This is a genomic window from Clostridium guangxiense, assembly GCF_021043395.1.
In the GTDB taxonomy this organism is placed as follows: domain Bacteria; phylum Bacillota; class Clostridia; order Clostridiales; family Clostridiaceae; genus Clostridium_S; species Clostridium_S guangxiense.
In genome coordinates, this window is sequence record NZ_JAJNKE010000025.1 from 16,468 (window position 1) to 59,832 (window position 43,365).

Here is a 43,365-nt window from a genome sequence, read left to right on the forward strand (position 1 = left end):
ATATTAGTTTTCTCTATAATCTGGGGTTTGGGCGGTTAGCCCATGTGATATCTAAACCAAATATTAGTTTTCTCTATAATCTGGGGTTTGGGCGGTTAGCCCATGTGATATCTAAACCAAATATTAGTTTTCTCTATTTTGAATGTATTAGAGAGCTAGTAACCGTATTTCAACTAATAGTACAAAATGGGGCATATACTTCATTTTTTTGGTTTACTAAAGTAACCTCTTCTTTATTAAGATAGTCTCATCACTTGTTCTGGGAAATTCATCAGCGCATCAGGCTTATCTAATTTTTCCACATGTGCCTCAGCGTCAATTCTTAAAATATATTTTTGTTCTTTAGTAGACATGAACCATTTTGGCTTACCATTTATAACAAAATGTACATACATATCATGCAAAATATCTCCTGATTTTTTCACTTCCTCTTGTGATAAGACTTCAAGAAGCATTTCTGGCATGCTATCTTCCCACAGTGCCATGATGTCAAATGCATGAAGCGCAGGTTGTAATTCATAACTGTACTGCCATACTGGAAGTCCTCTTTCTATTAAAATATCAGCTAATTTATAAGTGTGAGTTCTATACATATAATCAGAGATGATATCGCATTTCTTTTGAATTTTATCTTTTTCAGTGATGTCATTAAAAATTTTGCTAAATTCTTTTTCTGCATATACCGAATTATCACCAAAAAGCTGTTTAGCTATTTTGCTGAACTCTTCATTCTTAGTAAAGTAGCTGTACCATCCGCATTCATTTTTATTACAGCCAATAACTACGCTGCCTTTCCATCCATCTTCCTTTTTAATGTCCTGGCTCCAGGTACTTTGAATTACAACATCATCAGCCACAGGCCCAAAATAACAAGTAGATGCACTGCTGCTGCAAAACTCTTCATTTGCTTTCATTAAGCTGTCATTTTCTATAGTAAGTATATCTTCAATATTATTAAGCTTTAAAATCTTAAGAAAGCGTTTTGTTATTTCATGTGCAGTCTTGGTATCTCTTATGCTTTGAATTCCGCCACTTGATAATATAGCACTATGAAACAAAGCTTTGGATTCTTTTGCTACCATAAGTGCACCAATAGATTTAGCACCAGCAGATTCACCAATCACTGTAATTCTATTTGAATCGCCGCCAAAGGCAGCTGCATTATTATAAATCCACTTTAATGCTGCTATTTGGTCTAATGTACCGTTATTACCTGAAGTCTTGTATTTATCCCCAAGCTCTTCTCCTAAGTAAAGATAGCCCCACACTCCTACACGATAATTAAAACCTATATAGACAAAAGGCTCTCCCCTTAATAACCCGACCCCAGTCTTCACCTTTTTATCAGCTCCACCATTTTGAAACGCTCCACCGTATATATCAACAATAATAGGAAGTTTTCCTTTAAGATCTGGCGTAAATATATTCATACTTAAGCAGTCATTTGACATACCAAATTCCTCTTTTGCCTCTTTAGAACTTTGCCAGCATCTTGCACCACATTTAAAAGCCTTAAAAGTTTCCTTCCACTTTACTTCATGAGGTGGACAAAATCTCTTTGCCTTTGCAAATGGGATTCCAAGAAAAATTTGATATCCGTTTGAAACAAAGCCTTGAACTTTACCACTTGTGGTTTTTATAATATCTGTAACTATCATACAGTACTACCACCTTTCAAAAATAATCTTAGGGCTAAAACCTGCTTTCTTGCAAAATTCACTTAAAAACTCTGAAATCATAGTTGATGTAGCAAGAAAACTGAACTTTTCCTATGCAGAATCTCTCAAAGCTTAAGGACAGCACAAATGATAGAAGATAACAAAATAATTATCGGCTCTATCAACACTTATCTTGAACTAAAGATAAACCATAGGTGAGTAAACATGTACGAGGCTTAGGCTTTGCCCATTATCCTTCTATACCTTAAGCAAGTACTCGTTTAAAATTACCATTTAGATTTATAGAATTTTTTTAATGTTGCAAAGCAGTATCACTTTGCATTATTTATATAATGTTAACTAAAATAAAATTATCCTTTAACTGATCCAACCATTCCAGCTACAAACTGCTTTTGCATTAAAAAGAATACTAGAGCTGTAGGAAGTGTGGCTATTACTATTCCTGCCATAATCATTCCATAATCCGGTGTATAGGAGGAACCCATAGTTGAAATAATAAGAGGTACTGTTCTCTTTTCTGGGCTTTGAAGTGCAATAAGAGGCCACATATAATTATTCCAGCTAGACATAAATGTAATAATTGCCCCTGCTGCATAAGTTGATTTCATTACTGGAACATAAATTCTTGTGAATATCTGAAATTCATTTAATCCATCTATACGCCCTGCCTCCAAAATATCTTTAGGAAATGCCTTTGTATTTTGTCTAAAAAAGAATACTAAAAATGCAGTTGATATACTAGGAATTATCACTGAAGACATTGTATTTAAACCTACAATTTTAAAACTGCTGAACATTTTAAACAAAGGTACCATAAGTGCAGCAAATGGAACCATCATAGATAATAGCAATATATTAAATACTTTATCTCTAGCTTTACTTCTATATATTTCAAATCCATAACCTGCCAAAGATGAAACGGTCAACGCTAATATAGTTGTAATAATTGCTATTTTAGCCGAATTCCATATAGATAATGCGAAATTCAAATCAGAGCTAAAAAGATTATGAATGTTTTGGATAAAATAAGTTCCTGGAATTAAAGAACCTTTTGTAACATCTATTGATTTATTAGTCATACTTATAATCATCCATAAAAATGGAAAAATTGATATTATCGATATTAAAATTAAAAATATATATTCAAGCACCCTTTTACCATTTTTCATTTTTCATCACCTGCCACTTTAAATTGTATTATTGACAATATTATAATCATAACCACAATAGTGTAAGAAACTGCAGCTGCATATCCAAAATTAGAACTATATTTAAAGCTCAAATTATATATATACTGAGATATAGTAGTAGTTGCATTTCCCGGTCCACCTTGTGTTATATTCATAACTTCATCAAATAATTGAAGAGTTCCTATAGTTGAAGTAATAGTTGTAAACAAAATTATTGGTTTTAAAAGTGGTACAGTTATATTAAAAAATTGTTTTGCCGCCGATGCTCCATCTATTTTAGCCGCTTCATAAATCGATGCATCAATGTTTTGAAGTCCTGCTAAATAAAAAATCATATTATATCCAGTCCAGCGCCAGGTTATTGCAATAATTATTGTGATTTTAGCCCAAAATGGACTTGTAAGCCATTCTATTGGAGTAGCTATCAAGTGAATTTGCATTAAAAGTTTATTCATTAGTCCATCACTTGCAAATAAACTTTTAAATATTACAGAATATGCTACTAATGAGGTTACGCAAGGTAGAAATATTGCTGTCCTAAAAAACCCCTTTCCTTTAATTTTTTTATCATTTAAAAGAACAGATATAAATAAAGCAAGTAAAATCATTATAGGAACTTGTACTACTAAATAAATTAGAGTATTTGTAACTGCTTTTTTAAAAATTTTATCAGTAAATAATCTTTTATAATTTGAAAGTCCTGAAAATTTCAAATTATTCCCCACGCCTGATTTTAATGAGGTAATAAAAGCCTGGACCATAGGATAAAAAACAAATGTAATTATAAGTACTATGCTTAATATTGTAAAAAGCCAGCCTACAGCATTATATTTTTTCTGTAAGGCATTTTTCTTGTTAATACTCAATTTAAAGCCTCCTTTTTAGCAATATACTAGATAAATCCCTTGAAATGCAGAAAGTGTGTATTTGAAATACATCCCGATAAACTGGAAGTTGATTCAGAGCACAGAGTACAAAGTACAGAGTACAGTGAAGGTGGATTTACCTTTCGTTTCTCTCAAGTAAATCTTAGAACTTAATAGTGTCAGCTACGCTGAGCACTATATTTTAAGCGCTTTGCGTGCATTAAGTTTAAGATTTTTGTAGCGACAGCGGAGAAAAATCATCCTTCACTGTACTCTGTCCTCTGTACTTTGTACTCTGAGTTAAATTCCAGTTTGTCAGAATAACTTTGAATTAGTAATTCTAAAGTTCCAAACTGTCTAGCTATCTTTGCTACTTTGCTACAGCTGCTTCTGCTTGAGTCTGAGCATCCTTAAGAGCGGTATCTATATTGGCACCTTTTTTAACAATAGATTGAACTGTTGATGTCAAAATGTCTTCTATATTATAAGTGTATAATCCATAATTAACTGATGGTACTTGCTCTGTCCAATTAGAAAAATCCTGTAAAGTTTTTTGATTGTTATAAAACTCAACTGTTTTTTGATAATTTGATGTGGTTGAAGCAGATTTCAATGTACTTACAAGCCCAATCTTATCAGCAAGAGTATTAGCAAGCTCTTTGTTGCTTCCAAATGTCTCAGCAAGAAAATCAGCGGCTGCATCAGCATTTCCAACCTTCTTTAGAACATACCAGCCAGCACCTCCAATACTAGATGCATTTACTGAAGCAGATATTGTGCTAAGCTTTGGTATTGGAGCAATTGCCCACTTCTTACTTTGATCTGCTGCTTTAGTTATAGAACTTGAAATCCAACATCCTGTTGGTACAGATGCAACATCACCCTTTTGAAAGGCACTTACAAATTGATCCCAGTTTGAAACTGGCTTTACAATTCCAGCATCTATCATCTCTTTATAAATCTTAATGCCATCCTTTAAAGCCTCATTATTTTGCAGGTTTACAGTTTTTCCATCATCTTTTACATACCATTCTCCTGCTGACTGCATCATTATTCTAAGTATTCCTAAATCACTAGGATCTAGTGTAAGCATCTCCTTCCCTGTTTTTGCTTTTACAGCCTTACCAATTTCTATAAATTTATCCCAAGTAATGTTTTGCATATCTGATGTCTTATAACCCGCTTGCTCTATTAAATCAGTTCTATAGAATAAACCAGCTACACCACTATCAAAAGGAATTCCATACAGCTTGCCCTTATAGCTTTCTGGTTTAATTTTGTAATTCATAAAATTTGACTTACTTACTTTACTTGAAACGCCTTGAAACCAATCTGAATAAGATGTAAGAAAATTTTGTGCTCTATAATCTTCAATCAAAACTATATTGGGCAATCCAGAAGTAGTATTTGAACTTAAATTTGTATTCAATTTCTGAACTATATCATTTTGAGCCATCTCAACTACTTTTACTTTTACTTCTGGATGTTTCTTTTTATATATTGCCGCTGCTTCCTTCGCAGCAGGAACATTAAAAGTTCCATCCCATGCCCATACAACTAGCGATTTACTCCCGCTATTAGAAGCACTTTTATTTGATGTAGATGTACCACTTTGCCCACACGCCCCTAAACCCAGCGTCATAAATGCACTTAAAACAACAGCAATTATCTTTTTCGCTTTCATTAACTATTCCCCCTAAAAACTTAAATTCTATTTTAATCAACTTATAGGATTTACAGTTCAATTATTAAGTTGTGCATTCATCATAATGCCATGAATGCATCCATTTTGGAACATGCATAACTTAAGTTTGACCTTGTGAACCCTTTAGTTGTTAACCTTAAGTTAATTATAATTGAAATCGTTTAAATTTATTAGAAATATATTGATGTAAACTTGCTATATTTTGATGTGCTTAAATTATTGCCAAATTGTAAACTTGTATTTTTTTAAGATTCTATAAATATTTTTGTATACATTTACATAGGCTCTACTTTGCCATTCTATTAATTGAAATAAATCATTTATTATCTTATAATAAAATATAAACAGAGATAAACCATTTGAAACTTCAAATTGATTTTGGTAGTTAGACTGGTTTATATATAGTAACATAATACTGAATAGCTTTTAAAATCTTTAAGGGAGTTGATCTTGTTGGATAATTTATGCAAAATTTTGATAGTCGACGATGAATATCTATTAAGACAAGGCATAAAGCACCTTATAAATTGGGAAAAAGAAGGCTTTGAAATTACAGGAGAAGCTTCAAATGGAAAAGAAGCTATTGAACTTATAGACAAACTTAAACCTCATATAATTATTTCGGATGTTGTTATGCCTGTTATGGATGGTGTTGATCTTTCAAGAATAGTAAAGACAAAATACCCCGAAATACAAATTATAATTTTAAGCAGCTACAGCGATTTTAAATATGTAAAGGATACCTTTAAGCACGGTATAAATGATTATATATTAAAGCCTAAGTTAAAACCAGAAGATCTCATTTGCCTTTTAAAAAACACAGCTGCCAATATTCCAAATTTTGTTCTCTCAACTCCCAAAAACCTTGAAGAATTGAATTTAAAAAACTTTTTAAATAAACTAATATCTGGTTTTGATGCGACTCTAGATCAAAAAAAGATCAAAAAATTTTTCCCTTATAACTCTTTTTTACTACTAGGCACCAATTTAAAAAAGTCAATTATTAATACTTCTTCAAATTCTCTATCACTTAAAGCTATTTTATCTGAAACCTGTAAAGATAATTTAAACAATGTAGTTTATTACGAGATAAATGTAGACAGTAATTTATTTTTACTTCTAATAAATTTTGATTTAACAAATAAAAGTAATATTGCAAAAAAAATAGACAAAATTTATCTAAACACTTCAAATAAATTTTCAAAAATATTTTTTGTAGTCAGCAAAGTTTTTGACTCCATATATAAACTTAAAGATGTTTATATATATGACTTTAAGTCTACACTTGGATACAAATTTTATTTAAAGGGTAAAAACATAATATACTCAAAAGATATTTTAAAAAACGATTCAAAGTATAAATTTGATTTTAAATATTATTCAAATCAAGTTTACATGCTTAACCTTGAAGCTGCATTAAATTATTTAAAAAATTATATTTCCTTTTGTATAAAAAGTTTAACTATAAATGAATTTGATCTTAAGACACTTTTTGAAAATTCACTTTATAGCATCATCAACATATTAGATGAACTCAGTTTTAATATAGAAGAAATAAACGATTCCAAACGAGAATATTTTGAAAAAATAGATAATGCAGAGTCTGCTGATGAATTGATGGACTTTGTTGACGTTTTAGAAAATAAATTCAATGCATTATTAGAGCATCAAAAGAATTCTTTTAATAATCATATAATAAGCGAAATTATAGAATATATATACGAGCATTATGATGAGCAGCTTTCTCTAAAAGAACTGGCAAATAAATTCCATTTTAATTATTATTATCTTTCATCCTATTTTAGCTCTCATAGCAGTGAAGGTTTTAGTGAGTACTTAAACAAAGTTCGTGTAGAAAAAGCATCAAAGCTTTTATTTGATGAAAAAATACCAGTTTCCGAAATCAGCTATATGGTTGGATATTCAGATCACAGTTATTTTTGCAAAGTATTTAAAAAGTTAAAAAAATTAACTCCAAGTAAATATAGAAAACTTATTTTGGATAAAAAAAGAGGTTCTTATGTATAATTTAACAAAAAGACTTAAAAATAAAAGCCTATTTTTTACTTTGGCCACAATAATGCTTATAAGCAGTGTGAGCATTTCAATTATAACTGCAATAAGTATAATGAATATTTCAAAGAAAATATTTATAAATAATTTTAGTATATCAAGTACAAAAATTTTAAAGCAAATCCAAGCTAATTCTTCAGATTTAAATGATAAAATTATAAGTACAATAAATACTGTAAACAATAGTTGGGCCTTTAGACGTTACTTTAGTGAAAACATAACTGATCCATCAGAATTATTTTATGTAACCTATAATCTACAGCAGCATATAAAAATCAATGAACAGCTTTTAAATGATAACTATATAGAAATGCTGCTTGTAGGTAAAAATAATACTATTTATATAAGCAATAGCTCTTTGCTTACCACACCTGTTAGTGTAGTAAAAAATAATGTTATAACAAAAATAGCACTAAAAAATCCATATAGAGTTTTATATCAATATAACAATCATGGATTTACAAGTCTAACTAAAAATGACAGTGCAATAGTCGCTACAAAAGTTTTGTATGATCAATTAACAAAAAGCCCTTTTGGAGTAATATATATGACTATAAACGAAAAAGTTTTTAAAAAGCTTTATTCTAATTTCACTACTACAGGTAATGATGTTGCAGTTATATCTTCTAATGGTACTGTGGTTTCTTCCAGCATTAATAATATGATTGGAAGTAAAAATTATAATCTTTTAAATCTAGGCAAAGAAATCAAAAAAAATCATATTAAGTATTTAAATATAACTTTAAATAAAAAGAAATGCATAATATTATCAGAATATATGCCCATATATGATTTTTATCTTGTAAATATAATAGATACAAATAAAGCTTTAAGTGACATGTATAATACTAAACAAATAATATTGATTTGCTCAATAATAATTTTTATAACCTTTTCAATTTTATTTATGGTAACAAGAAAAACTACAGCACCTCTCAGAATTTTAGTAAAAGAAATGTCTAAAATTACTGAGTGCAACTTTAACAATCACATAAATCTTAAGGGTAGTCCCGAAATAACAAAGCTTAGTAGTTCCTTTAATTACATGCTTGATAGTCTTAACGATTACGTAGAAAAACTAATGCTAGCCCAAAAAAAACAAAGAAAAGCTGAATTGTCAGCCCTTCAAATGCAAATTAACCCTCATTTCATATATAATACTTTAGCCTCCATAAAATGGCTAATGCTAAAAGGTGATAAAGAAAAAACAGGTAGTACTATAGATTCTTTTATCTCTTTACTACAGAATACAATAAGTGATACAAGTGAAACAGTTACTGTAGAAAAAGAAATTCTTAATTTAAAAAATTATGTATTTATAAATGAAATGAGATACGGAGAAAAAATAAAGGTTAACTTTCATGTTTTTCCTCAATGCAATGAATATAAGCTTCCAAAACTCATGCTGCAGCCTTTTATAGAAAATGCTTTTTTTCATGCCTTTACAGGCGACGAAGAAGGACATATTCACGTATTTATATCAGAAAAAAGTAAAAATCTGCTCTGCGAAATAATTGATGATGGAATTGGTATAGATAAAACTGAATTATCAACTTTATTTTTATCAAAAACTTCAAAGCATAAGCACTTTACAGGAATAGGTATAAAAAATGTCGATGATAGAATCAAGCTTTTATATGGTGATAAATATGGTGTATCCATAAAAAGCAAACCTAACGTTGGAACTACAGTGAGCATAGTTTTGCCTATTATTTTATAAATTTATATGGTACAATTTAAATAATTATATGAAAATGTATACATTTATCTCACAAAATATTTAGGAGTGATCATGATGAACTTTTTAGTACTAGATGTTGGCGGTCAAGCCATAAAATATGCCATTATGAATGAAAAAGCAGAATTTATAGAAAAAAATCAAAGCCCTACCCCCGTTGATACATTAGAACATTTTATCGATACCATAGGCTCGATTTTTGACAAGTACAAAAACGTAATTTCTGGAATAGCTATAAGCATGCCTGGAAGAATTAATAGTAATACTGGATACTTATATACTGGAGGTGCTTTGGAATACAATAATGAAACAGAAATAGGAACTATCCTAAGTAAACGCTGCCCTGTTCCAATTTCAATAGAAAATGATGGAAAATGCGCTGCACTTGCAGAAGCTTGGGTTGGAAATCTTAAAGACTATGATGATGGTATTGTAGTAGTTCTTGGTACTGGCATCGGCGGTGGAATAATTAAAGATAAAAAACTTCTCAAAGGAAAGCATTTTATTGCTGGTGAATTTAGCTTTATTTTTACTAATAATCCTCCTTTATACGGAAAATCTACTCAAACTTTTGCAGACGATTGTGGAACATGTGGACTAACTATCCCCCTTGCAAGATCCAAGGATTTACCATTAGACAAAGTAGATGGTCGTAAGTTTTTTGAATACGCTAACAGCGGCGATGAAGACGCATTACGGATATTAGATGAATATTGTCATAAACTAGTTCTACAATTATATAACCTTCAGCATATTTATGACCCTGAAAAGTTTGCTATTGGGGGTGGAATAAGTAGACAAGATATATTATTTCAATACATTGAAAAGAATATTGAAAAATGCTCAACAGAAATAAAATACATGATAAAACCTGAAATAGTACGCTGCAAATTTTTTAATGATTCAAATTTAATTGGAGCACTGCATAATTATCTTATGCGATTCGGAAAATAAAAATATTGCGAAGTAACAGTATCTTGAGATATTAAATGGAAACTATAAATCTAAGGTGATGATTGTCAAAATTCTAAGAAGTTTCAATAACTCGCCTGTGGCTCAAACAGATTGAAACTTCTAAGCCTTTTAACAATCATCACCTAAGATTTATTAGCTTTCATTTAAATCATCTCTTCAATACTGTTACTTCGCTAAACCGGAAATGCAAGGTAAATTTTTCTCCGGTTCCCTACGAAAAATACGCTATAATCACTGTTAATCAATAAATGAGTGGACAAGTTCACACCAAAAATTCCGTAGGTACGGAGGAATTTTTTCCTTGCACTACCGTGGGAGCGAAGTAATACTGCTGAAGGAACGATTTAAAAAAATTCTAATAAATCTTGGTAAAAAAATCATAAAATACTTAGATATTTTAATTTGTTTGACCGATAGGAAGTTATTGAAATATCTTAGGATTTTATGATTTTTTTACCTTAGATTTATAGAATTTTTTTAATGTTGCAAAGCAGTATTACTTCGCAATATTTTTACTTTGTCATTACTTCTACTTATTGCTAATTTTATGATAATATCCATTAACTTTTGAAGCATCCTTGCTGTTGATTATAACAAAGCCATCTTTTAACATTACATATAAATACGGTCCCCTGTTCGTTTCAAGAAAAATATATCCATCGCCATACCCTGATACATTAAATCTACCTCTGTTTATATCCTCCATATTAAGTCCAGATATTTTGCTAAAATTAGGAATTGTATTTTTAATATATACTTTTTTTATGTCATTAAAATTAAAACTTGTTGATTCTAGACCTGATTTTATTTTTACTTCTTTTCCATTTACACTAACTTCTGTCTTTCCATTAAGTTCTATTCCAAAAATAATTCCTATAGGTATAATTGTCACTAGAATAATAACCAATATAACTATTAAGCCCAGCTTATTTTGTTTTTGCCTTGATCGTATTGAATTTTCATTCTCTGATAAAATGTATTTTCCGCTTCCTTTTACAGATACCATAACAAGCACCATTATCAAAATAAAAAAGATAATCAATGATATAATAAAGAACCTGTCATATTTAAAAAATAAATTTAAAAAGCCTAAAACTATTAAAAGTCCACCTATATACATAAGGTTTTTTCCATCAAACTTAGCAAGTCCCTCTCTATCATATTCTTTTGTTATATCATATCCAGAAAGTATTTCTATTTTCTTTGATTTATATAAAAATACTCCTATCCCCAATATTAAAACTCCACATAGAAAAAATGTTAAAAAGAGCATTAAATCCATCTCCTTTATTTTGTTATATTGGTATTATAACATATAGGTTTATAAAAAGCATGAAATTCTTAAACTATATTACAATGAAATGTTATAATTACAACAATATGGATCAATAAAGAAAATCTATACTCAATTTTTAACCTTTTAGCTTATCTATAAGCTCGCTTACAGACATTGAATGTGATGTAAACTTAGTGATATCTACTTTATTTTCAATAACCTTTTTAAGAAGCGGTAATTTTTTGGCATCGCCTATTATTATTGCCCCTACAATATGATTATCCTTTATAAATATTCTTTTGTACGACAAAGACATATCATCTCCATCAGTTAATGTAGTGCTGCACTGCTTCTCATCTACATTTCCTATAGAAAATAAAGAAATGTTAAAAGCATTTAAAGTTGTTACAGGTACTATCCCAGAGTACTTAACCTCTTTACCTGCTATATTGTATCCCGCAATTTTTCCCTGATTGGCTGCTGCGCTCCAGCTTCCCGATATTTTACCCTCAAATTCTGCAACATCACCAGCAGCATATACATCTTTTAATTTAGTTTGCATCATATTATTTACTATTACACCATGATTTAAACTTATTAGTGAATCTTGAAGGAAATCTATATTTGTCCTTATACCCACAGAATAAACTACCATATCACATTTTAAATTATCACCAGAATTTGTTAAAGCTTCTTTAACCTCACTTTCTCCAACGATGGTCTTAACCTGAGTATTCAAATGTACTTCTATATTAAAACTTTCAATAGCTCTTTGAAGAGTCCTTGAAGCTTTATCGTCAAGTTGTGCAGGCATTAATCGGTTTTGAAACTCAACTATAATAATTTTTTTCCCATGTTGATGGAGTACCCATGCAGTTTCTAAGCCTTGTATTCCTCCGCCTATGTTTAAAATCACTTCTTTTTCTCTTAAAGTATCTTGCAACTTTTTAATATCCTCTAACTTCCTTATTGAATATACTCCCGGCTTTTCTATACCTTGTATTGGAGGAATAAAATTATGAGCTCCACTTGCCAAAAGAAGCTTTTTATAGGAAAATTTACTTTCATCATCTAAAATAACCTTGTGGTTATCAGTATCAACTTTAATAACTGATCTACCTAAATACAAACTTACATTATTGGCTGCATACCAATCTTTTTTTTGCAAAAGAATTTTATCTTCCTCAAGATTCTCAAGCATACTTTTAGTTAATTTTATTCTGCTGTAAGGATAAAACTTTTCATCCCCAATAAGGATTATCTCCGATTCTTTATCATACTCTCTTATTGCCTTTATTGCATTTACAGCGGCAACTCCAGCTCCAACAATAATAATCCTGCAAGCCACCTTATTTCCCCACCTCCATTTTTGATAACATAATTTTTGCAAAATTTTTTCCAAACTCCATGCAGCTTTGAAGTTCCTGTTCATCTGGCATGTATTTAGCCTTTAATGGTTCTTCTATAACTTCGATTTTAGCCTTTGTAAGATAATCAGATAACATTTTAGGGGATTCTCCACTCCAACCATAACTTCCAAAAGCTGCGCCAACCTTATCAATAAACTTTAGCCCCATTAAATCTTCCACAACTGGCATTATTGACGTTAGTACACCGTTATTTACCGTCGATGACCCTAAAATTATGCCTTTAGCCTTAAAAACTTCCGCTAAAATATCATTTCTATCAGCTGTTCCTGTATTGAATATCTTATATTGAACGCCTCCTTGTGCCAAACCCTTTGCTATAAATTCCGCCATATTATGTGTTGCTCCCCACATAGAGTTATATATTATTACAGCGCTTTTTTCAGATATACCCTTCGACCACTCATAATACTTCTCAACAATTTTCATAGGATCTTTTCTCCATATTATTCCGTGACTTGGTGCTATCATATCTATAGGCAACTTAAGTTCTTTTATCTGTTCTATCTTTTTAGTAACCATTTTGCTAAAAGGTGTCAATATATTTGCATAGTACTTTAACGCTTCCTGATAAATCTCACATTCATCTGCCAAGTCATTAAAAAGCTTTGAAGATGCATAGTGCTGCCCAAAGGCATCATTGGAAAACAAAATATTTTCTCCTAGTAAATATGTAAACATACTATCCGGCCAGTGCAGCATTGATGCTTCTATAAACATAAGCTCATGCTTTCCTATGTTAATTTTTTCGCCTTGAGTAACCACCTTTAAATTCCAATCTGTATGGTAATATTCCTTTATACTTTCCATTCCCTTTTTGGACACTATTATAGTGGCATTAGGAATGTACTTCATAATAGTAGGCAAAGCTCCAGAATGATCTGGTTCCAAATGATTCATTACAACATAATCTATTTTGCTTATATCTACAACCTCTTTCAAATTTTCAATAAGCCTATCCGTCAGTGGTTCCCATACCGTATCTATAAGTACTGTCTTCTCATCTTTTATAAGATATGCATTGTATGAACTTCCTCTATGCGTTGAAAGCTCATAACCATGAAAATATCTTACTTTCCAATCAATAGCTCCTACCCAGTAAACATCCTTACTCAATTCTTTCATTATTTTCACTCCTTACAAATAATTCCTAAGATTAATATGAGCGTTTACCGTATTAATTATTCAAAAAAAATTTGATTGAAATCACATTAATTAATAACTTTCGGCAGTAAAATAAATCTATAAATTAATGAAATACTTAGGAGGTATTGTATATGAACTCAATAAATGAAGATAGAATTAAAAATCTTACAGCTGTTTTAAGAAAGCTTAACGAAGGTGTAACGGAAGAATCAAGGAGAGAAGCTTTAAATATAGTTGCAAATATAGATCCTATAGAATTATCTATTGCAGAACAGCGCCTTATAGAGCAAGGGGTAAATCCACAAGACTTAAGAAATTTATGTGACATCCATATGGAAGTTCTTAGCGATGAATTGGTAAAACTCAAGAAAAAAATTGAGCCTGGGCATATGTTAGATACTCTTATAATTGAACATGAAAAAATAAAGGAATTCTTAACAGAATTAGAAGCACTTAATTTAACCATTCAAGCCTTAAATAATTACAGTGAAAATCCAAACTTATTTACAAAATTAGAGCATTTAGCAAATAATATTTTGGATGCAGAAAAACATCACAAACGCGAAGAAGATGTATTATTTCCAGAGCTTGAAAAGAGAAATATTACAGGTCCAACTAGAATAATGAGGATGGAACATGATGATCTTAGGAAAAGGAAAAGATTGCTCAGAGACGCAGCACATGAAGCTCAAAATGCTGACTTTGATGAATGTAAAGCAAAAGTAGATGAATTGGCTAAATATATTGTTTTTCATCTAAGAGACCACATTTATAAGGAAAATTACATTTTATACCCTACAGCTATAGATGCATTAAAAGATGAAAATTTATGGGCAGAAATGAAAAACAAAAGTGATGAAATAGGCTACTGCCCTTTTACACCAGGAAAATAGTACAAAGATTGCGAAGTAACAATGCTTCGTCGCATAAACCACTGTGGGTTTAGGCGTTTAGCCCATGTGATTCTTGAACTAGATAAAAATATTTTCTTAAATAGTCCTATAAATCTAAGATTTATTAGGACTTTTTTAAATCGTTCTTTCAGCATTGTTACTTCGCTCCCACAGTAGTGAAACAGAAGAAAATCATCCTTTTTTAGCTTGAAGCTTTATCTCTTCTTCTTCAATAATCTTTTTATCTAATCTTTCAAACAAAATTTCAAACTCCCCAATTTGTTTTCCACACTCCAAAGAAAAATACTCAAACTTATCCACATTAAATTCAAGCCAGTGCTTAATTTTGTGAGATGAAAAAGGTAAAAATGGTTCAAGTATATTGGCTATATTAGCTATTGCATTTAAACAATTATAAATAACATTTCCGCAAATCTTCTTATCACTCTTTATAGTAACCCAAGGAGTATTTTCATCAAAATATTTATTTATGCTTCTTATAAATTCAAAAACCTCATCAACAGCATTTTTTAGTTCTCCATGTTCTATCTTATCTCCTATATTAACATACAGCTCTAAAATAGATTTTTTTAAAGCTTCATCTTCTTCTCCCTCTGGCACAAAGTTATCAAAATACTTATTTACAAAAACCAAAGTTCTATTTACAAGATTGCCATATGCAGAAAGAAGCTCGTTATTATTTTTCTTAATAAATTCTCTAAAAGAGAAATCCGTATCCCTTCTCTCTGGCCCATTTGATATGAGAAAATATCTTATGGCATCTGGATTATATTTTTCAATTATATCTGGAACCCAAACCGCCCAATTGTTACTTGTTGATATTTTTTTCCCTTCCAAAGTCACATATTCACTAGAGACAACCCTGTCAGGAAGTTTTTCGATTCCAATTTCACTTAAAAGGGCTGGAAGTATAACGGTATGAAATGGAATATTGTCTTTGCTATGAATATAGTAGCTTCTAGCATCCTTATCCCAAAACTTTTTCCAATCTTTATGATTTTCCTCTCCCCATTTTTTGCTCACAGTTAAATATCCAAGAACAGCATCTATCCAAACATATATTTTTTTATCCTCATAGCCTTCAATTGGCACATCTATCCCCCAATCAAGGTTTCTTGAAATTGCCCTGTCGCGAAGCCCTTCTTTTAAATATCTTTCCGTATTGTTAACCGCATTTAATCTCCATTCACTTTTAGTTTTATCAAAATACTTTTTAAGGGTTTGCTGAAATTTTGAAAGTGCAAAATACAATTGCTTTCCACTTTTTACAACTGGTTCTTCGCCGCATAGCTTGCACTTTCTATTATTCAATTCTAGTGGTTCTAATATAGTTTGACAGGAATCACACTGATCTCCCCTTGCCTTATTGCCGCATACTGGACAAGTTCCTTCAACATACCTGTCTGGCAAAAATTGATTGCAATGTTCACAATACAGCTGTTTTACTTCCTTTTCATAAATAAATCCATTTTTATATAACTTTTTAACTATCTTTTCAATCTCTTTTTTATGATATTCGTCATCTGTTCTTGAATAGTAATCATAGGAAAATCCAAGTTTATCAAAGCAATATTTGAATTCCTTATGGTACTTATCTGTAATTGCACCTGGTTTTATATTTTCTTTTTTAGCTCTTATGGCAATTGGTGTTCCGTGGCAGTCACTTCCTGAAACATATAATACGTTATCTCCCTTCGCCCTATAATACCTTGCAATAACATCCCCTGGTAATACTGATGAAATACGTCCCACATGCAGTGATCCATTTGCATATGGCCATGCCCCTCCAATTAAAATATTCATTTTTCATTCCTCCAATATGATTTTTTAAATCAAATGGAAAAGGAATTGATTTCCTTGTGCCTCGGATGAACTTTATAGAAAATAAAAAAACTCCCGTTCCTAAGAAATTAATCTTAGGAACGAGAGTTAACCTTCGTGTTACCATCCTATTTTACCTATACCTCGCGATATAAGCCTCTTCAAGTACGTCACAAAAATGGCTATGATTATACTCTATCCCTTTAACGTGAGAAACCCGCCGCAGCCTAACATATGAATTTCGGTACGGAGCTCCAAGGCCATTTTCACTTTAATATTCCTCTCTCCCTCTCACCAAATAGGAGTTCTCTGTAAAAGTAATTTTTAAAGCTACTTTCCTTGTATAATGATGGTGCATTTGTTGTTGAACAACTTTCGACAGTACAATAAATTTATAAACTAATGAAATACTTAAGAAGTATTGTAATGAACTCAATGAGCGAAACCCATGCCCCGTGAATGTTTGCTCGCTGAAAAAATGCTCAGACAATTGAAATATCTAAGCATTTTATAAGTTTTAGATTTATCTGACGAGAGGAAGATAAATCATCCTTCATTGTACTCTGTACCCCTTACTCTTTCTTTGCTTCACTCATAAGTCTTGGGAACATAATATTATTTTCAAGATGAATGTGCCTAAAGGTATCATCCTCCAAAGCTTCAAGCAGTCTATAAGTCCCTATATAACTGTTACAAACATCTTCTGGAATTTCATAATTATTTGTAATTTCCCTTAATTCCTTTAATATAGAGCCTGCTCCCTCGTGTTCTTCTTCTAATTCTGTGATTTTTTGAGTTGCATTTATTAGTATATCTTCATCTCCTGTTTTTTCGTATTCAATTATAAGTGGAAATACAATTTCTTCTTCCTTTATAAGATGCTGCTCAAATTCCATCTTTAAACTGTGAAAAAGCTTGTGTACTTTAATTAGTTCTGAGTGGTTTGCACCGTGTACTCTTAATATTTTTGTTGTAAGCTCGCTAAGACGCGGTAGTGTCTCATTCAAATAAGCATGATGAGTATTTATAACGTGTTCAATTAGCCTTGAATAAGGTTCTCTGTTCCAATCTACATTCTTTGTCTCTTCAATTATATATTTACTATATTCTTCATTTATTTTAGATACTATTTCTTCTCCACTTAGTCTTTGTTCCTTAATAGCTTCTTTAAGCAGTCTATCTCCTCCACAGCAAAAATCTATTTTATACTGTTTAAATATCTCCATAGCCCTTGGAAACTTGGCAACAATCTCTCCAATTTTTTGATCTAAACTAAATATATTATTCATAATTTTTATCCTCCATTTTATTTTATCTTTAGCTATAATTTACCCCAAAAGCAGCCATTAATTCTGTGATTGAAATCAAATTTTAAATTGATTGTGGTCATAGTTTAAATAGTCAATAACTCATATAATCAAAGCATCGGTAATACAAGAGATATACGAAGGAGAGATAATGATGAATAATAAAATACAAATTGCTGAAAAATCATTTTGGGTTGGTAAGGTAGATGATAGACCTGTTCCATTCCACAGATTGATACTAGAAAAAGGAACAACCTATAACTCGTATCTTTTAGAAACTGAAAAGCCTACATTAATAGATACTGTAGATATTTCTTTTGGAGTAGAATTTGTAAAAAAGCTTTCAGAAAACTTTGACTTAAATACTTTAAAATATGTAGTCATAAACCATGTAGAGCCAGATCATGCAGGTGCACTTCCTGCTTTAATGAGCAAGGCAAAAAATGCCGTAATTGTTACAACTGAAAAAGCTAAAGAATTTTTGAATGGCATGTTTAAACTGCATAACAGAGAATATCTTATAATAAAAGATGGCGATACCCTAGACATAGGCGGAAAGACATTAAAATTTTTTCAGGTTCCATATCTTCATACAGAAGAAACCATGATAACTTATTCAATTGAAGATAAGGTGCTTTATCCTTGTGATATATTTAGCACTCACATAGCAACTTACAAATTATTTAATGACCTTGCATCAGAAGATATAACTGAAGACTTTAAAGTTTACTACTCGCTTATTATGGCCTCTCACAGACCTTATGTAAGAGAAATGCTTCATAAGCTAAAGGATATAGAAATAAATATTATAGCCCCAGCTCACGGCTTTATATTAAGAAATAATGCTAAAAAGTTTATTGATTTATACGATAAAATGAGTCTTAAAAATGCATCCAATAAAAAAGCGCTTATTTTATATACTTCTATGACAGGCAATACTGGAAAAATAGCAAATGATATTTATGAAGGTCTTACAGACTCAGGAATAGAAGCCAGAATAATAAATGCCAAAACCTCATCAATTGATGTTGTAAAAGAAATGGCAGCGGAAAGTGACATAATTGTCATAGGAAGTTCCACAAGATACGGTGACATGATAGGTAATATTGAAGCTTATATAAAAGAAATAGTTTCTATGGATCTTTCTAGCAAATACGGTTTTGCCTTTGGCTCTTATGGATGGAGTGGTGAAGCTATAGAAATAATAAATGATTATCTAAAGCAGAGCAACATAAATCTCCTTGATTCTACTAAAATTATTAAAGCTACAGGGGAAAATGATCTACACCTTCCTCTTAGAATTAACTTCTATGATAATGCTAAAAAAGTGACCTCCGTAAACACAGGAAAAATGGCCGCAGAATTTATAGTATAACTTTAACTAAGGCCGCCCCAATTTTGACGGGCAGCCTTTAAAATCATTTTAAAGATAAACCACCTTGAAACTTGAAATTTATTTGTACCAAAATGCCGTCTTCTAGACATTTTGGTGCACATGAATTTCAATAGTTGAAGCGGTTTATCTACATCATATTCTGAAAATATGCTTTGTTCTTTATTATAAGCCTCTTATTGCCTATTAATTCAATTACACCATCATCCTGAAGAGAAGTGAGTTTTCTACTTATAGTTTCTCTAGTGACCCCTATGTAGTTTGCCATTTCTTCTCTGTTTAATGGAAGGTCAATAACTATTCCATTATCATCTTCTACACCAAAATCTCCTGCAAAGCTTAAGAGCATAGAAGCAATTCTAGTTTCTATATCTTTTGTGCTTAGATTTTGTATAAGATTCTCAAGGCTCATCAGCCTATCATGAAGAACTTCAAGGATTTTTAAGGTTATTTCTGGGTTTCTAGTAATTATTTCATCAAAATCATCTTTTGCAATAGTGCATATTAAAGTATCTTCAAGGGCCTCTGCATTAAACTGAAAATTCCCCTTTTTTAAAAGGCTCATATCTCCAATAAACTTGCCTTCCGACAATATATATAATATCTGCTCGCGGCCTTCTCTGTTATACTTGTAAATTTTTATTTTACCCTGATTCACTATATAAAGTTTATCTTCAACATCACCTTCAAAGAATATAACCTGCCCTTTTCTATATTTCCTTGTAATAATTATATCTGATATTTTTTTAAAAGCTTCTGGTTGTAATGTTGAAAAAATATATACCTTTGATACACAGTATTTTCCTGTGCACTTAATACAATTCTTGTCACAATGCATATACCTTTCTCATCTCCCATTTCAATCTCTATATATTGTACCCTAAATTAAGGCAATATAGTTCTTATAAAACCCAAGATTTCAAAAACTCTAAAGTCCCACTTTTCCTAATCTACACAGTTTCATAAACCTCTAAAATTGAATACATTTGCAGTGAACCTCCAATAGTGCATGTTAATATTATAACAAAGTCACTTTATGCCTTCAATATGAAGCTCTCAACGCTATTTTTGAAAAAATTAGGTTCACTGCAAAATTTAATACTTACACAGTGGACAAATATAGTATTCAATGCAGCTAGCATTATATTTTGTGCGCTGCAAGAGCATTAAATTTAGATTTTTCAAAGCTCAGCCGAAAAAAATCATACTTCACTGTCAATTGTCCTCTGTCCACAGTTTAAACTGATTAAAGCATCCAAAATACTACTTGTAAAATTATAATGTTAGTCATTTTAATCTTTTAGTCTGTCCATCTATATAATACTGCTTTATCCTTTCAACTTCATCCTTAATCTTTAATTTAAGTTCCTCAGGCTCCAAAACCTTAACATTACTTCCCATACTAAGCACCCAACTTATAATTTCAGTTTTACCTTCCATGGTTGCCTCAAATATTATAGATTTATCCTCATTCCAGGTTATTTTCTGATTGCTAACCCATATTTTTTCGCTTACGATATATGACATAGGATAAAAAACGTGAAGTTTCAATTTATACACTCCATCCCTATATATTCCAAAATTGTTTTTCATATATTCCTTAAGTGAAAAATCCTTTGGAAAAATAAACTTTTCAGAAAGAACCTCATACTCAAGTATCCTTGATATCTTAAAATCTCTAATACTGCTTCTTTTCTCACAATATGCAGCAACATAAATAGCATTTCTATAGTTTATGAGTGCATACGGGTGAATAATCCTGGTACTCTCACCTGAACTTAAAGCAAAATATCTTATTCTTATTTTAGACTTAGTTATAACCGCTTTGTGTATATCTAATAATTTTTTCTTGTCCTGCTCTATTGATACATCTGATTTTATAAAATACTCAACATCATTTATTTGCCTATCTTTCATTTTTCTAGCTGCCGTAATTTTATCTGTAAGTGAATTTATTTCATCTAAATACATAAAATTGCATTGTCTAAGTTCACTATCAGCAATACTTAATGCAGAATACTCATCTTCATTTATATCAAGGTTTAATAAATAATCATATCCTTCTAGTTAATATCCACCATTACTTCCCGTTGTCGATTCAATGTATACATTAGCTAATTCTAAATCTTTTTTGTATTTTCTAACCATTCTCTCATCAACTTGAAGTTCCCTTGAAATATCAGAAATTTTCATTTTGCCATTGCTTCTCAAGAGTATTATCATCCTTAATAAGTTTGAAAATTTACTCATTATCATCCACTCTTTATCATTTATTTTTTTCTACTAACTATGTAAATGTACTTAATAATTTCATGATTACACATTGATGTCTAAAAATCAATTATCACAGCAAACTTTTGTAGTCACAACAAATAAAAAAATTGACTTATCCTAAATAGACAAATCAATTTTATGTGCAATAGTTTTTTACCTAGTTTTTATTTTCAAGTTTCCCATTAATTTCTCTTATTCTTGCTTTCCAATATACCCTAAAAGAAATCCATATGCAAACATAAATAAGTACAAAAATTGCTGCATATCCTATCTTTGGTCCTACCCCTTCTGGCATCCACTTTCCTAAAATAGATGCTATAGAAAACACACCTCCAAGTATTACAAAATGAATTACTAATTTCTTCAATTCGCTCCACCATTCAACTTTAAACACAACTGATGCCGCTGACATAAAAAATCCCAATACACCAGCAATAAATAAACCATCTACAACCATCCGTTCAGGTACATTCCCATCTATTCCATATGCATAGGCTTCAATGCAGAATATTACCTGCCATATAAAAGTTCCTACAGTTATCCCTAAAGCTCCTCTTTTTAATGCTTCCTTAAAATAATTCATATTTATTTACCTCCAATACTCAAATATTCCTTTATCTTTGTTACATATTTTCTAGACACATACTCCTGTTTTCCATTAGTAAAATTGACGCACATGGTTCCATTGAAAAACATTTCTAAATTTTTGATTTTATCTACATTTGCAATAACGGATTTTGATATTCTTATAAAGGATGTATTTTCAAATTGTTCTTCAAGTTCATATAATTTTTCTTTTATCTCATAGCTATTATCTCTAGTTTGAGCTATTATCTTTTTGTTTTCACTATAAAAAAAGAATATATTATCGGGATCAAGAATGTACATTTTTTCATCTCTACTGCCTATAATGTGACGTTTTGAAACATGCTTTAAAAATTTCAAAACTGCTTCTATTTCTTCTGTCATTTCTGGCGATTCTATAATTAACTTGCTCTCGTTAAATTCAGAATCTATTTTTAAATCAACCTTCAACTCTCTTCCCCCCTTCAACAATTTCATTATATAGATTAAATAAATTTAAAACCATGAAAAATGCATAAGTGGTAGTATTTTTTATACAAAATGCTTTAAAAGATGAGTAAAAAATACAGTAAATGATGATTTTTATAGAACTGCTTTTAAACAGATACTATTTAACCTACTACAAAGATGAACTTATATAATATTTTCAAAATATGAAAAAATCGATTACAGAATGAAGGGCTAGACTTTTTCATTATGTGCTATTATCAAACCGTAAGTTATCTTTATATGGAAGTACAAGTTCTAAATGGGCTTTAGGCTACCCTGTACTTCCAACTAAAAAGGGGAAATAACACTTATGAAAAAGTTAAAAATTGTTACAATTGGTGGTGACAGCAGCTACACTCAAGAACTAATGGGGAGTTTTATAAAACATTATAAGGAACTTCCTCTAACAGAAATCTGGCTAGTTGACATTGAGGAAGGAAGAGAGAAGCTAGAAGATGACATGTTAAAAAATGAACTTAAAGAATTTGAGAAAGGTGAGACAAGAGCTGAAAATGTTAAACGCATAGAAGCTGAATCATTTGAGTCATATAAAAATCATAATTTAGATCACAAATCAGAACAATTAACACAACGTGGTGGGGCTTATTATTCCGACGCTGCCTGTGAAATTATAAATTCTATATACAACAACAAGCAAACGCAAATGGTTGTAAGTACTGAAAATAACGGAGCTATTTCAGATTTACTATATGATTCAATTGCTGAAGTATCTGCAGTTATTACTTCAAATGGCCCTGTACCATTAAATTATGGTTACTTTAACATTTACTTTAGCTGTTTTATCACTTTCAGAGATTTTCTTTGCTGTTATGTTTATTTTCTTTACGGCATTAATGTAGACTTTATAAAATTCATCAACTTTTTTATTTTTCCTTTCCCCCTCTGTAATAAAAAAATAGGATGATTAACATCCTACTTCTTTATTGGTTAGAAACCATATTTCCAATTTCTTTTCCGTATTCAAAACTATCTTCTGGAAGCCAATTGTTATCCTTTAAAACAAATTTAAAACTTTTCTCTTTTGTTGCAGTCCCTGGTTTGGCAGCATTTAAATCTTTTTCGAGCTCATTTAAATTAAAATCAAATAAATAAAACCTCAGATGCTTCTATGGCATCTGGTGTTTTATTTATTTTTAGCAAAAACTAAATCTTTTATTTTTTTACTCTATTTAAACCATATCTCATTTTGGAAGTATAAAAAGCTCTAAATAGAAAGTACGACCCTACAGATATCATTATAAATAAAAAGCTCATGAAAAACCCATAAATCATATCACCTGAATTTGGGAATAAATAATTAACCATAAAAATACACCTCCAATAAATAACAAAACTATTATATATAATAATTATAGCCATCATTTATGTACATTTTATGTTTTTTATATTAAATCTTTGTTTTTTTTATAAAAAAAGTATAAAGAAATAGCATTTTGGAACATTAAATTAGCTCAATACTATTTCTTTATCTAAACGGCTTAATAAAAACTTTTCTCCTTTATTCTACGAAAATTTAGAATATTAATGTATTCGCTAAATATTATTAATATCTATCTTATCAAAGGCATTTATAATTTTATCAGCTTTAGATATATCTTGATTTTATGAGAATCTTCTATAACAACACATTCTTCAGGCAAAACTCCTAATTTATTTGCTGCATATAAAAATATATCTGGTTATGGTTTGCTCTTTTTAACATATACTTGTTACATATCAATTGCTATGCAAAACACTATAATTATAAAGCTTTGCATATCTGTTTTTAATATATTCCCGAGTAAAATTAGTTTTATATTATACAAAAAGAATGCAGTGATTTTAATAATCTCTGCACTCCTAATAAACTTATTTTTTTCTCTAACTTTATAAATCTAAATCTAATATATGGCTACGTTTAACTTTAAATTTAATTTTATATGTTTTGGTTGTTTTTCCATCTTCAGCTGTTACCTTTATTGTTGCTGTTCCATTTGGTTTAGTTGCTTGTGTTATTACAACTTTAGCTTTAGAATTTGTTGCTACTGCATAAACTTGTGGTGCCTTTCTTGTCTCTGATGAAAGTTTTACAGTATATGTTGTATGCTTTGGTGTAAACTGAAAATATACTTCTCCAGCATTTACTGCTATGGTTTTTAATGTTGCATCTTTGCTTGTTTTAGCTGGTACTATAACATTTATACTAGCTGTGTCTGCTGTTGTTCCATCAGCTACATTTGTTACAGTAAACACTAATGCTACTGTTGTATCTACTGTTGGTGGTATTATTTTTCCGTCTTCAGTTATTACATTAGGCTTATCTGATGACTTAATTTTTATTTTATAACCATTTGGCACTTTTGGTAATGTTAACTGTGTTGCATCCTTTGCTGGTGCTTCCACACTTGTTATTCTAGAAGCCACTTGAGTAAATGGACTAGCATCACTTTCTGTTTGTTCAAAGTACACGTCATCCAAATAATAAGTACCGGAATTCCATTCTCCAATTCTTATTTCTTTTATTGCTGATAAATCAACACCCTTAACGGAGCTTAATGGCAAGGTTGTCTTAGTCCATCTATCTTTAACAGCATTCTGATCTGTCCATCCACTCCAAGATGATCCACCAGCATCTATTATTGTTATCTTTTCAGTATTGTTCCCTTGTGTATCTTTTACATAAAAGGCTAAATAATTGTATCCTTTTGCATCAACTTTACTTCCACTTTGAGGTAATATATTAACGCATCTATTTGCCTCTCCAGGATCTCCACTTGAATCAACTACAAGTTTTACAGCTTTTGATCCACCTATAGAGCCTGTATCAGCATAACTATTTACAGCAGCATTTTTCACTCCAGCAGAAAAACCAACTCCTGATTCAAAATTTTGATACCATTTACTAGTCAAAAGTACTGGATACTCTGCAGTTACTGTCTCAGAAGCACTCATGTTATTTTCAAATGCATAAGCCTTTACTTTTGTATTTGGATCAATCTGTATAGTTAATGGTGAAGCTGCTGATTTTGCTGTACTACTTGTTTTTGGTTCACTTCCATCTGTAGTATATTTAATCATAGCTCCTTTTGTTGCAGAAGTTATTGTTACATTGGATGAACTAATAATTCCTCCAGCAATAGGACTAAATGTTGGATTACTTACCTTTGGCAATGTATAATCTGCAGTTATTACTTCTGAGGCATCCATACCTTCTTTAACTGCATACGCTTTTATTGTAGTTTCTGGATTTACATGTACTTTTATTGGAGAAACTCCAGACGTAGCTGTTAAACTTGACTTTGGATCACTTCCATCAGTAGTGTACTTAATGGTTGCTCCTTTTGTTGCACAAGAAATAGTTACATCCTCTGGTGATGTAATTATAGCTGCCTTTGGACTAAATGTTGGATTAAAGACACTATTAGGAACTGGCGCAGTAGTATTTAGCGCTATTCTAGCAGCTACAGTTGTAGAATTTGTATAAAATTTACTTGTCTGTATTTGTTGACCCCATTTTCGTTTGATCTCATCAAATGAATCTTTGGTAGTATCAGCTACTTCTTTTTGACCTACATATAAGAACCAATTGTTGCCAGGGTCCTGTTTTGATCCCTTATAAGCCCATGAACTCCAACTTATTCCATACTTATTCATTTGCTCTATTCCATATTCTTCATTTGTATCACCAAAATTAAATTCTCCTGCATAAACAGCTGTTCCATATTGAGTTTGGAAATTAATTAAATCGTTAACTCTAGCATTTATATTATCTTTAGTACTATCATATAAATGCATCTGATAAAGCATATTGGTCCATCCGTAAGTTTTTGGATCTGGTAAGCAATCCCCTGCCCATATAGCTTCCATAGAAATCACATGATTTGGGTCAACTGTTCTTATAGTCTTATACAGCTTATTATAAATATCATATGTGTATTTAAGAGCTTCAGCCGAGCCCGGTGTATATGCATGATCTCCTGTATAACCATTATTGTTTTGAGGTTCATTCATAATATCATAAGCAGCAACATCAGGACTATTTTTATAACGATTTGCTATTTTAGTCCACATGTCTTCAAAAATTTTTTGATCCTTATCGCTAGTATAAATATTATTTTGTCCAAGAGTACCTGTACTGTGATCCATACTTTGTCCACCCGGAACTCCGTGACAGTCTAAAATAACATATATTCCACGTTTACTACATTCTTTAATTACCCAGTCAAGCTTTTGAATACCAGGATTTGAATCTAAATCGCTTCCAGTTATCCAAGTACCATTTTCATCACTCATAAAGTTTCTATACCAGAAAGGTATACGAACAAGATTTACGTGCATATCTTCAAGTTTATCCAAGTCATCTGTTGTAACCCAATTACTCTCATATGTATCATATAAATCTTGAATTTGTTTATCAGTAAACCCACGACTCTTTAACGCATTAATACTATCAAGATTAGCCCATTTTCTATCTTCTCCATTTACTGGGCACATCCATGACTCTTGAACTAACCATCCACCAAGATTTACACCTCTAAGTGCAACCTTCTTATTATTTTGGTTCCATAGAAACCCATCTTGTGATTTTAGGAAGTCACTTTGACCAATTGGAGATGAACTTTGTTTTACATAATTAGGTGCATTATCTGAAGCGTTTACACCAAAGTATAAATCATCAAAGTAATATATGTTATTGTAATTCCAGTACTCTCCAAGTCTAATTTCACTTATTTGAGACCAATTTAATTTCTGGGTTTTGTCAAGAGTAACTACTACTTTTTCCCATTCACCTTTAACTGCATTTTGATCTGTTGCAAAATCCCATGAAGCACCACTCTTATCTTTTATAGTTACATGTACATTATTGTTACCTGCCATATCTTTTACATAAAACATTAAAAAATTATAGTTAGTTGCATCAAATGTAGCTTGTCCACTTGGATATATTATAGCGCTATTTTTATTGTTATCCCAATCACCTTCAGACGTTCCCATCATGGTCATTTTTAATGAATTCCCATCCATTGCATTTGCACCGTCTTTAGATATTTCAGTTTTTACATTGGAACTTGAAGCAAATCCATTTGCACCAGCAAAATTTTGAAACCAAGTTACAGTTGGATTATTAGCTGTTGAAGCTGCAAATACAATTGATGGTGTTCCTCCAAAAATTGCAAAAATCAAAACAACAAATACTTGAATTATCGATAGTATTTTAAATTTCATACGCCGATCATTAAGACCTTTCATATAAAACAATCCCCCTTAAATAATATTATTCATCAGTATATAGTATATAACTAATGAAGCTACAGCAATAAAAAGATCTTTTATCCGTCAACTGCTATAGCTTTATTAATTTTACATTGAGAAGTATATTGTTACAATAACAAAATGCTTTTAACTATCTTGCTAATCTTTCAACAAAGGACTTTGCATCTTTAAATTTTAACACCTCATTTTTAGGTAATGCTCTTCCAACCGTCTGATTTGTCATTTTAACTTTAATATTTAATGGTTGTGGTCCTCCATTTTTTTCTAAATCTTCATAAAATTCAGTATATTTTTCTTGCTCATTACCTTGATAGCTACAAGGATTATATTGAACAAAATTTGTAGAATAATCATATTCAATATTAAAATTATCGAAACTTCCTGTAACTTTTAGCTTAAATGATTTCATTTTCATCTCTCCAAATTATATTTTAATGTAATTTTTATTTTTCTACATTTACACCATTTTCTATGCTTGCACTGCTTAATTCTTCTTTAACATATTGAGCATCCTGTGATTTGAAAAATGGTAAGTACACTACTGCTGCCATAAGAATTAGCAATATCTGTAAAGCTGCGCCTCTCCATCCAGCTACTATAAATCCAGATATTATAGGTGGTGTAGTCCATGGAACTTGTACTGCCGTAAAACATGGAACTAATCCTGAATATATTGCAAAATAAGTAATTATACCTGAAAATAATGGAACTAAAACAAATGGTATTGCCATAAATGGATTTAATACGATTGTAAAACCAAACAATATAGGTTCATTTATATTAAACATACCTGGTACTATTGAAAGTTTTGATAAAGTTTTTAAACGTTGTGATTTAGCAAAGAACAGCATAGCTATAACCAAGCCTAATGTCATGCCAGCACCACCAAAAGTGATATACTGATCCATAAACTGCTGTGTTACTATATGAGCATTTTTTCCTGCACCTGAAGCTATTAACTTAGCTCCTGTTTTTACTACATCTTGATTGGCAAGTCCATTGGCTTGAAGTATTGAGCTCATAACTCCACCAACAAGATTTGAACCGTGTATTCCAAACCACCATAAGAAAGATACTGCAAATGGTATTGCCATAGCTCCACCTAATGAATCTGTTATTCCTTGAAGTGGAATTTGTAGTACTTTATATATCCATTCAACAAATGTTCCACCTGTAGCAACTTTTAATGCTATATAAACAAGCATTGAACCAGTTATAAGAACAGCTCCTGGAATTAATGATGCAAATGCATTAACAACTCCTTCTGGTACTCCTTCTGGTAATTTAATTCTTATGTCTCTCTTAATAAACCAAGAATATACATATCCTGCAATTAATCCAACAAGTATTGCAGTAATCATTCCTTTACCGCCAGTCCATCCTTTAGGTATAATACCTCCAACTTTATCTGCTGTTTTAAGTGCAACTCCTCCAAATTTATCTCCACCTTTAAAAGGTACATATGAAGGTGTTATGATTAAAAACGATACTAATCCTAATATTCCTGCTGAAATAGAGTCACATCCCTCATTCTTTGCATACTGTGAAGCTATTCCAAATACAGCTACTAAAGCCATTATGTCAAATGTGCATCCTGAAACCTGGTTAAGTGGTTCAGCCCAATTTGCACCAAATGCTCCTGTCATAATAGCATTCCATCCAGCTTGGCTTGGAAATGGGAAATTTGCTATTAATAAAAATATTGAACCTATGAGCGTCAAAGGCATTGTGGTTATAATTCCGTCTTTGATTGCTATAATTATTTTTGAATTAGCAAATTTCATTATTTTAGGAAGTACTTTTTCTTGAATACTTTCTACTTTCATTTAATTGTCCCCCTTAATTTAAATTATTTAATTAAAAATATTTAATTTATAATAAAATTAGATATTTTATTATCTTGTTAGTTACTTTTTATCATCAGCATAGATACATATCATTTAATAAATCGATTACAATAAATCATGTATAGTATTATTTAAAGTTATCTTATTCTATTACATTTTCAGTTAATTGCCTTTGTACTTTACAAAGACACCTATAGCTTTTTTGATAGCCATCCACTCTTTCCTTAATAGTCTAAGATAATCTCATGTATAATTATTTTCCTGCCATCTTTAATGCATGTTCAAGTACCTTAGCACCATTAAGCATTCCATAATCTACAGAACTTATTACTTCTACTGGAATTCCTTTTTTACCACACAATGCTGTTGCCTTTGGAAGTACATACTTAATTTGAGGTCCAAGTAGAACAGCATCTGCTCCTTCTAAATGACTTTCCATCTGTGCCTCAGGAAAAGCATTTATTTCAACCTCAATATTCTTTTCCTTAGCTGCCTTTCTCATTTTTGAAACAAGCATACTTGTTGACATACCTGCATTACAAAATAATAAAATTTTAGTCATAATAATTCCTCCTTAATTTTTATTTGATAATTTATTAATAAGTTTTCTCATTTCAATCATTTCCAAAATCATATTTCTTTCAGATATTGTTGTCATAAGATGATCTTGGGAATGTACAAATAATATTGAAACCTTTAAGGGTTGTCCATCAGCTTCTTGTTGTAATAAACTCGTTTGAACATCATGTGCCTTTCCAATGGCAACATTTGCCTTCTCAATTAAAGAATCTATTTCATCATATTTTCCTTCCTTAGCACAATTAAGTGCTTGATATAAATAACTTTTAGCATCACCTGAATATATTATTATACTCATCACTATTTGTTCTATATCCATATTTTAGCCTCCTTTATATTTACAACGTGTCACTATTAATTATAGCAAATACTGTGCCAAACACTAATATAGTGATTATACCAATTATTTTTCTACATTACCTAAAAAAAAGGTTAATGTGTTTAATTTTTTTTCAAGTGTATTGATTAGTTTAAAAAAGTGTTTAAACACATCTGATTTTTATAGTTGAATTATTTAAACTATTAACTTATAATTAAGCTGTTATTATATTAAATTAGGAGTGAAAACATGAATAAAAAGGAATATATCTATAATAAACTGCTGGATTTACCAAACAGCAAGGGCATTGATGCTCAAAGCCTTGCTTCCATATTAAATATGACTAGGGCAAATGTAAGTCATGAGTTAAATGACTTATGCAAAGATGGAAAGGTTTTCAAAATACCCGGACGACCTGTTTTGTTTTATGTTTCAAAGACTAATTCAAATAAATCAAAACTAGATACGCTTGTAACAAACAATATAAGTCTAAAACAAGCTGTTGAACAATTAAAGGCGGCTATTCTTTACCCTCCAAATGGTATGAACTGTTTAATTCTTGGAGCTACAGGCGTAGGCAAATCAATGTTTGCCTCATTAATGCATGAATATGCTATTGAAATGGGTATAAAAGACAAAAAATCTCCATTTATAGAGTTTAACTGTGCAGATTATACAAATAATCCTCAACTTTTAACCTCTCAGCTTTTTGGAGTGAAGAAGGGAGCTTACACTGGTGCAGATTTGGACAAAACAGGTCTTATAGAAAAAGCAAATGGAGGAATCTTGTTTCTTGATGAAGTTCATAGACTTCCACCCGAAGGTCAAGAAGCTCTTTTTACATTTTTAGATAAGGGAATTTTTAGAAGAATGGGGGATGATGAAATAAGAAAGTCCAATGTCCTTATAATATCTGCTACAACTGAAAATCCAAATTCATCTCTTTTAAAGACCTTTACTAGAAGAATTCCTATGCTTATTACGATTCCTTCTCTTAGTGAAAGAACACTTGAAGAGAGACTTTACCTAATAAAAACCTTTTTCAAAAACGAAAGTAAAAAACTAAACAGAGACATCGCTGTATCTCTAAACACTATGAGAGCCCTTTTATCATATGATTGCCCTAATAATGTTGGTCAATTAAAAAGTGATGTTCAACTTCTTTGCGCAAGAGCTTATTCAGAATTTCTTACAAATACAAAATCAGGTGTAAGAATAACTAGTTCAAGCCTTCCCCTATACATAAAAGAAGGTCTTTATAGAGAAAAAGAGCACAGAATTCTATGGAATAAACTTATGGGAGATGAAATTGAATTCTTTAAATTCTCCAGCAAAGGCGAAAATACAGAAGAATCTACCGATAAAACTAGCAACACCATATACGAATTTATCGAACAAAAACTTGAAAAATTAAAGTACAAGGGAATTTCAAACATAGATATCGAAAACATACTAGAAAAAGATATAACCAAATATTTCAGTAAATATATAAGCAGAGTTTCTGAAGAAGTCAATAGAGAAAATCTTCTTAACATAATAGGTGAAGATAGTCTAAATTTTATTGATAAAGTAGTTTATCAAATTGTAACTTCATTAAAGAAAAATATAAGTAACAACATTTATACAGCCTTAGCACTACATATAAATACACTTATAGCAAGAATACACAATGACAAAAATATAATAAACCCTGAACTTAAAAAGATAAAAAATTTATATCCAGAAGAATACAATATAGCCTTAAGTATAAAGAAACAAATTGAAGAATATGTACATCATTTAATTCCAGATGACGAAGCAGGTTATTTAACGCTATTTCTTGTAAACGATGATAAAATATCAAAAGAAATCAAAGATAGAGTAAATATCATAATTATCGCTCATGGAAAGTCTACTGGAACCTCTATAGCTGAAGTAGCAAATGATCTTCTAGAACAAAATTCTGTAATAGGCATAGATTGTCCTTTAGATGTAAAACCTTCTGTGGTGCTTGAAAAATTAAGGGTTACAGTTAGAAATAACTTTACTACCAGTGGATATATTCTTCTAGTTGATATGGGTTCTTTAACTACCTTTGGTGAAATAATAGAAAGCGAATTCAAAATTCCTGTAAAGGTTTATCCACTCGCTTCAACTCTTCATGCAATAGAAGCAGCAAGAAAATCTCTATTAGGGCTTTCTATAGATGAAATTTACAACGATATACTATCCGTTAATTCATATCAGCATATAAAAGCTCAATCCAGCTATGCTGATAGCAAAAATAAAAAAAACGTCATAATAACATCTTGCTTAACCGGTGAAGGAGGCTCTCTTGCAATAAAAAACTTTTTAAACTCTAAACTTACATATGATAAAGATTTGTTTGAAATAATATCTTTAAACTGTTTAGATAAAATCCATTTTAAAAATCAGCTTCTTGAACTTCAAAAGGATAGAGAAATTTTATTTTTAGTATCCACCTTTCCAATAGATTTAGATATAAAACAATATAATATGCATGATGTCCTATGCATGAAGGTAATGGATGAATTGCAGCAATTAGTAGATACAAAGTCTGTAGTTCAAAAAATGTCATCTATTCTTAAGGAAAATATAGACAATATAGATGGAAGTGAACTTTACACAGACATAACTCAATTCATTAACGCCGTAGAAAATAAACTTAAATTCAAGCTGGATGATGATTCACTTATAGGTCTTATACTCCATACAGCTTTCTCGATAAGCAGGCTAAAAAAAGGACAAGAAGCAGTTGAATTCCCTGATAAAAACGAATTTATAGAGAATAACCTTAACTTGTACAATATTATAAAAGAAAACTATCTTTTTTTATATAATAAATATTATATTAAGATATCTAAAAGTGAACTTTGCTATATAGCAGACTTCTTTCTTGAATCCGCAAAGCAAAAGAATTTAACATAAAAAACTTGAGACTAAGAAGAGGCTGTCGCACTAAAAATCAATTCAATAATAATTTATAAATATCGCAAACTAATTTGAGTGAAAGATTTTAACTAGCAGAGCAAGTTAAAATCTTTCACTATAGTTGCTTCGCAATATTTATGAATTACAATTAAAAATAAATTTAATGCGACAGCCCTCTTTTAAATTATTCTGTTTAACTCATCATAAGTATACTCTATTATATCTGCACAGCTTATCTTATTCTTTTTAAGCTCTTTACATATTTGAGTTCCGTATCTTAAATTAACACTATCCATTAATTCCTTTGTATACTTCCTAGCTTCATTTGATTCTGTTTCGCTTTCCCTTCCTTTAAGATATCCTATTATAACGGCCGCTCCTCCAACCGCACCGCATAAGCTTCCAGTTGTAAATCCTGTTCCCATTGAACTTCCAAGCTTAACAGGAATATCTGTATTATGTTCATCATTAAAAGCCTTTATTATAGCTTCTCCACAAGTATAACCTTTTTTATGATATTCAGATGGCTTATTCATTTGCTAAAACCCCCATTTCATACTTTATTTTTGTAAATTACCATTATAAGAACTAGTTCCACCTTTAACATTCACTACATTAAAACCCATGTCTGATAATTTGCCACAAGTTTTTGCACTTCTCATACCAGATTGGCATATTATATAATACTCTTTTGACTTGTTAAGATATTTTTCTGGACTTTGAAGCACAAAATTCATTGGAGCGTTTTTTGCCCCAGGGACATGTCCTTCTCTATATTCCTCTGGATTTCTGACATCTATCAATGTTATTTTTCCTCGTAAATTCTCTAATTCACTTATGTCTATTGATTTAAACTTATTCTTATTTAAAAATGAAAACATGTTTAATCCTCCTTTGTTAATCTTTTAATAGAGTAGAGAGTAAATAGTTTTGATTGAATTGAAGGAAGAGAAATCATCCTTCAATCTACTCTGTGCTCTCTACTCTTAATTTTTATAAATCACTTGTAATTCTCTAATAATCAGCTTTTAAAATTTTCATGAAACCTATATAAACAAGTTTACATTTGAATCTTCTGCCTCTCCAAGGTAATAGCCGACCCCTCCTATTTTAACTCCGTCAATCAATTCTTCCTTTTTTATTCCCATAACATCCATTGACATTTGACAAGCAACTATCTCAATTCCATTTTTAATTCCAGCTTTAATCAAATCCTCAAGAGATGTTATATTTTTATCCTGCATGACTTTCCTAATCATCTTAGGTCCAATGCCCATCATATTCATTTTAGAAAGTTTAAGTTTTCTACTTCCTCTAGGCATCATAATTCCAAACACTTTATCCATGAAACCTTTTTTCACATTAATTTTTTCTGGTCTTCTTAAGATATTAAGACCCCAGAACGTAAAAAACATTGTCACTTTTTTACCCATTGAAGCTGCTCCATTGGCTATTATAAAAGAAGCTATAGCTTTATCAAGATCACCACTAAATACCACCATTGTTTTATTATCTTTAACTACCGCAGCTTGATTTTTAAGTGCAAGAACCTCAGAAGCTTTCTGTATAACAGCAGTAATAATTGCCTTATTTTTGTCAAGTCTCAAAAGCTTATTTCCCGTCCTTTTACACCATGCTTTTATATCTTCATAAAATCCAGGATCTGATGCATTAACCTTTAAAATTTCACCCTCTTGTAACCTATCTATATTTTCTTTTACGCTCATGAGAGGTCCTGGACAACATAACCCACAAGCATCAAGTACTTTATTATACTCTTCTGAATCTAACGCCGCTTCTTTTTCAATACTTCTATCATCATTATTTTTATTTAAAGGTTTAAAATTAAGTGCTGATATGGATTTGTAACCTCCAGTGACATTCTTCACTTTAAATCCATTTTGCATTAAAATTCTCCCGGCAACATACCCTCTAAGTCCAACCTGACAATAAACTATTACTTCTTTACGCTTATCAAGTTCATTTAACCTTTGTCTCAAATCATCTACAGGAATATTTACAGCTCCATCTACATGCCCATTACTAAACTCAAGTTCTGTTCTAACATCTACAATAATAGAGTTTTCTTTGTCATAGCTTAAAAATTCAGCTGCAGTTACAACCTCTGCCTTTCCAGTCAAGATATTTTCTGCTGCAAAACCTACCATATTTACTGGATCCTTTGCAGAAGAATATGGAGGCGCATATGAAAGTTCAAGTTCAACTAAATCATAGATGCTGCCTTTAAACCTTATCGCAGTTGCTATTACATCTATTCTTTTCTCAACACCACCATAACCTACTGCCTGAGCTCCAAGTATTTTTCCCTTTTCATCAAATATTAATTTTAATGAAAGAGGCGAACTTCCAGGATAATACGATGCATGAGATGCTGGATGAACTACAACAGTTTTATACGGTATATTAAGTCTTTTTAAAGCTCTTTCATTGTTTCCAGTGCTTGCAGCTGTAAGTCCAAATATCTTTATAACTGCTGTTCCCTGTGACCCTTTAAAGGATGAATTTAAATTGCAAACATTATCTGCTGCTATTCTTCCCTGTTTATTTGCAGGACCAGCAAGAGGAACTGCTGTTTTCTGACCGTTTACAAAATCCACTACCTCTACAGCATCACCAACTGCAAATACGTTTTCTATATTAGTTTCCATCTTATCATTTACAATTATGTGACCTTTAGGACCAAATTCAATTCCAGAACCTTTAAGGAATGAAGTTTCTGGTGCTACTCCAATTGCTAAAACAACAAGTTCTGTCTTTACACTTTTTCCACTTCCAAGCGTTATCTCAACATAATTTTCACTATCCTTAAAGGACTTTACTCCATCACCTAAAATTAAATTCACTCCATTTTCATTTAATTCTTTTTCTGCCATTACAACCATGTCTGTATCAAAAGGAGCTAAAATATGAGGTGCTGCTTCAACAAGAGTTACATTAATTCCTCTTTCCTTTAAGTTTTCTGCAACTTCAACTCCTACAAAGCCTCCGCCAATAACTACAGCATTTTTTATTTTCTTACTGTCAACTTTATCTTTTATCTTATCCATATCTGGAATATTTCTAAGTGTCATTATTTTATTGCTCTCAATTCCCTCGATATGTGGTCTTAATGCCCTTGCACCTGGTGATAAAATAAGATAATCATAATTTTCCTCATATGTTCCTTTATCTTTACTTTTAACCTTAACTTTTTTATTTTTTGTATCAACTTCAAGTACTTCGCTGTTATTTCTAACATCTATATTAAATCTATTTTTCATGCTCTCTGGCGTTTGAACAATTAATTTTTCTCTTTCCTTTATAGTTTCACCTATATGATAAGGAAGACCACAATTTGCAAAGGATATATATTCGTCTTTTTCAAACATTATAATTTCTGCTGTTTCGTCTAATCTTCTAAGTCTAGCCGCTGCAGACGCTCCTCCTGCAACTCCACCAACTATCAAAACCTTTTTCATAATTTAACTCCTTTCTTTAATTAACATTTTCATAAATATATTTATAGTTCATCAATTCTCTTATAAAAAATCCGCATCTAATATTTAAATATTTATATATTAAGATATACAAATATATATTTTAAGCACATCTTTAAAGTTTCCATTCAACGGCTAACAAATAAAGTGCACTTTTGTGTAATAAATATAAACTCAATCAATTAATCGTTACAAAGAACTCTCATTAATTTTTCAACTTTTTCATTGCAAACTCTATATATAATTTCTGTTCCATTTCTAGTTCCTTCAATAATTCCTGCTGTTCTTAACTTTTGGAGATGCTGAGAAATGGTAGACTGAGGGCAATTAAGGCAATCTGTCATATGCATAACATTACATTCACCATTTTGTAAAAGTCCTGCAACTATACAAAGCCTAACAGGATGTGCAAGAACTTTTAAAAGTTCAGCTGCATTATTATATTTTGAATAATCTTTTTCCATAAGTTTTTACCTCTTCATTTATTAATATATTTATATATTACGATATATAAATATATATGTCAAGTAAATTTTATGTTATAGCAAAATCATTTGCTACTTTGCACTTTGTGGCACGAATGCTGTTATTAGATCTAATATTCAATTTAATTCTTATTTATTATTGTAATCGTTGTCAGAAAATGTTATTATTGTGTTGATGTAAAAAAATGGGAGGTAACTTTATGAAAAGATTAATTTCATCTTTAGTTGCACTGTCACTAATATCAACTATTAACATGTTTACTGGTAACAATAATAGTAAAGCGTATGCAAATACTTTAACTGCTTCTAATGTATCTTCTAGTCAAGAAATGTATAATGAATCTTTTAGAAATCAATATCATTTTTCAAGATCTTTAGGATGGATGAATGATCCTAATGGTTTAGTTTATAAAAACGGGGTTTATCATATGTTCTATCAGGCTAATGAAGATCCAAGTCAATTATTTTGGGGAAATATGAGTTGGGGGCAAGCGACAAGTAAAGATCTTATACATTGGACAGAAAAAGGAATTGCCATTCCTGAATCTACAAATCAACCTTGGGAGAATTTTATGTTCCAAGGTAAGAATGATCCAAAGGCCTATAATTACATAGGCGCTCCTCATACTAATCCAGGACAAACTCCAAACAATACTAAAGCAATTTTCAGCGGTTCAACCATTGTAGATAAAAATAATACAGCTGGCTTTGGTAAAAATGCAATGATAGCAATTTACACTTCAGATTATTTTTTAGCAGTAAGAGATAAAGATGATACAACATCTGATTCTTTAGGTAAATTTTTAGGATTAAGAGAAGTTCAGGAGCAGTGCCTTGCATACAGCCTGAATGACGGTAAAACATGGACTAAGCTTGCTAAACCTGTAATTCCTATAACTGCCCTAAGTGGACAGGGATATGATTCCCAGAATTTCAGGGATCCTAAAGTAACTTGGGATGCTTCTACTAAAGAATGGGTAATGGCTACTACTACAGGGCAAAGAATTACTCTATTTACTTCAAAAAACTTAAAAGACTGGACCCATGTTTCTGATATTAATAGGGTTCATGACGTTAATAACGGTGTTTGGGAATGTCCTGAACTTTTTCCTATTAAAGTTTCAGGAACTAATACAACAAAATGGATTCTTTCTGTGAGCATTCAACAAGGAACTCCAGCAAAGGGTTCAGGTATGGAATATTATGTTGGAAATTTTGATGGTAAGAATTTTATCACTGAAAATGCTTCTACTATGTCAAATCCTAAATACACAGATTATGGAGAAGACTTCTATGCAGGTCAAACATTTTCTAATATTCCTAATAACAGAAATATAATGTTAAGTTGGATGGCTAATTGGAATTATACAAATGATAGGGATACCTTTCCTACAAGTCCATGGAAAAATTCTATGACACTTCCAAGAGAGTTAACCCTTGTGAGAACAGGTTTAGATGATTATTCACTGGCACAAAAGCCTGTTCATCAGATTTCTTCCCTGTTTAAAAAAACAGTTAAGATTAAAAATCAAATTATAAACTCAACAGAAAATGTAGAAAATTTCAAAGGAACAACTTATACTATAAGCTCTGAATTTAGTTGGAACAATGATAAAAAACCAGATAATTTTGGCTTTAATTTGCGTGAAAGCTCAGACGGAAGCAAAAAGGTTACTGTTGGATATGATACATCTAAAGGTATTGTATATATTGACCTTAGTAAAGAAGGAGATCCAAGATTAACTTCTGACAGGTACCTTATGTATGCTCCAATAAATGCAACTGATAATCATATAAAATTAACAGCTTATGTGGATGTATCATCTATTGAATTGTATATAAATGATGGCAAAAAAACGATTACTCAGTCTATATATCCTAATTCAATAGCTAATAATAATGGTATAGATACAAATAATATATCTATTTTTTCGAATAAAGGAAACGTTAACATTAGTAATGCCAGAATTCAAAGTATAACGAGTATTTGGAATAGCAATCAAAAATAGAATCGTTGCCCTACCTGAATTATATTTAAATGCTGAAGGTGAAATGATTTTATTCATAAAATTTTTACAAAAATTAGAATCCTTAACTTTTCACTTATGTTAAAAGTTAAGGATTTCACATAACTTTTCTTGTCAAAGGTGAAGTTTTTTCCACAGCAAAAAGTTAAGAAATGCTTTATTAATTAGCAAACAAATCATTGTCCTTATCTGAATTCCAAACATATTCAATTGCATGTGCAATATTTTTTGCTTTTTCTACTCCAAACCTATCAGCTGCAAATCCTAAAGCCATATCTATTCCAGCGGATACACCAGAAGAAGTATAAAATTTACCGTCAGCTACCCATCTAGCACATAGCTGCCAGTTAACATCAGTGTTTACAGACTTCACCCACTCAAAAGCTCTCTTATTTGAAGTTGCTTTCTTAGCATTCAATAAATTCGTTTTAGCAAGCAGAGCAGAACCAGTACATACAGTTAGACAATATGTTGATTTAACTGCAATTTCCTTAAGTTTCTCTATAAAAACATTATCATTAACCAAAGGCCGTGTGCCTTGTCCACCTGGAACTAATAATACCCCCTCAAAATCAGCGTTCTCTAATTTTTCAGTTATAACTTTTGTACCTTGTCTACTTATAATAGTTCCACCATCTATGGAAAAATAACGTAGTTTATATTCTTCAAGGCGTCCAAGTACTTCTACCGGTCCAAATGCATCTAGTGTTTCAAAATCAGAAAATAATAAAACATTTATGTCCATAATAGCACCCCTTTAATACAGAGGACAAAGTACAATTGACAGAGTACAGTGTCCTCTGTACTCTAATTTTATTTTATTATACCACTATCTAAAAATTAAGTTCACCTATATTTTTAAAGGAATTCATATCAACTGCAGCTATTTTAGAATCAAATATACTGTACAAGGTATTTCCTATATAAATCGCTCTACAGGTTGTGCCTGAATTTTCATCCGCTTCAGCTTTGTACACAAGCTTGAAACCATTCTTCAAGTCAACCTTGTATACATAAATATAATACCTTAAATTTTGCCCATCATTAACAAAAACTGGAAATGCCATAATTCCTTTATCTTTATCAAATAGTAATGCCTTATGATCATATAAAACATCTGATTCAGTAAAACTATCTTTAACATCATAAGATGGCGTTACAGGAGATTTTATATTCGGCAAATTTTTTTGATTAAATGTATCATCTAAATTTACATTATACATTTGTTTTGGATTGGATATATCAGTTACATCGAACATGGCAAATTTCATACCACCCGGTTTCGCCATTACAACTCCACCTTCTGAAACATCTGTTGAATTTCTACCAAAGCCTATAATATGATTTCCATCATAGGGCTGCAAATAGGTACTAAATCCAGGCATTTCAAGCTTTCCTGTAATCTTCGGTTTGTTTGGATCTGACAAATCTATTGCGAAAAGAGGATCAGTCTGCTTAAAAGTAACCATGTATGCCCTATCACCCATAAATCTCGTACTATATATTCTTTCCCCTTTAGCTATATCAGAAATTTGAGAAACTAATTTAAGATTTTTATCAAAAATATATATGGCACTGGACATATTATTATTTATAAAATCACTTTCATCTTTTGTTGTCGCTACTCTCAAATAACCATTATACTCATCCATAGAAAATTGATTTAATATATTTCCATCAACTTCAGTCTTAGTTTGTAATTCTGCTTTGCCTTTTAAAAGTTGAAATTTATATACTGTAGTTTTGCTGCTACCACTTTGAGAGGCAATATACACATTTCCGCCATTACAGTATATGTCTTCCCCATTTCCCAATACCGATGTAACTTTAGCCTCAGTATTTATATTTGAGAGATCTATACTTGAAATGTTTACATAGTTTGGATATATGTCTTTAGGATTATATACTATATCTTTATAATCCACCTCTTTAACTTTCCCTTTTAAACTGCTATCTATATAAAAAGGAGCACTCTCTTCCTTACTTGCATTTTTAAAATCTATATTTATATTTTGGTTTGATATTACATAAACTTTATCTCCTATAAGTCTTGAATCTTTGTAGCTTCCACTCACTATTAAACTTTTGACAAGCTTTGGTTTTGATTTATTGCTTATGTCATACACTAGTATCTTAGAATTTTCCCATGAATACCAATTATCTTTTATATTATCATCATCGCTATACGAATTCTTATAGTATCCGCCAAATACTACTAAGAAATCACCTTTTAAGAACATATTACTAGCATGAAAATTGCTATCTATGGATATACTTGATTCCAATTTCATAGTTTGAGCTGGATAAGCATTTACTATGCTAATTTTATTTTCTTTGCTATTTAAAGTATAAATGTATTTACCATCATTCTTAACTAAATCAGGCTCATCAACTCCATTTACCTGTACATTTGTGGATGAATGACTTATACTTTGAGAAGTTTTATCATTAGCAGAATTTTTCAAAGCATTACTGGTGGAGCTTACTGAGCCATTCTTTTTAGAATAATCTATTGAAAGCTTAGGCGATATATTACCTTTATAATTTTCTAGTATACTTTTCAAATTCTTATATGAACCTACAGCTGCAATACCTCTTGAATCCACCTTTGTTGTTTTTTGAAAATAAAAACTTCCTATGCGAGTTTGCAAAAAGGGAATTCTAAGCACTATAATTATAAGAGCTGCGGCTGCTACAAAATAAAGGCTTAGGCTCCTCGTTTTATCTTTCTTCTCTTTCTTTTTTAATCCTTTTTCTATAGAAAAATCTATTTCAGCTGGAACTTCTATATTGTCTATATCATCCTTAAATTTTTTTATCTTATCTAAATCATCCAAAATATTCTTTCCTCCTCTACTCTTCTGGACAAGCCATATTTATTCTAAGTGTCTTCAATGCTCTGTGTAAATAAGTTTTCACAGTACCAATAGGACATTTCATAACCCGGGAAATATCCTCAAAGCTCATGTCCCTAAAATATTTAAGTACTATAACTGTTCTATATTTGTCATTTAGTAAATCTACAGCTCTATATAAATCTATATTTTCTTCAATATTTTCATCTTTTGATGTTTTACTCAAAAGTACAATTTCATTGTCATTTACAAATACTTTCTTCTTTTTCAGCATATCAACAGCGCAATTGATGAGTATTCTTGTAACATAAGTATTAAAAAACTCTGGATTTTTTAGCTTTTTAATTGAACTATAGGCCCTATATACAGTTTCACTTACTATATCAAGTGCATCTTCTTTGTTTTTTACGTATATGTAGGCTGTTTTGTAAAGTACATCCTTTCTTTCATACATAAGCTTTGCGAAGGCTTCCTTATCCCCCCACTTTGCAAGAGTAATAATCTCTTCCTGCTCCAAAACTTTCACTTCCTTTAAATTCTTTCTAAACATTAGACTAAGATACGCACATTTTAGTTTCAAATAAACAAGAAATAACATTAATTTAATTATAATCTGAAAATATTGCGAAGTAACAATGCTTCGTCACATTAAAAAAATTCTATAAATCTAAACCTCAAAAATCATAAAATTCT

The 43,365-nt window shown here is 30.9% G+C and carries 34 protein-coding genes and 1 pseudogene; 8 read left to right on the top strand and 27 right to left on the bottom strand.

Annotated features, from left to right (window positions below; all coding sequences use genetic code 11):
• Positions 1-236 precede the first annotated feature (236 nt).
• The 4 genes from LQK79_RS13905 to LQK79_RS13920 all read right to left on the bottom strand — a co-directional run bounded on the left by LQK79_RS13905 (position 237) and on the right by LQK79_RS13920 (position 5,419).
• Complete coding sequence (locus tag LQK79_RS13905) at positions 237-1,658, bottom strand: carboxylesterase family protein (protein ID WP_231016923.1); 1,422 nt, start codon at positions 1,656-1,658, stop codon at positions 237-239.
• Positions 1,659-2,029: 371 nt separating this feature from the next.
• Complete coding sequence (locus LQK79_RS13910) at positions 2,030-2,848, bottom strand: carbohydrate ABC transporter permease (RefSeq protein WP_053242191.1); 819 nt, start codon at positions 2,846-2,848, stop codon at positions 2,030-2,032.
• Positions 2,845-3,735, bottom strand: coding sequence for a carbohydrate ABC transporter permease (locus tag LQK79_RS13915; protein ID WP_053242192.1), 891 nt, complete (start codon positions 3,733-3,735; stop codon positions 2,845-2,847). The genes LQK79_RS13910 and LQK79_RS13915 overlap by 4 nt, the downstream gene beginning before the upstream one ends.
• Before the next feature lie 370 nt (positions 3,736-4,105).
• Complete coding sequence (locus LQK79_RS13920) at positions 4,106-5,419, bottom strand: ABC transporter substrate-binding protein (protein ID WP_053242193.1); 1,314 nt, start codon at positions 5,417-5,419, stop codon at positions 4,106-4,108.
• Positions 5,420-5,893: 474 nt separating this feature from the next.
• On the opposite strand from LQK79_RS13920, the gene LQK79_RS13925 reads away from it, so the two are divergent.
• The 3 genes from LQK79_RS13925 to LQK79_RS13935 all read left to right on the top strand — a co-directional run bounded on the left by LQK79_RS13925 (position 5,894) and on the right by LQK79_RS13935 (position 10,205).
• Complete coding sequence (locus LQK79_RS13925; RefSeq protein WP_231016924.1) at positions 5,894-7,468, top strand: response regulator transcription factor; 1,575 nt, start codon at positions 5,894-5,896, stop codon at positions 7,466-7,468.
• Positions 7,461-9,233: a sensor histidine kinase gene (locus LQK79_RS13930; protein WP_231016925.1), complete on the top strand. Its 1,773-nt coding sequence runs from the start codon at positions 7,461-7,463 to the stop codon at positions 9,231-9,233. The genes LQK79_RS13925 and LQK79_RS13930 overlap by 8 nt, the downstream gene beginning before the upstream one ends.
• 75 nt (positions 9,234-9,308) lie before the next feature.
• The gene (locus tag LQK79_RS13935; RefSeq protein ID WP_053242050.1) at positions 9,309-10,205 is read left to right on the top strand and encodes an ROK family protein; all 897 of its coding nucleotides are present in this window, start codon (positions 9,309-9,311) and stop codon (positions 10,203-10,205) included.
• 550 nt (positions 10,206-10,755) lie between these two features.
• Here the strand turns inward: LQK79_RS13935 and LQK79_RS13940 are convergent.
• From LQK79_RS13940 to LQK79_RS13950, 3 genes are all read right to left on the bottom strand, one after another.
• Positions 10,756-11,499, bottom strand: coding sequence for a DUF3784 domain-containing protein (locus LQK79_RS13940; RefSeq protein WP_231016926.1), 744 nt, complete (start codon positions 11,497-11,499; stop codon positions 10,756-10,758).
• 139 nt (positions 11,500-11,638) lie between these two features.
• Positions 11,639-12,850 carry an NAD(P)/FAD-dependent oxidoreductase gene (locus tag LQK79_RS13945; protein ID WP_231016928.1) on the bottom strand — a complete coding sequence of 404 codons (1,212 nt, stop codon included), beginning with the start codon at positions 12,848-12,850 and terminating at the stop codon, positions 11,639-11,641.
• Position 12,851: 1 nt separating this feature from the next.
• Positions 12,852-14,054, bottom strand: coding sequence for an oxygen-binding di-iron domain-containing protein (locus LQK79_RS13950; RefSeq protein WP_231016929.1), 1,203 nt, complete (start codon positions 14,052-14,054; stop codon positions 12,852-12,854).
• Positions 14,055-14,215: 161 nt separating this feature from the next.
• Between LQK79_RS13950 and LQK79_RS13955 the strand changes: the two genes are divergently transcribed.
• Entirely contained in the window at positions 14,216-14,968 is a 753-nt protein-coding gene (locus LQK79_RS13955) for a DUF438 domain-containing protein (RefSeq protein WP_053243306.1), read from the top strand.
• Between the two features lie 192 nt (positions 14,969-15,160).
• Here LQK79_RS13955 and metG read toward each other — a convergent pair whose 3' ends face one another.
• Positions 15,161-16,792, bottom strand: coding sequence for a methionine--tRNA ligase (gene metG, locus LQK79_RS13960; protein ID WP_231016930.1), 1,632 nt, complete (start codon positions 16,790-16,792; stop codon positions 15,161-15,163).
• 590 nt (positions 16,793-17,382) lie between these two features.
• Positions 17,383-18,099 (bottom strand): iron-sulfur cluster repair di-iron protein, encoded by a 717-nt coding sequence (gene ric, locus LQK79_RS13965; protein ID WP_231016932.1) that lies wholly within the window; start codon positions 18,097-18,099, stop codon positions 17,383-17,385.
• Between the two features lie 172 nt (positions 18,100-18,271).
• On the opposite strand from ric, the gene LQK79_RS13970 reads away from it, so the two are divergent.
• Positions 18,272-19,492 (top strand): FprA family A-type flavoprotein, encoded by a 1,221-nt coding sequence (locus tag LQK79_RS13970; protein WP_231016933.1) that lies wholly within the window; start codon positions 18,272-18,274, stop codon positions 19,490-19,492.
• 148 nt (positions 19,493-19,640) lie between these two features.
• Here the strand turns inward: LQK79_RS13970 and LQK79_RS13975 are convergent, their stop codons facing one another.
• From LQK79_RS13975 to LQK79_RS13995, 5 genes are all read right to left on the bottom strand, one after another.
• On the bottom strand, positions 19,641-20,348 hold the full coding sequence (locus LQK79_RS13975; protein ID WP_053242054.1) for a Crp/Fnr family transcriptional regulator: 708 nt from the start codon (positions 20,346-20,348) through the stop codon (positions 19,641-19,643).
• A 449-nt stretch (positions 20,349-20,797) separates the two neighbouring features.
• Entirely contained in the window at positions 20,798-21,481 is a 684-nt protein-coding gene (locus LQK79_RS13980) for a helix-turn-helix transcriptional regulator (RefSeq protein WP_231016934.1), read from the bottom strand.
• 96 nt (positions 21,482-21,577) lie between these two features.
• Positions 21,578-21,760 carry a helix-turn-helix transcriptional regulator gene (locus tag LQK79_RS13985; RefSeq protein WP_198150014.1) on the bottom strand — a complete coding sequence of 61 codons (183 nt, stop codon included), beginning with the start codon at positions 21,758-21,760 and terminating at the stop codon, positions 21,578-21,580.
• 181 nt (positions 21,761-21,941) lie between these two features.
• Complete coding sequence (locus tag LQK79_RS13990) at positions 21,942-22,367, bottom strand: DUF3021 domain-containing protein (RefSeq protein ID WP_053242056.1); 426 nt, start codon at positions 22,365-22,367, stop codon at positions 21,942-21,944.
• 2 nt (positions 22,368-22,369) lie between these two features.
• Positions 22,370-22,819: a LytTR family DNA-binding domain-containing protein gene (locus LQK79_RS13995; RefSeq protein ID WP_231016935.1), complete on the bottom strand. Its 450-nt coding sequence runs from the start codon at positions 22,817-22,819 to the stop codon at positions 22,370-22,372.
• A 349-nt stretch (positions 22,820-23,168) separates the two neighbouring features.
• On the opposite strand from LQK79_RS13995, the pseudogene LQK79_RS14005 reads away from it, so the two are divergent.
• Positions 23,169-23,639: pseudogene (locus LQK79_RS14005) on the top strand (family 4 glycosyl hydrolase); the annotation flags it as partial.
• Between the two features lie 392 nt (positions 23,640-24,031).
• Here LQK79_RS14005 and LQK79_RS14010 read toward each other — a convergent pair.
• From LQK79_RS14010 to LQK79_RS14040, 6 genes are all read right to left on the bottom strand, one after another.
• Complete coding sequence (locus LQK79_RS14010) at positions 24,032-24,184, bottom strand: hypothetical protein (RefSeq protein WP_157055729.1); 153 nt, start codon at positions 24,182-24,184, stop codon at positions 24,032-24,034.
• A gap of 561 nt (positions 24,185-24,745) precedes the next feature.
• Positions 24,746-28,108, bottom strand: a complete 3,363-nt coding sequence (locus LQK79_RS14020; RefSeq protein WP_231016936.1) for a cellulase family glycosylhydrolase — start codon at positions 28,106-28,108, stop codon at positions 24,746-24,748.
• A 154-nt stretch (positions 28,109-28,262) separates the two neighbouring features.
• Positions 28,263-28,541 carry a hypothetical protein gene (locus LQK79_RS14025; RefSeq protein WP_053242060.1) on the bottom strand — a complete coding sequence of 93 codons (279 nt, stop codon included), beginning with the start codon at positions 28,539-28,541 and terminating at the stop codon, positions 28,263-28,265.
• Between the two features lie 34 nt (positions 28,542-28,575).
• Positions 28,576-29,958 (bottom strand): PTS sugar transporter subunit IIC, encoded by a 1,383-nt coding sequence (locus tag LQK79_RS14030; RefSeq protein ID WP_053242061.1) that lies wholly within the window; start codon positions 29,956-29,958, stop codon positions 28,576-28,578.
• A 274-nt stretch (positions 29,959-30,232) separates the two neighbouring features.
• Complete coding sequence (locus LQK79_RS14035) at positions 30,233-30,541, bottom strand: PTS sugar transporter subunit IIB (protein WP_053242062.1); 309 nt, start codon at positions 30,539-30,541, stop codon at positions 30,233-30,235.
• 12 nt (positions 30,542-30,553) lie between these two features.
• Positions 30,554-30,877: a PTS lactose/cellobiose transporter subunit IIA gene (locus tag LQK79_RS14040; RefSeq protein ID WP_053242063.1), complete on the bottom strand. Its 324-nt coding sequence runs from the start codon at positions 30,875-30,877 to the stop codon at positions 30,554-30,556.
• Between the two features lie 249 nt (positions 30,878-31,126).
• Here LQK79_RS14040 and LQK79_RS14045 point away from each other — a divergent pair, with 249 nt between their 5' ends.
• Positions 31,127-33,805 carry a sigma 54-interacting transcriptional regulator gene (locus LQK79_RS14045; RefSeq protein ID WP_231016938.1) on the top strand — a complete coding sequence of 893 codons (2,679 nt, stop codon included), beginning with the start codon at positions 31,127-31,129 and terminating at the stop codon, positions 33,803-33,805.
• Positions 33,806-33,987: 182 nt separating this feature from the next.
• On the opposite strand, the gene LQK79_RS14050 is transcribed toward LQK79_RS14045, so the two are convergent.
• The 4 genes from LQK79_RS14050 to LQK79_RS14065 all read right to left on the bottom strand — a co-directional run bounded on the left by LQK79_RS14050 (position 33,988) and on the right by LQK79_RS14065 (position 37,769).
• Entirely contained in the window at positions 33,988-34,344 is a 357-nt protein-coding gene (locus tag LQK79_RS14050) for a C-GCAxxG-C-C family (seleno)protein (RefSeq protein ID WP_053242064.1), read from the bottom strand.
• A 24-nt stretch (positions 34,345-34,368) separates the two neighbouring features.
• Positions 34,369-34,689, bottom strand: coding sequence for a rhodanese-like domain-containing protein (locus LQK79_RS14055; protein ID WP_053242065.1), 321 nt, complete (start codon positions 34,687-34,689; stop codon positions 34,369-34,371).
• A 165-nt stretch (positions 34,690-34,854) separates the two neighbouring features.
• Positions 34,855-37,290, bottom strand: a complete 2,436-nt coding sequence (locus tag LQK79_RS14060) for a CoA-disulfide reductase (protein WP_231016943.1) — start codon at positions 37,288-37,290, stop codon at positions 34,855-34,857.
• 197 nt (positions 37,291-37,487) lie between these two features.
• Positions 37,488-37,769 (bottom strand): ArsR/SmtB family transcription factor, encoded by a 282-nt coding sequence (locus LQK79_RS14065; protein ID WP_053242066.1) that lies wholly within the window; start codon positions 37,767-37,769, stop codon positions 37,488-37,490.
• Positions 37,770-37,990: 221 nt separating this feature from the next.
• On the opposite strand from LQK79_RS14065, the gene LQK79_RS14070 reads away from it, so the two are divergent.
• Positions 37,991-39,799, top strand: coding sequence for a glycoside hydrolase family 32 protein (locus LQK79_RS14070; RefSeq protein ID WP_231016939.1), 1,809 nt, complete (start codon positions 37,991-37,993; stop codon positions 39,797-39,799).
• Positions 39,800-39,977: 178 nt separating this feature from the next.
• Here the strand turns inward: LQK79_RS14070 and LQK79_RS14075 are convergent, their stop codons facing one another.
• The 3 genes from LQK79_RS14075 to LQK79_RS14085 form a co-directional block, all read right to left on the bottom strand.
• Positions 39,978-40,562: a DJ-1/PfpI family protein gene (locus LQK79_RS14075; RefSeq protein WP_231016940.1), complete on the bottom strand. Its 585-nt coding sequence runs from the start codon at positions 40,560-40,562 to the stop codon at positions 39,978-39,980.
• Between the two features lie 88 nt (positions 40,563-40,650).
• Complete coding sequence (locus tag LQK79_RS14080) at positions 40,651-42,654, bottom strand: beta-propeller domain-containing protein (RefSeq protein ID WP_231016941.1); 2,004 nt, start codon at positions 42,652-42,654, stop codon at positions 40,651-40,653.
• Positions 42,655-42,670: 16 nt separating this feature from the next.
• Positions 42,671-43,222: a sigma-70 family RNA polymerase sigma factor gene (locus LQK79_RS14085; protein WP_053242071.1), complete on the bottom strand. Its 552-nt coding sequence runs from the start codon at positions 43,220-43,222 to the stop codon at positions 42,671-42,673.
• Positions 43,223-43,365: the final 143 nt, after the last annotated feature.

Excerpts from the sequence above, each read along its gene's own strand:
- LQK79_RS13975 (WP_053242054.1), bottom strand. The coding sequence starts at position 20,348 with ATGCATTGTGACAAGAATTGTATTAAGTGCACAGGAAAATACTGTGTA.
- ric (WP_231016932.1), bottom strand. The coding sequence starts at position 18,099 with ATGAATAATATATTTAGTTTAGATCAAAAAATTGGAGAGATTGTTGCC.
- LQK79_RS14025 (WP_053242060.1), bottom strand. The coding sequence starts at position 28,541 with ATGAAATCATTTAAGCTAAAAGTTACAGGAAGTTTCGATAATTTTAAT.
- LQK79_RS14075 (WP_231016940.1), bottom strand. The coding sequence starts at position 40,562 with ATGGACATAAATGTTTTATTATTTTCTGATTTTGAAACACTAGATGCA.
- LQK79_RS13985 (WP_198150014.1), bottom strand. The coding sequence starts at position 21,760 with ATGAGTAAATTTTCAAACTTATTAAGGATGATAATACTCTTGAGAAGC.
- LQK79_RS14045 (WP_231016938.1), top strand. The coding sequence starts at position 31,127 with ATGAATAAAAAGGAATATATCTATAATAAACTGCTGGATTTACCAAAC.
- metG (WP_231016930.1), bottom strand. The coding sequence starts at position 16,792 with ATGAATATTTTAATTGGAGGGGCATGGCCATATGCAAATGGATCACTG.
- LQK79_RS14010 (WP_157055729.1), bottom strand. The coding sequence starts at position 24,184 with ATGGTTAATTATTTATTCCCAAATTCAGGTGATATGATTTATGGGTTT.
- LQK79_RS13930 (WP_231016925.1), top strand. The coding sequence starts at position 7,461 with ATGTATAATTTAACAAAAAGACTTAAAAATAAAAGCCTATTTTTTACT.
- LQK79_RS13935 (WP_053242050.1), top strand. The coding sequence starts at position 9,309 with ATGAACTTTTTAGTACTAGATGTTGGCGGTCAAGCCATAAAATATGCC.
- LQK79_RS14050 (WP_053242064.1), bottom strand. The coding sequence starts at position 34,344 with ATGAATAAGCCATCTGAATATCATAAAAAAGGTTATACTTGTGGAGAA.
- LQK79_RS13970 (WP_231016933.1), top strand. The coding sequence starts at position 18,272 with ATGAATAATAAAATACAAATTGCTGAAAAATCATTTTGGGTTGGTAAG.
- LQK79_RS13990 (WP_053242056.1), bottom strand. The coding sequence starts at position 22,367 with ATGAATTATTTTAAGGAAGCATTAAAAAGAGGAGCTTTAGGGATAACT.
- LQK79_RS13950 (WP_231016929.1), bottom strand. The coding sequence starts at position 14,054 with ATGAAAGAATTGAGTAAGGATGTTTACTGGGTAGGAGCTATTGATTGG.
- LQK79_RS14030 (WP_053242061.1), bottom strand. The coding sequence starts at position 29,958 with ATGAAAGTAGAAAGTATTCAAGAAAAAGTACTTCCTAAAATAATGAAA.
- LQK79_RS13980 (WP_231016934.1), bottom strand. The coding sequence starts at position 21,481 with ATGTATTTAGATGAAATAAATTCACTTACAGATAAAATTACGGCAGCT.
- LQK79_RS14035 (WP_053242062.1), bottom strand. The coding sequence starts at position 30,541 with ATGACTAAAATTTTATTATTTTGTAATGCAGGTATGTCAACAAGTATG.
- LQK79_RS13940 (WP_231016926.1), bottom strand. The coding sequence starts at position 11,499 with ATGCTCTTTTTAACATTTTTTCTATGTGGAGTTTTAATATTGGGGATA.
- LQK79_RS14040 (WP_053242063.1), bottom strand. The coding sequence starts at position 30,877 with ATGGATATAGAACAAATAGTGATGAGTATAATAATATATTCAGGTGAT.
- LQK79_RS14055 (WP_053242065.1), bottom strand. The coding sequence starts at position 34,689 with ATGTTTTCATTTTTAAATAAGAATAAGTTTAAATCAATAGACATAAGT.
- LQK79_RS14085 (WP_053242071.1), bottom strand. The coding sequence starts at position 43,222 with ATGTTTAGAAAGAATTTAAAGGAAGTGAAAGTTTTGGAGCAGGAAGAG.
- LQK79_RS13905 (WP_231016923.1), bottom strand. The coding sequence starts at position 1,658 with ATGATAGTTACAGATATTATAAAAACCACAAGTGGTAAAGTTCAAGGC.
- LQK79_RS13910 (WP_053242191.1), bottom strand. The coding sequence starts at position 2,848 with ATGAAAAATGGTAAAAGGGTGCTTGAATATATATTTTTAATTTTAATA.
- LQK79_RS14065 (WP_053242066.1), bottom strand. The coding sequence starts at position 37,769 with ATGGAAAAAGATTATTCAAAATATAATAATGCAGCTGAACTTTTAAAA.
- LQK79_RS14020 (WP_231016936.1), bottom strand. The coding sequence starts at position 28,108 with ATGAAAGGTCTTAATGATCGGCGTATGAAATTTAAAATACTATCGATA.
- LQK79_RS14070 (WP_231016939.1), top strand. The coding sequence starts at position 37,991 with ATGAAAAGATTAATTTCATCTTTAGTTGCACTGTCACTAATATCAACT.
- LQK79_RS13920 (WP_053242193.1), bottom strand. The coding sequence starts at position 5,419 with ATGAAAGCGAAAAAGATAATTGCTGTTGTTTTAAGTGCATTTATGACG.